Source organism: Streptomyces albus subsp. chlorinus (assembly GCF_013302895.1).
GTDB lineage: Bacteria > Actinomycetota > Actinomycetes > Streptomycetales > Streptomycetaceae > Streptomyces > Streptomyces chlorinus.
This window is the reverse complement of the sequence record NZ_VJOK01000001.1, coordinates 199566-255923: the sequence shown is the minus strand read 5'-3', so window position 1 is coordinate 255923 and position 56358 is coordinate 199566. Positions and strand designations below refer to the sequence as shown.

At 71.9% G+C, this 56358-nt stretch carries 53 protein-coding genes; 27 read left to right on the top strand and 26 right to left on the bottom strand.

From position 1 onward, the window contains the following. The first annotated feature begins 43 nt into the window (after positions 1–43). Positions 44–220: a hypothetical protein gene (locus FM076_RS01235; protein WP_173868097.1), complete on the top strand. Its 177-nt coding sequence runs from the start codon at positions 44–46 to the stop codon at positions 218–220. Positions 221–433: 213 nt separating this feature from the next. On the opposite strand, the gene FM076_RS01230 is transcribed toward FM076_RS01235, so the two are convergent. The 11 genes from FM076_RS01230 to FM076_RS01180 form a co-directional block, all read right to left on the bottom strand. Continuing rightward, positions 434–1921, bottom strand: coding sequence for an APC family permease (locus tag FM076_RS01230; protein WP_345944839.1), 1488 nt, complete (start codon positions 1919–1921; stop codon positions 434–436). Positions 1922–2041: 120 nt separating this feature from the next. After that, entirely contained in the window at positions 2042–2182 is a 141-nt protein-coding gene (locus FM076_RS01225) for a hypothetical protein (protein WP_173868096.1), read from the bottom strand. A 98-nt stretch (positions 2183–2280) separates the two neighbouring features. Further along, positions 2281–3207: a LysR substrate-binding domain-containing protein gene (locus FM076_RS01220; RefSeq protein ID WP_173868095.1), complete on the bottom strand. Its 927-nt coding sequence runs from the start codon at positions 3205–3207 to the stop codon at positions 2281–2283. A 122-nt stretch (positions 3208–3329) separates the two neighbouring features. Continuing rightward, positions 3330–4682, bottom strand: coding sequence for an MFS transporter (locus FM076_RS01215; protein WP_173868094.1), 1353 nt, complete (start codon positions 4680–4682; stop codon positions 3330–3332). 129 nt (positions 4683–4811) lie between these two features. Further along, the gene (locus FM076_RS01210; RefSeq protein ID WP_243274255.1) at positions 4812–6014 is read right to left on the bottom strand and encodes a M20 family metallopeptidase; all 1203 of its coding nucleotides are present in this window, start codon (positions 6012–6014) and stop codon (positions 4812–4814) included. Beyond that, the gene (locus tag FM076_RS01205; RefSeq protein WP_173868093.1) at positions 6014–6688 is read right to left on the bottom strand and encodes a DUF1028 domain-containing protein; all 675 of its coding nucleotides are present in this window, start codon (positions 6686–6688) and stop codon (positions 6014–6016) included. Before FM076_RS01205 ends, FM076_RS01210 begins: the two co-directional genes overlap by 1 nt. Next, positions 6685–7152: a RidA family protein gene (locus FM076_RS01200; RefSeq protein WP_173868092.1), complete on the bottom strand. Its 468-nt coding sequence runs from the start codon at positions 7150–7152 to the stop codon at positions 6685–6687. Before FM076_RS01200 ends, FM076_RS01205 begins: the two co-directional genes overlap by 4 nt. A gap of 10 nt (positions 7153–7162) precedes the next feature. Further along, positions 7163–8449 carry a flavin-containing monooxygenase gene (locus FM076_RS01195; RefSeq protein WP_173868091.1) on the bottom strand — a complete coding sequence of 429 codons (1287 nt, stop codon included), beginning with the start codon at positions 8447–8449 and terminating at the stop codon, positions 7163–7165. A gap of 259 nt (positions 8450–8708) precedes the next feature. Continuing rightward, the gene (locus FM076_RS01190) at positions 8709–9749 is read right to left on the bottom strand and encodes a vWA domain-containing protein (RefSeq protein ID WP_173868090.1); all 1041 of its coding nucleotides are present in this window, start codon (positions 9747–9749) and stop codon (positions 8709–8711) included. Between the two features lie 752 nt (positions 9750–10501). Next, positions 10502–11272: a methyltransferase domain-containing protein gene (locus FM076_RS01185; protein ID WP_173868089.1), complete on the bottom strand. Its 771-nt coding sequence runs from the start codon at positions 11270–11272 to the stop codon at positions 10502–10504. 830 nt (positions 11273–12102) lie between these two features. Next, positions 12103–12765 (bottom strand): TetR/AcrR family transcriptional regulator, encoded by a 663-nt coding sequence (locus FM076_RS01180; protein ID WP_173868088.1) that lies wholly within the window; start codon positions 12763–12765, stop codon positions 12103–12105. Between the two features lie 85 nt (positions 12766–12850). Between FM076_RS01180 and FM076_RS01175 the strand changes: the two genes are divergently transcribed. Next, positions 12851–14395: an FAD-dependent oxidoreductase gene (locus tag FM076_RS01175; RefSeq protein WP_173868087.1), complete on the top strand. Its 1545-nt coding sequence runs from the start codon at positions 12851–12853 to the stop codon at positions 14393–14395. A 39-nt stretch (positions 14396–14434) separates the two neighbouring features. On the opposite strand, the gene FM076_RS01170 is transcribed toward FM076_RS01175, so the two are convergent. Beyond that, positions 14435–14587 carry a helix-turn-helix domain-containing protein gene (locus tag FM076_RS01170; protein ID WP_428814624.1) on the bottom strand — a complete coding sequence of 51 codons (153 nt, stop codon included), beginning with the start codon at positions 14585–14587 and terminating at the stop codon, positions 14435–14437. Positions 14588–14899: 312 nt separating this feature from the next. Here FM076_RS01170 and FM076_RS01165 point away from each other — a divergent pair, with 312 nt between their 5' ends. From FM076_RS01165 to FM076_RS01155, 3 genes are all read left to right on the top strand, one after another. After that, positions 14900–15316: a hypothetical protein gene (locus FM076_RS01165; protein ID WP_173868085.1), complete on the top strand. Its 417-nt coding sequence runs from the start codon at positions 14900–14902 to the stop codon at positions 15314–15316. Between the two features lie 131 nt (positions 15317–15447). After that, a complete protein-coding gene (locus tag FM076_RS01160) occupies positions 15448–16299 on the top strand; it encodes an AraC family transcriptional regulator (RefSeq protein WP_202034904.1) in 852 nt (283 codons plus the stop codon). Between the two features lie 159 nt (positions 16300–16458). Beyond that, positions 16459–17223 carry a class I SAM-dependent methyltransferase gene (locus tag FM076_RS01155; protein ID WP_173868084.1) on the top strand — a complete coding sequence of 255 codons (765 nt, stop codon included), beginning with the start codon at positions 16459–16461 and terminating at the stop codon, positions 17221–17223. A 107-nt stretch (positions 17224–17330) separates the two neighbouring features. Here the strand turns inward: FM076_RS01155 and FM076_RS01150 are convergent, their stop codons facing one another. Next, entirely contained in the window at positions 17331–17891 is a 561-nt protein-coding gene (locus FM076_RS01150; RefSeq protein WP_173868083.1) for a cysteine hydrolase family protein, read from the bottom strand. A 345-nt stretch (positions 17892–18236) separates the two neighbouring features. On the opposite strand from FM076_RS01150, the gene FM076_RS01145 reads away from it, so the two are divergent. Continuing rightward, the gene (locus tag FM076_RS01145; RefSeq protein WP_345944838.1) at positions 18237–19430 is read left to right on the top strand and encodes an alpha/beta hydrolase family protein; all 1194 of its coding nucleotides are present in this window, start codon (positions 18237–18239) and stop codon (positions 19428–19430) included. 188 nt (positions 19431–19618) lie between these two features. Here FM076_RS01145 and FM076_RS01140 read toward each other — a convergent pair whose 3' ends face one another. The 5 genes from FM076_RS01140 to FM076_RS01120 form a co-directional block, all read right to left on the bottom strand. Beyond that, positions 19619–20125 (bottom strand): YfcE family phosphodiesterase, encoded by a 507-nt coding sequence (locus tag FM076_RS01140; protein ID WP_173868081.1) that lies wholly within the window; start codon positions 20123–20125, stop codon positions 19619–19621. A 250-nt stretch (positions 20126–20375) separates the two neighbouring features. Beyond that, positions 20376–20936 (bottom strand): hypothetical protein, encoded by a 561-nt coding sequence (locus tag FM076_RS01135; protein WP_173868080.1) that lies wholly within the window; start codon positions 20934–20936, stop codon positions 20376–20378. 562 nt (positions 20937–21498) lie between these two features. Further along, the gene (locus FM076_RS01130) at positions 21499–21723 is read right to left on the bottom strand and encodes a hypothetical protein (protein WP_173868079.1); all 225 of its coding nucleotides are present in this window, start codon (positions 21721–21723) and stop codon (positions 21499–21501) included. Positions 21724–21728: 5 nt separating this feature from the next. Further along, complete coding sequence (locus FM076_RS01125; RefSeq protein WP_173868078.1) at positions 21729–22325, bottom strand: helix-turn-helix transcriptional regulator; 597 nt, start codon at positions 22323–22325, stop codon at positions 21729–21731. A 288-nt stretch (positions 22326–22613) separates the two neighbouring features. Continuing rightward, complete coding sequence (locus FM076_RS01120) at positions 22614–23024, bottom strand: VOC family protein (protein ID WP_173868077.1); 411 nt, start codon at positions 23022–23024, stop codon at positions 22614–22616. A gap of 192 nt (positions 23025–23216) precedes the next feature. Here FM076_RS01120 and FM076_RS01115 point away from each other — a divergent pair, with 192 nt between their 5' ends. Next, positions 23217–23864: a carbonic anhydrase gene (locus tag FM076_RS01115; RefSeq protein WP_173868076.1), complete on the top strand. Its 648-nt coding sequence runs from the start codon at positions 23217–23219 to the stop codon at positions 23862–23864. A gap of 257 nt (positions 23865–24121) precedes the next feature. On the opposite strand, the gene FM076_RS01110 is transcribed toward FM076_RS01115, so the two are convergent. Together FM076_RS01110 and FM076_RS01105 are read right to left on the bottom strand one after the other, a co-directional pair. Next, complete coding sequence (locus tag FM076_RS01110; protein WP_173868075.1) at positions 24122–25099, bottom strand: L-threonylcarbamoyladenylate synthase; 978 nt, start codon at positions 25097–25099, stop codon at positions 24122–24124. A gap of 372 nt (positions 25100–25471) precedes the next feature. Next, positions 25472–25966 carry an Lrp/AsnC family transcriptional regulator gene (locus FM076_RS01105; RefSeq protein WP_173868074.1) on the bottom strand — a complete coding sequence of 165 codons (495 nt, stop codon included), beginning with the start codon at positions 25964–25966 and terminating at the stop codon, positions 25472–25474. Positions 25967–26039: 73 nt separating this feature from the next. Between FM076_RS01105 and FM076_RS01100 the strand changes: the two genes are divergently transcribed. The 4 genes from FM076_RS01100 to FM076_RS01090 all read left to right on the top strand — a co-directional run bounded on the left by FM076_RS01100 (position 26040) and on the right by FM076_RS01090 (position 31504). Further along, complete coding sequence (locus tag FM076_RS01100; RefSeq protein ID WP_173868073.1) at positions 26040–27050, top strand: DMT family transporter; 1011 nt, start codon at positions 26040–26042, stop codon at positions 27048–27050. A 402-nt stretch (positions 27051–27452) separates the two neighbouring features. Further along, a complete protein-coding gene (locus tag FM076_RS33035) occupies positions 27453–28211 on the top strand; it encodes an MFS transporter (RefSeq protein ID WP_202034903.1) in 759 nt (252 codons plus the stop codon). Further along, positions 28211–28924, top strand: coding sequence for an MFS transporter (locus tag FM076_RS33030; RefSeq protein ID WP_202034902.1), 714 nt, complete (start codon positions 28211–28213; stop codon positions 28922–28924). The genes FM076_RS33035 and FM076_RS33030 overlap by 1 nt, the downstream gene beginning before the upstream one ends. A 1215-nt stretch (positions 28925–30139) precedes the next feature. Continuing rightward, positions 30140–31504, top strand: a complete 1365-nt coding sequence (locus FM076_RS01090) for a pyridoxal phosphate-dependent decarboxylase family protein (protein ID WP_173868072.1) — start codon at positions 30140–30142, stop codon at positions 31502–31504. A gap of 403 nt (positions 31505–31907) precedes the next feature. Here FM076_RS01090 and FM076_RS01085 read toward each other — a convergent pair whose 3' ends face one another. Continuing rightward, positions 31908–32375 carry a MarR family winged helix-turn-helix transcriptional regulator gene (locus FM076_RS01085; protein ID WP_173868071.1) on the bottom strand — a complete coding sequence of 156 codons (468 nt, stop codon included), beginning with the start codon at positions 32373–32375 and terminating at the stop codon, positions 31908–31910. Positions 32376–32540: 165 nt separating this feature from the next. Between FM076_RS01085 and FM076_RS01080 the strand changes: the two genes are divergently transcribed. Next, positions 32541–33779 (top strand): MFS transporter, encoded by a 1239-nt coding sequence (locus FM076_RS01080; protein WP_173868070.1) that lies wholly within the window; start codon positions 32541–32543, stop codon positions 33777–33779. 382 nt (positions 33780–34161) lie between these two features. Here FM076_RS01080 and FM076_RS01075 read toward each other — a convergent pair whose 3' ends face one another. Continuing rightward, positions 34162–34794: a TetR/AcrR family transcriptional regulator gene (locus FM076_RS01075; RefSeq protein ID WP_173868069.1), complete on the bottom strand. Its 633-nt coding sequence runs from the start codon at positions 34792–34794 to the stop codon at positions 34162–34164. A 93-nt stretch (positions 34795–34887) separates the two neighbouring features. Here FM076_RS01075 and FM076_RS01070 point away from each other — a divergent pair, with 93 nt between their 5' ends. Beyond that, entirely contained in the window at positions 34888–36288 is a 1401-nt protein-coding gene (locus tag FM076_RS01070; protein WP_173868068.1) for an MFS transporter, read from the top strand. Continuing rightward, the gene (locus tag FM076_RS01065) at positions 36285–37505 is read left to right on the top strand and encodes an FAD-dependent monooxygenase (protein ID WP_173868067.1); all 1221 of its coding nucleotides are present in this window, start codon (positions 36285–36287) and stop codon (positions 37503–37505) included. Before FM076_RS01070 ends, FM076_RS01065 begins: the two co-directional genes overlap by 4 nt. On the opposite strand, the gene FM076_RS01060 is transcribed toward FM076_RS01065, so the two are convergent. Further along, positions 37489–38895, bottom strand: coding sequence for a tetratricopeptide repeat protein (locus FM076_RS01060; protein ID WP_173868066.1), 1407 nt, complete (start codon positions 38893–38895; stop codon positions 37489–37491). The two genes, FM076_RS01065 and FM076_RS01060, sit on opposite strands and share 17 nt — an antisense overlap. Positions 38896–39378: 483 nt before the next feature. Here FM076_RS01060 and FM076_RS01055 point away from each other — a divergent pair, with 483 nt between their 5' ends. The 7 genes from FM076_RS01055 to FM076_RS01025 are packed head-to-tail and all read left to right on the top strand — an operon-like array spanning position 39379 to position 47000. Next, positions 39379–40458, top strand: a complete 1080-nt coding sequence (locus FM076_RS01055) for an ACP S-malonyltransferase (protein ID WP_173868065.1) — start codon at positions 39379–39381, stop codon at positions 40456–40458. After that, the gene (locus FM076_RS01050; protein WP_173868064.1) at positions 40455–42353 is read left to right on the top strand and encodes a hypothetical protein; all 1899 of its coding nucleotides are present in this window, start codon (positions 40455–40457) and stop codon (positions 42351–42353) included. The genes FM076_RS01055 and FM076_RS01050 overlap by 4 nt, the downstream gene beginning before the upstream one ends. After that, positions 42350–43444 carry a beta-ketoacyl-ACP synthase 3 gene (locus FM076_RS01045; RefSeq protein ID WP_173868063.1) on the top strand — a complete coding sequence of 365 codons (1095 nt, stop codon included), beginning with the start codon at positions 42350–42352 and terminating at the stop codon, positions 43442–43444. The genes FM076_RS01050 and FM076_RS01045 overlap by 4 nt, the downstream gene beginning before the upstream one ends. A gap of 5 nt (positions 43445–43449) precedes the next feature. After that, entirely contained in the window at positions 43450–44319 is an 870-nt protein-coding gene (locus FM076_RS01040) for an SDR family oxidoreductase (RefSeq protein WP_173874432.1), read from the top strand. 4 nt (positions 44320–44323) lie between these two features. Beyond that, entirely contained in the window at positions 44324–45499 is a 1176-nt protein-coding gene (locus tag FM076_RS01035; RefSeq protein ID WP_345944837.1) for a beta-ketoacyl-ACP synthase III, read from the top strand. Then, entirely contained in the window at positions 45475–45744 is a 270-nt protein-coding gene (locus FM076_RS01030; RefSeq protein WP_173868061.1) for an acyl carrier protein, read from the top strand. The genes FM076_RS01035 and FM076_RS01030 overlap by 25 nt, the downstream gene beginning before the upstream one ends. Beyond that, positions 45741–47000, top strand: a complete 1260-nt coding sequence (locus tag FM076_RS01025) for a beta-ketoacyl-[acyl-carrier-protein] synthase family protein (RefSeq protein ID WP_173868060.1) — start codon at positions 45741–45743, stop codon at positions 46998–47000. Before FM076_RS01030 ends, FM076_RS01025 begins: the two co-directional genes overlap by 4 nt. Here FM076_RS01025 and FM076_RS01020 read toward each other — a convergent pair. Continuing rightward, entirely contained in the window at positions 46981–47160 is a 180-nt protein-coding gene (locus tag FM076_RS01020) for a hypothetical protein (protein WP_173868059.1), read from the bottom strand. The genes FM076_RS01025 and FM076_RS01020 overlap by 20 nt on opposite strands. A gap of 352 nt (positions 47161–47512) precedes the next feature. Between FM076_RS01020 and FM076_RS33240 the strand changes: the two genes are divergently transcribed. From FM076_RS33240 to FM076_RS35220, 3 genes are all read left to right on the top strand, one after another. Further along, complete coding sequence (locus FM076_RS33240; protein WP_243274253.1) at positions 47513–47827, top strand: hypothetical protein; 315 nt, start codon at positions 47513–47515, stop codon at positions 47825–47827. Positions 47828–47949: 122 nt separating this feature from the next. After that, positions 47950–48420 (top strand): hypothetical protein, encoded by a 471-nt coding sequence (locus FM076_RS01010; RefSeq protein WP_173868058.1) that lies wholly within the window; start codon positions 47950–47952, stop codon positions 48418–48420. A 262-nt stretch (positions 48421–48682) separates the two neighbouring features. Next, complete coding sequence (locus FM076_RS35220) at positions 48683–48979, top strand: hypothetical protein (RefSeq protein ID WP_428814623.1); 297 nt, start codon at positions 48683–48685, stop codon at positions 48977–48979. Positions 48980–49096: 117 nt separating this feature from the next. Here the strand turns inward: FM076_RS35220 and FM076_RS01000 are convergent, their stop codons facing one another. Both FM076_RS01000 and FM076_RS00995 read right to left on the bottom strand, forming a co-directional pair. After that, entirely contained in the window at positions 49097–50419 is a 1323-nt protein-coding gene (locus FM076_RS01000) for an MFS transporter (protein ID WP_173868057.1), read from the bottom strand. Next, positions 50416–52113 carry an amidohydrolase gene (locus FM076_RS00995; protein ID WP_173868056.1) on the bottom strand — a complete coding sequence of 566 codons (1698 nt, stop codon included), beginning with the start codon at positions 52111–52113 and terminating at the stop codon, positions 50416–50418. Before FM076_RS00995 ends, FM076_RS01000 begins: the two co-directional genes overlap by 4 nt. Before the next feature lie 222 nt (positions 52114–52335). Here FM076_RS00995 and FM076_RS00990 point away from each other — a divergent pair, with 222 nt between their 5' ends. From FM076_RS00990 to FM076_RS00980, 3 genes are all read left to right on the top strand, one after another. Next, positions 52336–53241: an Lrp/AsnC family transcriptional regulator gene (locus FM076_RS00990; protein WP_173868055.1), complete on the top strand. Its 906-nt coding sequence runs from the start codon at positions 52336–52338 to the stop codon at positions 53239–53241. 290 nt (positions 53242–53531) lie between these two features. Further along, positions 53532–55190 (top strand): SPFH domain-containing protein, encoded by a 1659-nt coding sequence (locus tag FM076_RS00985; protein ID WP_430625921.1) that lies wholly within the window; start codon positions 53532–53534, stop codon positions 55188–55190. Beyond that, a partial coding sequence (locus FM076_RS00980) for an SPFH domain-containing protein (protein WP_173874431.1) occupies positions 55187–56358 on the top strand: 1172 nt, incomplete at its 3' end. The genes FM076_RS00985 and FM076_RS00980, both read left to right, overlap by 4 nt.

Genomic DNA, 56358 nt, shown 5'->3' with positions numbered 1-56358 from the left:
CGTCGGAAGGTCCGGGGTGTCCGCACCGGAAAGGAGCATGTGCATGGGCAGGGACGACGAGAAGCCGCGTACGGCGGCAGAGGAGACGGTGGAGGAAGCGCGTGAGGCGCTCACTTCCGTCGGGGAGAGGGACGAGGAGAACAGGACCGGGGAAGCGGGTGATGCCCTCAAGCCGGACAAGGAGGCGCAGGACCAGGCTTACGGCGAACCGGACGAGTGACGGGCCCCTCCTCGGCCGGCAGCGGCCGCACTCGTGACGGCGCGGTGAGCGCTCGTGACGGCGCGGTGCATCGGTGGCGGGCGCTTCCGGTCGAAGCGCCCGCCACCGGCGGCGCACCGTGAGGACGGACGGGACCGGGGCGCGGCCGACGACGTCCGGGAACCGGCGTCCGCGGCCGTCCGGCTGCTCACTCAGCCGCGGCCGTCCGGCGGCTCACCCGGTGCCACGGTCCACCTTCTCGCGGAGACCTCGCGCTCCGACTATCCCGACGAGCAGCAGAACGGCGACGGTGCCGAGCGTGAACGTCTCGAACAAGGCACGGGAGACGCCCCAGGTTTCCTGGAAGTCGTAGGTGACACCGAAAAGCTCGTCCAGGACTCCGGGGAAGAGCGCCGACCAGGACCCGACAAGGATCCAGGCGTAGACCAGCGCCGCACACGCCAGGAAGCCGCGCCGCCCGCCGGGCACCCGGTAGGGCCGTGTGACATCGGGCCTGCGCAGCCGGAGCACGACAAGTGCGGGGACTGTCACCAGGTACGACAGCAGCAAGGTGGTGACCGCGACGGTCAGCACCACGGCGAACACGGCCCCCGCGTCACCGTCCGCGAGCTGCATGGCGACCAGCATGAAAGCCGTGGCCACCGCCCCGGAGAGAAGGTTGGTGCGCACCGGCGTACCGAGTCCGGGATGGAAGACGCCGAGCCGGCGGGTGAAGAAGCCGCCGTCGGCAGCCGCCATGGCCTGCATGCGGTCGCTGACGATCATCCACGCGCTGCCCTGGGTGAGGAGGGCGAAGACGAACATGACGGCGGTAAGGGTGAGGACGGACGTCGACGCGCCGCCGTAGACGCCGAAGACGAGGCGTGCGCCTTCCATGAAGCCGCCGATTCCGGTGAGCTTGCCGGGCGGTACGACGGCCAGGAGCGCGAGGACGGGCAGCAGATAGCAGCAGGCCGCGACGGCGGAGGAGCGTCCGAGCGCCACGGGCACGTCGCGCTGCGGGCTGTGCATCTCCTCGCCCGCGGCGTTCGGGCCCTCGAAGCCGACGTAGGCGAACAGCAGGATCGGCACGAGGGCGAGGAAACCGGCGGTTGTCGGGGCGAAGTGGGCGTCGGCCAGCCCCGCGAAGCCGTGTTCGGCTCCGTAGAGGACGGCGGTGAGGGTGAACAGTCCCAGAGCGAGGACCTTGACCGCGGCGCCTGCCGTGGTGATCCACTTGCCGCGCCGCAAGGAGACGATGGCGGTGAGGATGGCGGCCCAGATGAACAGCAGCTTGAAAGCGTAGTCGGCGAAGGTGCCCGAGCCCAGGTGGAAAACGAAGCCGTCCCAGCTCTCCGCGGCGAGGAACACCAGGGAGCCGCCCAGCCAGACGGGGTTGGTGACCCAGTAGAACAGGGTGGTCAGCGCGGCTGCCGGGCGGCCGAGGGCGAGCTTGACCCACACATAGGGACCGCCTTCCTGCGGGAAGGCGGCGCCGGTCTCGGCGAACAGCAGGGCGTAGGGGACGAGGAAGAACAGGGCGAGGACCGCCGACCAGGTGACGGCCTCGCCGCCGCCGGTGGCGATCTGTCCGACGGTGTCGAAGGAGACGACCGCGGTGACGGACATGGCGGTGATGTCGAAACGCCTCAGACTGCGTTGCAGGCTGGGCGTGGTCCGGGGCGCACCGGGGTCGAGGGAGGCTGACAGGCTGCTGGTCACGGGCAGCTCCTGGGAGGGGAGAGGGGGAAGGAAGTGGCGTGTGCGGAACCGGCGACGGTGCGGGGACCGTGCCGGAGGACGGACGGGAAGGCCCCGGCCGGGCTCGTGCTCGCGGGGCGGTCACGACGGTGTCCGGGGTGGCATCGACGGGGCGGCGGACCACTCGCCCGGGCGCCCGTAGGCGGTGGCCACCTCGTCGAGGATCACCAGGATGCCGTGCCGGTCGAGGACCTCGCCTGCCCGGGGGCAGAAATCGGCCACGGGACGAGCACGCCGCCGACGGCCTTCACGGGCCGTCCGCCAGCGCGGCGGGGGTGCGCCTGCCAGGGCCCGTCGTGCGCCCGTGAGAGGGGCTGGGCTCAGCCTTCGGCGGAGCGGGCGGCGATCTCGCGCAGCAGGCCCATCACGGCCCGGGCGCGCGTGGTCTGGGTCATGCTCTTCACGGAGGTGAGCGTGACTTCGAGCGGAGGACCGCCGTCCCGCAGCTCCAGTTCCGCGATCCCGCCGCCGCCGTAGGTCTGGCTCGTCGCCGGCCGCTGGTTCAGCACGGAGAACCCGAGTCCCCGGGCCACCAGGGAACGGACTGTCTCATAGCTCTGGGTGCGGTAGCGGACGTCGGGTGCGGTGCCGGTGGTGGCCACCAGCGAGCGGAAGTAGTCGCGGCTGTGGGGCAGGTCGAGGAGGACGAGGGGCTCGGCGGCCAGCTCCGCCAGTTCCACGGTGCCCTGCCCGGCCAGCGGGTGGTCCGCCGGGACGATGACATAGGCCGGGGCGTGGGCGATCGTCTCGCTGTGCAGGTCCGGCTCGGCCGTCAGACCGAGGTCATAGGTGAGGGCGAAGTCGATGCGGCCCGTGCCCAGGGCCTGGACGAGCCGGCCCGTCTCCGCCTCCAGCACGTCGATCTCGATGCCGGGGTAGCGGCTGGTGCACGCGGCGAACAGGGGCGGCAGGTAGTACGGGGCCAGGGTCACGAAGCAGCCGACGGTCACCGGACCGCGAATGGTCTCGCCGTCCCCCCGGGCCTCCCGTTCGACCTCGCGGGCCCGGGACAGCAACTCCCGCGCCTGCTGCCGCAGCCTTTCCCCGGCCGGTGTGAGGGTCAGCCCCCGGCCCCTGCGGCGGATGAACAACTGCACGCGCAGGTCGCGTTCCAGGTTGTAGACGGCCGCGGACACGGCGGACTGCGCGATGTGGAGCTCCGCCGCCGCCTCCGTCATCGATCCGCGCTCGGCGGCGACGAGGAAGTAGCGGAGCTGAACGAGCGTGAAACCCACCGGTGCCGTCATGCGCGCTTCCCTCGCCGCCTGCTGATCCGTGCCCTCCCGACCCTATGCGGCGACTCCCTCAGGGCGTGTGCTCCGGACCGTGCCGGGCTCTCGAAGGCTCTTGCCCGAGACCCGAGACACTCCTAGCCGTGCTCTTCGGACGCCTCGGAGATGTCCTCGGGGCGCAGCAGCGCGGAACCGGCGGTCTCCCGCAGGGACAGTGCCGCGACGAGGCCGCCGACGGCGAACAGCATCAGATACGGGCCGGGCAGCAGGGTGCTGCCGGTCACGGACATGAGCACGGTCATCAGATAGGGCACCGTGCCGGCGAACAGGGCGGCGGTGATGTTGTAGGCGATCGACAGGCCGCTCTGGCGGGTGCGGGTGGGGAAGATCTCCGCCGACCACACCGCGTACGTGCCCAGGATCGCCGCGAGGATGACGCCCAGCAGCAGACCGGCGATCCAGGTGCCGGCCGGCCCCGTCCGCATCAGGAGGAACGCGGGGGTGGAGAGGACCAGGAGGGCCGCCGTCGCCCCGACGAAGACCGGCTTGCGTCCCACACGGTCGGACAGGAGGCCGAAGACCGGCACGAGGACGAGACCCAGCAGCGAGATCACCGTCGAGAGCAGGGCAGCGCTGTCGGCCGGGTGCCCCAGGTGGTCGGTCTCGTAGGTGACCAGGTAGGTCAGCACCATGTAGAAGGGCACGTGCATGGCCGCCATCAGGCCCGCCGCCTGGAGCAACTGCCGTCTGCTGGAGCGGAACAGCTCCTTGGTGGGGCTGGGGGAGAGGGAGTCGCCGGCCTCCAGCGCCCGGTACTCCGGAGTGTCCTCGATCCTGTTCCGGATGACGACGCCGATGACGCCGAGCGGCGCGGAGACGAGGAAGGGGACGCGCCAGCCCCAGGAGGACAGCTGCTGGTCGTCGAGCCCTGCCGACAGCAGCAGGAAGACGAACGATCCGGCGAGGAAGCCCAGCAGGGAGCCGACCTCCAGCCAGCTGACACCGAATCCGCGGCGGTGCCGGGGCGCGCTCTCGGCGAGAAAGCTCGCCGCGCTGCCGAACTCGCCCCCGGCGGCGAAGCCCTGGACGAGGCGCAGGATCACCATGAGCACGGGGGCGGCGATGCCGATCGAGGCGTAGCCGGGCAGCAGGCCGATCGTCAGGGTGGCGCCGGACATCGTGAAGATGACCAGCGACAAGGTGCGTTTGCGGCCGATCCTGTCGCCGAGCGGTCCGAACACCATGGCGCCCAGCGGCCGGATGCCGAACGACACCGCGAAAACCCCGAAGACGGCGAGCAGTCCGGTGGTGCCGTCCTTGGCCGGAAAGAACACGGTCGCGACGGTACCGGCGAGATAGGCGTAGGCAGCCCAGTCGAACCAGTGTACGAACACGCCGATGGCCCCCGCGGTCACGCTCCTGCGCAGGGCGACCACGTCGCTGGCCCCGTCGGCCACGGTCGTCGCAACGCCAGTGTCAGAGGTGGGCATGCGCGCCTCCTGAGGGTGAGGGGAAGAAGCCGGAGTTGTGCGGGTGCCGTCGGCCCTGGAGCCGGACCGGCGAGGGGCGCGGCTACCGTGCGGGAACGGTGCCGGCCGCCGGGAGCACGGTCGCCGCCGTCACGTCGCCACACCTCCGCGCGGCACGCTCCGGTCCACCCCGGTCCAGGCCAGCGCGATCGCACCGTCCAGCAGGGCGCGCCGGGCCTCGCCGCCCACGCAGAACGCCGCGAACTCGGGCTGGTGGTTGGTGGCGGGCAGGGAACCGATGCCGATGTAGGGGTGGATGGCCGGCACCACCTGCGAGACGTTGCCCATGTCGGTGGAGGCGCGGTTCATCCGGGCCGCCTGCCCGGGCGGCGCGAACTCGCGTCCGAGCGCGAGCGCGTTCGCCCGGTAGTGCCCCAGGGCGGTCTCGTCCGTGCGGAACTCCGCGTACGGCTTGCTCTCCGGCTCGATCTCCAGCTCGCACCCGGTGGCGAGGGCGCCCGCCTCGAAGGCCCGCATGACCCGCGGCTCCAGCTCCGCCAGTTCGGCGAGCGTCTCCGCCCGCACGTACCACCGGCCGGTCGCCCGCTCCGGAATGGCGTTGGGGGCGTCGCCGGCGTGGGTCACCACGCCGTGCACACGGGTCGAGGCGGGGAGCTGCTGCCGGAGCAGGCCGAGGGCGACCTGGGCGACGGTGAAGGCGTCGGCCGCGTTGACCCCGGCCTCCGGGTAGGCCGCGGCGTGGGCGGACCTGCCGGTGTAGGAGATCCGGGAGTGGCTGACCGCGAAGGGACGGGCCTCCGCGACATCGACCGGCGCCGGGTGCACCATCATCGCGAGGTCCACTCCCGTGAAGGCGCCCCGTTCGAGCATCTCGATCTTGCCGCCTCCGCCTTCCTCGGCGGGGGTGCCGTAGACCTCCACGGTGAGACCGGCGTCGTCGGCGACGGCGGCCAGGCCGAGCGCGGCCCCGACCGCGCTCGCCGCGATCAGGTTGTGCCCGCAGGCGTGGCCGAGACCGGGCAGCGCGTCGTACTCGGCGCACAGCGCGATCCTGGTGGGCCCGCTGCCGAAGCGCGCGAGGAACGCCGTGTCCAGACGCAGATAGGACGGGGTGATCTCGAACCCGGCGCGGTCGAGAAGCTCCGGCACGGTGGCCGCGGCCCGGTGCTCCTCCCAGGCCGTCTCCGGGTCCGCGTGCAGCCGTTCGGAAAGACCTGTCAGCTCTTCCGCGTGCCGCTCCACCGCCCGCCGGGCCGTCTCCTTCAGCGTGCTCGCCGGCGCCGTCTCTTTCTGCGCCCTCTTCTTCCGCGCTGTCTCTTCCGGCGCGGCCATCACAGATCGCCCGGGACGCCGTAGGAGGGCGCGGCTGCCGGATCGAGACCGCGGCGCACGTAGTCGTCGCGCTGCGGCAGCCAGACGGCGACGAGTTCGGCGAGCCGGTCGATGGGCGCGTCGGCCCAGTCCACCCGGAGGTCGGTCACCCGCCAGTCCACGTCCGCGACGACCGCCAGGCCCGCGGATCGCACCGGGCCCTCCTCGCCGCCGGCGTCGACGGCGGCCAGCAGGGCGGCGAGCAGCCGTTCCTCCAGCTGCCCCGTGGCCCGGGAACAGGCGTCGAGAAGCACCTCGGGAATGTGCTCGCCGGCCAGCAGATTGCCCGCCGCGACCGCGCCGTCCGCCGTGGCCGACGCGTGCTTGCCCAGCGTCCGGGCCCCGCTGTAGGCGTATCCGGGGCCGGTACGGCCCAGCACGGTCAGCTGCCGGTACTCGATGGCCGCGGCGTTGCGCTCCGCACCGGTGACCTCGGCCAGCGCGCGCCGGGCGTCGCCGTGGTCCGCGAGCCCCCGCAACAGGCTCGGACCGAGCGTGGGGTCGGTGACGTTCTGCGAGGTCGCGGCACCGATCCCGGGCCGCAGGTGGGTGACCCGGGCGGCGACGGCGGGGCTCGAGGAGCTGACCGCGACACCGAACCGGTCGCCGTCGCGCACCACCAGCGAGAAGGTCATGAGCGCTCCTCCTTCGGGATCACGGCCACGGCGTCGATCTCGCACAGCCATTCGGGACGGGCCAGGGCGGAGACCACGAGGCCCGTGGAGACGGGGTGCACGCCCTGGGTCCAGCGGCCCACGGTGCGGTACACCGCCTCGCGGTAGCGGGGGTCGACCAGGTAGATGGTCAGCTTGACCAGGTGTTCCATGCGGCTGCCCGCTTCTTCGAGCAGCAGCCGGATGTTGGCCATGGCCTGTTCGGCCTGGGCGGCGACGTCGCCGATGCCCACGGACTCGCTGGTGTCGAGATCCTGGCCGATCTGGCCCCGGACGTAGACGGTGTCGCCGGCCACGACGGCCTGGCACAGGTCGTTGTCCAGGTTCTGCTCGGGATAGGTCTCGCGGGTGTTGAACGGGCGGATCCGGGTGTGCCCGCCCGCGACGACCGGGGCCTTGGCCCGGCCCTCGCTCATGGGGGTCATCGTCTGCTCCTCAGCTCTTACGGGTCGCTCGCGCGGTGCCGGACCGGTCGGTGGTGCCATAGGCCAGGTACCTGCGCCGGGTCGCGATGTGGTCCGCGATGTGTCTGGCGTCGTGCCAGACACCCCAGATGAAGCTCGACCCGCGACGGGACAGCCAGGGGAGCCCGAGAAAGTAGACGCCGGGCTCGCGGGACACCCCCCGTCGGTGGGCCGGCCGGCCGTTCTCGTCGAACGCGTCGACCTGGAGCCAGCCGTAGTCGGTGGCGAAACCCGTCGCCCACACGATCGAGGTGACGCCTGCACCGGCGAGATCGAGTCGCGGAAGGGGGTCGGTCACGCATTCCGGGTCCGGCGCGAGGAGATGGGCCTCGGGCTCCTCGGGGAGGCCGAGGCCGTTGCGCTCGACGTACGCGTCGGCCGCGCGGAGGAGTGCGAGGTACTTGGCGTCACCGAGCGCGATGTTCTCGGCGAGATCCGGCGCGAAACGCAGTACACCGTCCTCGTAGGAAGCGGTCATACCGACGAGTTCGATACCGGTGCGGGCCAGCGCGCGGAAGTCCACGGTGTGGCCGCCCCGCGCGCCGCTGACCGCGATGGTGACATGCTCGGCGCCCTGAGGGGGTGTCTCCGCGTCCCAGAGCCCGAGCACCCCGAGCCACCAGCAGAAGTCACGTCCGCGGTAGGTGCGGGGAGGGCGGTCGTGCGGGCCGACGGAGAGGAAGACCCGGCGGCCCGAGCGGCGCAGCTCATCGGCGATCTGGACCCCCGAGGAGCCGGCCCCGACCACGAGGACCGCGCCGTCGGGCAGCTGCCGGGGATTGCGGTACCCGCTGGAGTGGAGCTGCACGGGAACGGCGCCGTCCGGCACGATGGGCGGGATCACGGGCCGCTGGAACGGCCCGGTCGCGGCCACGACGAAGCGCGCGTCGATGGTGCCCTCCGCCGTCTCGACCCGGAAGCCCGGCCGGCCGGGGCGTTTGCGCACCGAGGTCACCTCGACACCGCACCGGACCGGGGCGGCGATCTTCTCGGCGTAGGCGACGACGTAGTCCGCCACCTGTTCCTTCGAGGCGAAGGCGTCCGGGGCGACGTCGGGGAACTCCATCCCGGGGAAGCGGTCGTGCCACGCGGGGCCGTTGGCGACCAGGGAGTCCCACCGCTCCGAGCGCCACCGCTCGGCGATGCGGTGCCGCTCCAGGACGATGTGCGGTATACCGCCTGCTCCCAGGTGCTCGCTCATCGCCACACCTGCCTGACCGGCCCCGACGACGACTACTTCGGTCTCTTCACTCGACATGTCAACCTCCGCTCAGGCGGCAGCTCGGCCGGTGTCGCGTTGGCCGTGCCATCGCCCGGGAAATCCTCGTGCGCGGCGGAAGTTCTGTCGAACAGATGTTTTTGCTGAGGGCGATCTGTTTTACCGATGAAGCCGTCGAAGTGCGGCGGGGACAGCTGGTTCGGCCAGGCCGGCAAACGTGCCCGCTCGACGCCGGATCCTGGATCGCGGCCGGCGCTCCGGCCCGGCACCCGCAGGAGGGGTGCCGGGCCGCGCGCGTTCAGAGCATCAGCAGCAGCCGCGTGTGCGGCACGAGCTTCCGGTTCACGCTGGTGCTCTGGACGAAGATGGTGAAGTCGTCGTTGTGGTCAGGCTTGACGCGCACTTCCACATCCGGCAGGCCGAGCAGGGCCCGGGCCTCGGGGCCGGTGTACACCCGGTCCGTCTTCTTCTCCAGCACCGCGATCTGCTTCCGCGCCTGGATCTTCTCCGACTTGCTCAGCTGGTAGAACGCCCCGCCGGTACGGTACGTGTGGCCGCACTCGACGACCCAGTCACGGATCGCCGCCTCACGAGCCACCGGTATCAGCTGGTACTCCGACGGATCCACCGGGGTCAGTCCGGCCGCCTCGATGGTGTCCTTGTTGACCGTCTCCGCACCCGTGGAGAACACGGCCCGCGAACCCCGGATGCCCTGGGCGCGGCCCACCATGAACCTTTCGGTGGCCTGCTGGATGACCTGCCCGGCCTCCTCCAGGCCCTGTGTGCTCGTGGCGTCCCAGATGGCGATGTTGTCCTTGGGGAAGCCGCACTGCATGGCCTCGCGCTTGCCCATCTGATCCGGCACGAGAACGGCCAGCGTCCAGTTGTCGTCCTGCTTCGCGATCATCTCCGCGACGGCGCCGACCAGTTCGCGCGGATTCCGGGCAGGAGCGTCAGGGCAGCGGTGGCTCGCGTTCTCCTGCCCGTCGGTCAGCACGAACGTCAGGAAGCTGTGATCGCCGTACAGTTGCGCTGTCTGCGCCAGCTCCCGCTGTGACTTCAGCGCGGCGGCCAGCAGGGCTGTCATCCCGCCGACCCGGTACAACTGCTGGAGCGACGGCATCCGCAGCACGTCCTTGTCATAAATGACGCACTCCACCTTGTCGGCGAAGACGTACACCGTGACGCGGGTCTCCTGGTCGAGTTCCCTCGACCGCCGGGCAAGGTAGGCGATCTGCTGGTCGGCGACCTCGACGACCTTCTGCCTCAGATGAGACATGGACGAACTGGCATCCAGCACGAGAGCAACGTGGTTGATGTAGTTCTGGGTTCCGGACATGGCAGCGCCCCCTCTTCCGACTCGGTGCTTCCAGCCTCTCACCCACCACTGACAATCGATCTTGGAACGGACCGCGTGAAAACCCGTCCGACCTGGGATCCGGCCGGGCGCGATACGAGGGCCCGCCTCCACCTGAACCTGCTCCTCCGGCGGCATGAAACGCCGCCTCGCCGTCGCCGTGATCCTGGCCGGCAATCCCCGGACCATCGTCCCCGACGGGCCCACCACCGGCCGCGACTCCCGCCCCCGCCACCGCGGTTGGCAGCTCATCGGCCACCTCGTCACCGACCGGACCGCCACGTCCACTGCGCGAAGCCGCGGAACCGCCCACCTGCTCCTCACCCAGTGCCGGCCGGTAGCCGGCCGGGGTGCTGACGACGACGTCGGCCCCGAGCGGGGAACGGGTCCGGGAGGCCCGGATCCGCAGCGCGTCGGCCGGGTGCCGGGTCGCCCGGCGACTCCTCCCGCCACAGGCCGTCCCCCAGCCGCGCGGTGCCGCTACCGGAGCGTTCGGCCGTGAGCAGCGCGGACGGACCCCGCAGCCGGGGCGCGGTGATCTCCCGGCGGCGGTGGCCACGCGGGAGGGCCAGGCCGATCACTCGCCTGGTCAGTCCAGTGACAGCGGGAGTCCGGTCGGCCGTTCAGGACCCGGGCCGGGGTGATGAGGGAGAGGGAAGTGATGGCGTACGGTCAGCCCCGGCAGGGAAGCCGTCGTCGGCCGGTACCGTCGGGGCGGGCGCGCCGCCGCGGGTTCACGCAGGCGGCCGCGTGACGCGGAGTACGTGCTGGTCGTGGCGCATGGCATAGCCGCCCTCGCCGTCACCGAGGTGCTGCCGGACATACGCCTCGACCGCCTCCCTGGCCGGCGGCTCGCAGCCGGGGACACTGAGGTGGAAGCCGGCGACCCGGACGGTCTCGTCCAGATCCCGGCTGCGGTAGCGGGCGGGGACGACATCCAGCCGGGCATCGGCGACCAGGCCGGGCGGGAGCGCGGCCAACTCCTCGGCCAGCTCCCTCAGATCGAAGCGGCTGCCGGTGAAATGACGGACCATGCGCATACAGGCGTTGTCCGGGTCCTGCAGGACGAGGAGCAGGACACCGCCCGGCGCCACCCACCCCAGGACGCGAGCCACCGTCGCGGTCCACTGTGCGCGCGGCACGTAGTACAGCACATGCGACAGCAGAGCCAGATCGGCCCGCGCTTCCACCCTGGCCTCCGACACGGGTTCCGCGACCAGCTCGGCCTGCGGGCAGGCCCGCGCCAAGGCGCGCCGCATCGGCTCGCTCGGCTCGATGCACACGGTGTGCTCGAAGAAAGGGGTCAGGTACCGCGTTGTCGTACCGTCGGCGGCGCCCACGTCCAGGAACACCTTCCGGGAGGGCAACTGCTCGACCACCCGGCGCAGGTAGGCATGGGTGGTGGCCTTCTCGTCGGAACCGGCGAGAAACAGGCGCCACGCGTCCCGATAGGCATCCTCGTCCGTCAGCAGGTTCTCTGCTTCCGCGGTCTTCCGTGCTTCCACTCCCGCGCTCCCTTCGTCCGGAACGGCACGCGCACCGGTGCCGCCGGTGACTCGTCGAGGCGACAGTGACACGGTCGGTGCGCCCGGTGAGTGACCGGCACGCCGCTGAGGAGCCTGCCTTGCAGGGCAGGCCGACCGGGCGGAGGAGACCGGTCACCGGAATGGTTCTGGAGCCCAGGGCCGCCCTCGTTCGGCAGGGCCGTCGGCGTTCGGTGGAGGCGCCCGGACCCGGGGACATCGGTACGCGGACCTGCGGGTCCGGGCTCGGCGCATGCCAGACTCATGCTGCCTTGCGGCAGACTCATGCTGCTTGCGGCTGTCCGGGCTCCTCGGCAGGGCGCTTCGCCTTTGCAGCGCGCTCCTGTGCCGACAGCGGGCCGCTGCTCAGGAGCAGGCCGGACACGAGCGCGCCGAGGGCCAGAACGACCGCGCACCACCAGGCAGAACACCGTGGAACAGCTGCGGACCGGTGGAACAGCTGTGGGCGCCGCGAGGCGCAACCGCTCCACGGACGGCTTGCCCCGCGTGTGGCTCCCAAGGCCATAGCGGGTAGCGGTGCCGGCTGTCCCCGTGCTGTCTGCGAAAGTCGGCCGTGAACCCGGAGCAGGACCCCGCGCACGGACGGGCCGGGAACCGACGGGGTCCACCAGTTCGTCACGGCGCCCCTCGTGGTGGCCGAGGACCGTCTGGCCACCCTCGCCTCGACCGGCTCGACAGCTCGAAACACTCTTACGAGACTCTCACCCAACCGGCTCAAACGACTTCAATACCGGACCGCCACCCTCGACAGCCTCACAGCCGGCACCCGCCTCACCCTCGACCACCCAGCATCACCCTGACGAGCCGGAGTCGGTAACACGGCCCTGGGCATGCGCTGTTGGGGGATCGATGCCGTGCTGGAGGGCGCGGAACGCCTGCTCCAGGTGGGCCGTGTGCCGCGCGGCGAGTGCGTCGAGGGATGTCCCACCCGTGGCGACGAGTTGTCGGACGGTGGCGACGGTGACCGTGCGATAGCAGGTGATGATGAGTGCGGCGGTGAGGGGCGCGTCGCCTGTGAAACGGGGGTCCGCGTCGAGTTCGGCAACGATGGCGGCCTCGGCCTCGTAGGCGAACTCGCGGAGCCGCGCAATGAGGGTCGGGGCGTCCCGCACCACGCGCACAAACGGCGCGATGCCCTCGGCGAGGCCGGAGAGGGGATGCCTTTCCTCCGCCATCGCGATGGCGAGACGGAGCATCCGCTCTGTTACTGACAGCTCGTCCGGCCGGGTTCTCAGCGCGTTCCTGAGGGTTTCCAGGGCGCTGGGAATGCGGTCGAGCAGCAGGTCTTCCTTGCGGTCGAAGTGGGAGAAGACCGTCACGCGCGACACGCCGGCCTCCCGTGCGATCTCCGCGATGGTGACGTCGTCGAAACCGCGCTCGAGGAAGAGGTCGGTCGCGATCCGCGCGATGCGCGCTCGCGTCTTCGACCCGCCCCGGTCTCCCTTGTTCGCCATGAGCGCCACCTTACCCTGACCCAGTATGTTTACCATGTAAGCTTACCGAGTTCAGTTTGCTCGTCGGGCAGAAAGAGGGCACGGCATGGAAACCAAGGAGCGGGCCGAGGCCGTCGTGGTCGGCGCGGGCCCCACAGGTCTGCTCGCAGCGAGCGAGTTGGCCTTGCAGGGCATCGAGGTGGTGGTGCTGGACCGGCTCACCGAGCCCGACCACACGATCAAGGCCGGCTCGATCAACATCGCCAGCGCCGAGATCCTCGACCGTCGTGGGCTACTGGGCGAGGCCGAGGCCGTGCAGCGCACACTGATGGAGCGGGTGGGGATGCGGGTCCCCGCGCTTGCCCCGGGCACGCTGCCGGCATTCCCCGCGATGGGTCACTTCGGGGGAATTTTCTTCGACGCCTCCGCCATCGACCAAAGCGATCCGGTGCTGTCCGAGCACACCGCGGCAGCGGGAGGAATCGCCGTGCCGCAGGCAGAGGTGGAGCTGATTCTCCGCGAGCGATGCGCGGCGCGGGGCGTCGAGATCCGTCGCGGTGTGACGGTGACCTCGCTGGAGCACACGGGTGCGTCGTGGGACGACGACGCCGATGTCCTGGTGGAGACCAGCGCCGGCACCATCATGGCGGGCTGGGTGGTCGCGGCGGACGGTGGGCGCAGCACGGTTCGCAAGCTGCTGGAGATCGACTTCGTGGGCACGGAGCCCACCCTCGTCGGCTACCAGGCGGTGGTGCGGATGCAGCCCGCCGAGGCTCTGTCGCGGGGCTGGACCTGGACACCGCGAGGTGTGTACGCGTCAGGGCCCGTGCCCGGCCGTGTTCTGGTGGCTCGTTTCGGGGAGCAGCCTGCCGACAAGCGGGCGGAGGTGAGCGTGGAGGAGCTGCAGGAGGTGCTGCGGGATGTGACCGGCCATGAGCTCACGATCACCGGAGCCCAAGGGCGGATCACCCGCTGGTCCGACAACTCGCGGTACGCCGCACGGTACCGACGCGGGCGCGTCCTGCTCGCCGGAGACGCCGCGCACGTCCATCCGCCGTTCAGCGGGCAGGGCCTCAACCTCGGCTTCGGTGACGCCGTGAACCTCGGCTGGAAGCTCGCCGCCACCATCTGCGGCACCGCTCCCGCCGGGCTGCTCGATTCCTACGAGAGCGAGCGCCAGAGGATCGCGGCGCAGGTGCTCGACTGGACTCGTGCGCAGGTGTCGATCATGCGCGGCGACCCGCAGAGTGCCCAGATGCGCGGCATCCTGCAGGACGAGTTGCTGCCCCTGCCGGCCGTCGCGACCCGCATGCTCGCCCGTACGGCTGGCATCACGCAGCGCTATGAGGTGACCGCGAACCCCAGGGGCGCGGAAGGCACTCTCGTCGGCAACGGTCTCATGGGCGACGGGAGTCGCTTCGCCGAGTACGCCCATGACGGAGGTTTCGTCCTCGTCGACCGCACCGTGGACGCGCGGCACGCAGAACTCGCCAAGACATGGACCCCGGGCGTCACGATCGTCCGGGACTCCGAGAGAGACGCCCCCAGCATCCTCGTCCGCCCGGACGGGATCATCGCCTGGGAGGGCGGCGACGACACGGATCAGGAACGGCTGGCCGCGGCGCTGCGCCGGTGGGCCGGTAGACGATGACCACCACCCTCACGGCCGCTCCCGCGGCGCTGAAGACTCCTACCCGCTCGGGCCGCGGGAGGCCGGAGCCCGCACACCACCCTCTCGCCACAGCCGACGCCACCGGCAAACCGACTTCGGGCTCACGCGCAGTTGCCGCGCGACCTGAGATGGCCTGGCCTTCTGCTCGGACATCGCAGTCCCTGCATCCACACGGTCCTCTGCGTCGGCGTCCCGCAGCAGTCAGCCGCCCCACCCGTGTTTCTCACACAGCAAGGAGGACGACCACCACCTCGGACTCGACAGGGACTTCGCCGAAGTTCACCCCCGACAAACACCCCGACAAGCACCCCGACAAGCCGGAGCCGGTAACCGCCGGGTGTCCCGGACAAGGTGCTGACCAGGCTGGACACGGCCGGTCTGTCCGGGACACCCGGCGGTCGTTGCCGTGCTCGGCCGGCACTCAACACCATGTGACCCGTCCGAAACACCGCACACACGGCGGCAACAGGGAAGGAACAGCCCATGCTTCGTCTCGTGAAGGTCGGGGCGCTCGCGCTCTCACTCGCCGGGAGCGCGCTTCTGGCCACGGCGACCCACGCCACGGCCCAGCCCGCAGGCACCACTGCGGACAGCTGCACCATCATCGCCCAGGCGCCCACCTATGCGAACGGCACCGTCACCGCGGCCGGAGAAGGCAGTTGCCGCCCGTTGGGAAACGACGAACTGGTGGTCACCGAGGTCACCCTCACCCGGGACGGCCAGACCGTGGCAAGCGACTGGACCGGATGCGAGTACTCACCCTGCGAGGCGTCGGCGAGCGCCCCCAACCGTTCCGGGAACCAGCAGTGGTGCACTTATGTCGAGGTCAGCACCATGGAATGGGGAGGCAACCTGAAATCCTGGGGACGCCACTCCTCGTGTGAGAACGCGAGCTGGTGACAGCCGGTACATGACGCGTCGGCACGGCACGCTTTCCGAGGCGCGGAGTGCGGCACCCCGGCTCGTCCGGTGGTGCCGCGCCCTGTGACGCCTCCGGCGCGGACATCCTGTCTGGGGGCTATGTTGGTCACATGCTGTCGACCGGGACGCTCGACTGGAGCTCGTGGGACGTCGCTGTCCCGCGTCCGCCCGGTCGGCTGCCGGGGATCAGAATGGCCGGCTTCCGCCCGCACGTTCCCGCACCAGTCGACATCGCCATGATCGCCCACCCCTCCGTCACCCTGCTCATCGACCTGAGCGACGGAGGAGACCTCGCCTATGACGCCCATGGCCGGCACGGGCGCGGCAGTGTCGCCGCCGGGCTGCTCCCCGGTGAACTCCGGGCGAACGGCCAGGTGGGGGAGGTGCTCGAGATCCGGTTGGAACCGACCGTGGCGGCCTTTCTGCTCGGCGCTTCGGCCGGTCTCATGGGGACGGTGGTCCCCCTGGAAGAGGTGTGGGGCCGCGCCGCAGGGGAAGCCGAGGACCGGCTGCGCGCGGCCGGGTCGTGGAACGAGCGCTTCACGACAGCGGCGGAGATCCTCACCCGGCTGACACGGAAGAGCACCCGTCCACCGGTCGACCGGGAAGTCGCTCATGCCTGGCGACGGACGCTCGGCACGCGGGGGCGGGTGCGTGTCGACAGCCTGGCGGACGAGGTCGGCTGGAGCCGCAAACGCCTGTGGGCCCGTTTCCGTTCCCAGCTCGGCATCACACCCAAACGCGCCGCCCGGCTGGTGCGCTTCGACCACGCCGCCCACCTCCTCGCGGCGGGTCGCACCGCCGCCGCGGTCGCCGCCGAGAGCGGATACTTCGACCAGTCCCACCTCCACCACGAGGCCAAGGAGTTCACGGGGCTCACCCCCGCGGCGGTGGCCGTCGCGCCGTGGCTCGCGATCGACGACGTCGCATGGGCCGCGCCCGCCGCCGCTTCCGGGATCTGATCCGCCTCCACGTCGTCGTCCCGCAGCCACTCGATCGCCGGCCCCGTACTCCGCGAGGGAAGGGAACGGGGACCGGGGCAGGGAAGGGAACGGGGAACTTGGGAAGGCCGGGGACATTTTTCCAAGACGCCGGCAACGGACACTCACGACCCTGCGGGTATGTCCAAGAACACTTCCGATGTCACACCTCCGCCCGTACACCGGCCGCGATACGGCGTCGACGCCCCGGCACTCCCAGCGGCCCTCGGCGCCGCCGGAGCCGTCTGCTGTCTGGCCGCCGGCCGGCGACGGCCAGGGCGCGGGGCGACAGCGATCGCGGGCGCGGTGCTGTTCGCCCACGCCGGCGTCTACCTTCACACCACCCTCCGCGGCAAGCTGCGCGTGTGGCGGCGGCAGCTGGACCTGGCCGGTCTGAACGGTGACGAGCGGCTGCTCGATCTGGGATGCGGTCGCGGCGCGGTGCTGATCGAGGCTGCCCGGCGGCTGCCGAGGGGCCACGCCGTGGGCGTGGACCTGTGGTCAGGGAAGGACCAGAGCAACAACCGGCCCGATGCCACGCTCGCCAACGCCGCCGCGGCAGGGGTCGTCGACCGGGCGGAGGTGACCACGGCCGACATGACCGCGCTCCCGTTCCCCGACGGTTCCTTCGACGTCGTCACGAGCGCGCTGGCGCTCCACAACATCCCTTCCTTCGAAGGGCAGTACCGCGCCCTGGACGAGGCCATGCGGGTCCTGCGTCCGGGCGGGCGGCTGTTCGTCGCCGACTTCTGGTTCGCGGCCAGGAAGTACGCCGCACACCTCGGACAGGGCACGCTGCGCGGGCTCGGGCCCGGGTACTGGTACGGAAGCCCGTTGCTCGGCGTCACACTGCTGCATGCCGTCAAAAAGCCTGCGGCAGCCGGGACTTCTGCTCCGGGACAGTAGGCCCACCCTGGTCCAGCAGGTCCGCCGCGGTCCGTACATGACGCCGCACTGATGGCATGCGCGCCAGGAGGAGCCGCCTCCCGTGTGGTGGGTCGCCTGGCGCGTCGTTACCGGAAGGCGAGCGCCTCGACCCACTCGTCGACCGTGACGACGTCCGCCCACTGCGGGAAAAGTCGCTCGACGAGAACCCGGTGCACCTCCGGGTCGGTGTCCAGACAGGCGTCGGACAGGACGGTGAGACCGAAATCCATGTCGTTCGCCTGGCACAGGGTGGACAGCACCACAGCGCTGGTGGCGATCCCGGTGAGGACGAGGCTGTCGATCCCGCGTGCCCTCAGCACCACGTCGGGATCGCTGCCCGAGAACGCGCTGGCGCGCCTCTTGGTGACCACCACATCGCCTGGCCGGGGCGCGACTTCAGGGTGGATCTCGGTGCCCGGAGCGCCTTCGACGTAGAGGCCGGCCTGTGCGATGGCGGCCAGAGGCCTGTTGCGCGTGCCGACTTCCGGGAAGCCGGGGCGGAGCGCGATGACCACGTAGACCACGGGAATATCCGCCGCACGGGCCCCGTCGATCGCCCTGCGCAGACGCGGCAGATATCCGGAGCCGTCGTCGACGACGTCCACGATGGCCTGTTGGACGTCCATCACGAGAAGGGCGCGGCTCATGTCGTCTCCACAAGAGAGCTGAGTTCGGTGGTCGGGCAGTCGGGTTCTGCTGCCCGGGTCCTACGCGGTGTCGGTCGTGCGCCACCCGGACCCAGGGTTGCTCGTGAGGGATGACGGCGTTGTCCGGCCGCGACCAGGGGCCGTGCCGGGAGACGGGGGATCCGTTGGGCAGGCGGCGCGTGCGGAAGAGGCTCCGGCACGAACCGCGAGGCCCGGGTCCAGACCCGGTCCGGAACGGTTCCCCGGATTCGCCCGCAGGGAACGGCCCGACGAACAGCCCTGAGAAACCCGGGTGGTCATGCTCTGGAAGCGTGCCCGAACAATGCGCTCGCCTTGCCCGGGGATGTGTCGTTGGATCGTCGGGGATCGACGTCGAAGGAGAGAGTGAACCAGGTGACGAGTCATTCCACGGACGCCGGGCGTTTGCAGGTACCACCGCCGGGCGGTCCGCACCGGGTAGGGACGCAGGCACTGCCGTTTCTCGACCCGGACCGTGCCGACCCGTGGCAGCCGCATCGGTGCCGTGAGCTGATGGTGCAACTGTGGTACCCCGCCGCACCGTTGGCGGGGAGTACTCCACCCCCTGCCCGCTACCTGACACTGCCGGTGGCCGCGCACGTGCTCCAGATGTGGGCCGAAGAAGGAGAGGAGTTCGGCGCCGGGCCGCACGAAGCGCTGGCCGGAGTACGGGTCCACGCGACAGAGGGGGCGCCGGTGGCCGACGGAACGCGCCGGCCTCTGGTGCTGCTCTCGCCCGGTCTGGGCGAGTACCGGGCAGGACTGACCGCGTTGGCCGAGGACCTGGCCTCACGCGGATTCGTGGTGGCAGGCGTCGACCATCCCGGCGACGCTGCCGCGGTGGAGTTCCCCAACGGACGCGTCGTCCCTCACCACGAGCCGAAGGACGAGGAGGGCAGCTCCGCCGCCGACGGCTCCACCACCGATGTGGAATCCCGTTACCTCGCGACCCGCGTCGCCGACCTCCGGTTCGTCCTGGACCAGCTCCTCGCCTCCCCTTCGCCGTGGCACGGTGTGCTGGACACGACCAGGGTCGGGGTCGCCGGGCACTCTCTGGGCGGTGCGGCAGCCGCAGAGCTGGCACGGACCGACGCCCGCCCTGCCGCCATCGCTGTCCTCGACGGCAGTCTGTACGGCCCGGTGCTCTCCAGCGGCCTGGACCTGCCGGTCCTCCTGTGCGGCCTCACCCCGCCCGACCCCGAGGATCCGGACATCCTCGCCGGCTGGGACCGGCTATGGCCGCTGCTGCGAGGCCCGCGCCACCATACGGCGGTACGCGGCGCGGGACACATGTCGGCCACCGACTTCGATGTCCTGGCAGGGCCACTGGGGCTGCGTGACCCGGACGACCCCGACGACGCCTTCAGCTTCGGCACGCTGCCACCGGGCCGCGGCATCGCCCTGGTACGTGTGGTGCTCACAGCGTTCTTCAACGAGCACCTGAGGAACAGCCCCACACCCATACCGCACGCAGCGTTCCCCGAACTGTCCTTGGACACCGCCCCGCGGAAAGAGTGCTGATCACTGCCGCCCCGGCTGACCGCCACCGCCCATCGCCTGTCGCCCATCACCTGTCGCCCACCGCCTGGCAGCGTTCCGCCTCGCCGCTACCGTGCGCGTGGGTGTCCTGCTTGGGCCCGCGGGACGAGCCGTCTCGCATCGACGACCTGAGCGGGGAGGCGAGGTATTCGCCTCGACGGCGCGTCGGTTCAACGGCGCGGCGGCAGCCGGTGCAGCTTCACCTCGGTCAGGCGCCCGGCCGTTGCCTCGGCGGTCATGTAGGTGCAGTGCGGCTGGCGCCGCCGGTCCGTCGGCGAGCCGGGGTTGAGCAGGCGCAGCCTGCCGTCCTCCGTGACGGTGTCCCAGGGGATGTGGCTGTGCCCGAAGACCAGGACGTCCAGGTCGGGGAAGCGGGCGGCGCACCGGCGCTCCCGTCCCTGCGCCGGGCCCGTCTCGTGGACGGCTCCGAAACGCAGGCCCGCCAGCTCCGCGTACGCCACCTCGGGCAACCGGGCCCGCAGCTCGGGGCCGTCATTGTTCCCGTACACACCGATGAGCCGCCGGGCCCGCGCCTCCAGCAGCTCCAGGGTGGCGGTGTCCACCCAGTCGCCCGCGTGCACGACGACATCGGCGCGCGGGACCTCGTCCAGCAACTCATCGGGCAGCCGCTTGGCTCGCTTGGGCAGATGCGTGTCGGACATGAGGAGGAGACGCACGCGCCGACCGTAACGCACTGCGCCGCGCCTGGCCCACTGTTCACCAGCGCGCCGCCAGCCGTCTCCAGCGCCTCATCGCGCCGAGACACGGCGGCGCGGCTCGGGGGCCGCCGCATCCTCGGGCCCGGCAGTGTGGCCGGGCCCGAGTGCCTTCGCTTTCAGGGGAACCCCTGGAGGTCACGGGGACCCCTGGAGGTTTCGACGGGGTCCCCGCGAAGTTGGAGCGTGGGGGTGCGGAGAGCCTTGGGGCTCAGCGGTGCATGGTGCGGATGACGCCGACATTGTCGTTCCAGGCCCCGAGATTGGGGACCGGAAGCCAGGTATTGAGGTTCTTGGTGCCGCCCTTGTCGGTGAACGTGGCGTAGTTGCACTGGTTGAAGCCCTTGACGGAACTCAGCACGTTCCCCCACTCGAAGGGCAAAGTGGTGCCCAGGCGCAAGTAGTACCCGTCTCCATCGCAGGGGCCATACAGCCCGTAGGCGTCCCAGTAGTTGAATCCTGTGCTGTACTCGTAATTGGCGTGTTCGTACAGCCTCAAGAGGTGGGTCTGAGTGCTCAGCCTGGGCGTGAGGCCGGGGTGTGCCTCTTTGACCTCGGCGGTCGCCTTCGCGAGCGCGTCCGCCGAGGACTTGCGTGAACAAGCGGTGCCCACGACGGGCGACACACCGTTCTTCGGTGCCTTGCCGACGATCACCGCACAGCGCTTGCCGCTGACAGGCTCTTTGGCGGCGGCATGTGCCGGGCCTGTCGCGACGGCCAAGCCGAGCAGCGACGCGACGATGACGGACGCGGTCAGCGTTCTGGATGCCATTTCTTCCCCCTCTATGGCCTCTTGGGATGAGAAGACCGTAGACAGCCTCCATAAACGACTGATGAACACGCTTGCTCCGAGGGGGAGTGGACGCTCGATCACCGGCACTCGCGCATGGCCTGCTCGCGGGCCCCAGCAGGAGGTGCGCCTGCTCGGCCGTACGAGAGCGAGCGTCCGCCGGTGCGGGCCGCTCTCGCGAACTGCCGGACGCGGTCGCCCGGGGCTGCTCCGCGTTGACCGCACAGGGCTCACCGGGCGATCGGTGTGGCGCTGGCGCCGGTCGCGGCGGGGGACCCGGCGGTCTCGGTCTGGCCGTATGCCGGGCACCTGTCGTAACCGGTGCGGCGGTGCGGTCGTACCAGCGGATGTCGGTGCGCGTGCGGCCGGCGGACTGTTGATGACGGCGCGCGTGCCGTCCGCGGCGGTCAGGAGTGGATACAGCTCGCGGGTGAGTGTGAAGTGTCCGCGATGGTTGGTGGCGAGCTGCCCCACGCGGCCGGGTCCGACCCGCCACCCCCGGGCGCCATGACGCCGGCGACGGCCATCAGGAGTCGAGCTGCTCTTAGCGGTCGCTGCTCCGTGCGGCGGCGGCGCGCACGCTGGCGGCGTCGGCAAGGTCCACGCCGTTGACGTCACGCCCCTCCGTGCCCCGAAGAGCGGCCCGGCCGGCCTCGGCGCGGCGCGCCGGGACCAGGAGGCGAGCCTTGGCGGCTGCCTCAGGGCCGGTCACCTCAAGGGTGACGGTCGCGGGGAATGTGCGGGACGGGATGGACGCGGTGGTTGCCATGGCCCTCACGCCAGGGGCTTCTCGCCGACGTCGGCTTCTCGCTTCCTGACCGGTCTTGTCACCTGTTTCGCCACGCACGCCGGCATCCCCTCCAGCGTGACCGCCGAGTCCGCATCAGCGGCCGTACGCGCGGCGTCGGCACGGTCGGCCGACGCGTCCCCCTCCCGTGCACCCGCCCGGCGCGTATCCGCCCCATGCGTATCCGCCCGGTGCGCGTTCGAGGTCTGCGCGTCCGCCGCACGGCGTCGGAAAGCTCCGGGCGGCATGCCGACCAGCTCGGTGAAGCGGGTGGTGAACGTGCCCAGCGACGCACAGCCGACCGCGAAGCAGACCTCGGTGACGCTGAGGTCACCGCGCCGCAGCAAGGCCGCCGCCCGCTCGATACGGCGCGTCATCAGGTACGCGTACGGCGATTCCCCGTAGGCGGCCCGGAACTGCCGGCTGAGGTGCCCGGCGGACATGTTCACACCGCGTGCCAGCGCCTCCACGTTCAGCGGCTGCGCGTACTCCCTGTCGATCCGGTCGCGGACACGGCGCAGCCGCGCGAGATCGGCCAGGCGCTGCGCCTCGACACGTGCACGCCGCCACTCGGGCTGGCACATGGGCTCTCCTCTTCGACGAGTCGTTCTTCAATCCACCGGCACCGGTCGGCACCGACGCCGGCACCAGCACGGACACCGACTCCGACGGTCCTTCACCGCGAGTGTCCGGGGTGTCCGACGGCTCACCTCCGGACACTCGCGGCGAAGGACCGTCGGGTCGGAGCCGTCCCGCCGGAGCCGTCCGGTCGGAAGCAGGCATCGGAACCGGCCGGTCGGCACCGGCAAGCCGGAGCCGACCACCCGGAACCGACCACCCGGCCGGTGCGGTCCCGTCGGCGTCCGCCCGTTTCAGCGAAGTTCCTGGATGCGGACCAGATTGCCCGCGGGATCGCGGAAGGCGCAGTCGCGGATGCCGTACGGCTGCTCGGTCGGCTCCTGGACGACCTCGGTGTCACCGGCCTGCACCTTCTCGAACGTGGCGTCGAGATCGCGGGTGGCCAGCAGGATCCAGCCGTAGGTGCCCTTGGCCATCATCGCGGTGATGGTGCGGCGCTCGTCCTCGGTGATCCCCGGGTCGGCGGCCGGCGGCGCCAGGAGGAGGGATGTATCGGGCTGACCGGCCGGGCCGACCGTGATCCAGCGCATCCGGCCCTGCCCGACGTCGCCGCGGACCTCGAAGCCGAGGACGTCGCGGTAGAAGGCGAGTGAAGCGTCGGGGTCGTCGTGCGGCAGGGCGCTCGTGTGAATGGTGATGTCCATGCTGAGCAGGCTAGAGCCCGTCTGTCTCCCGTGCTTCTCGATTCCTGACCGATCACCGGGGGAGCAAGCCGTCCGCCCGCCTGGCAGGAGCAACCCGTCCGCCCGCCCGGAGCGGAGCGTGCCGTCGCACCGCCTGGTCGCGGTCCCGACCAGGCGGTGCGACGGCCGGTGTCCGGCTCGTAAGCTGCGGTCATGACCGAGAACCAGACCCCGACGCCCCGCGAAGCCTTCGATCTGCTGCTGGCCGGCAACCAGCGCTTCGTCGCGGGCTCTCCTGAGCATCCCAACCAGGACGCCACCCGCCGCGCCGAGATCGCCCCGGGCCAGCAGCCCTTCGCCGTGCTCTTCGGATGTTCCGACTCCCGGCTCGCCGCCGAGATCATCTTCGACCGCGGCCTGGGTGACCTGTTCGTGGTGCGCACCGCCGGTCACGTGGTGGGCGCGGAAGTACTGGGCAGCATCGAATACGGCGTGGAGGTGCTGGGCAGCCCGCTTGTCGTGGTGCTCGGTCACGATTCGTGCGGCGCGGTCGGCGCGGCGTGCGCCGCGCTGGAGGACGGCAAGGCACCGGCCGGGTACGTACGGGACGTCGTCGAGCGGGTGACCCCGAGCGTGCTGGCGGCGCGTGCCGCCGGGCGGGTCGCGCCGGACGAGATCCTGGCCGAGCACGTGCGGCACACCGTCGACCTGCTGCTGGACCGCTCCCGGGCACTCGCCGAAAAGGTCGCCGCCGGCCAGACCGCCGTGGTGGGTCTGTGCTACCGCTTGGCCGACGGCACCGCGCAGCTCGTCGCGGCCCGTGGCCTCGACGCGGCGGTCCCCACCGTGCCCGCGTCCTGACCGCCCCGGCCGTCCGTGTCCGCCGGACCGCCGGCAGTGATGCGCCGCGGCCGGAGGGGGCCCGTCCACGCGAGGAGGACCGGCGGACTCACCGCCTCGCTCCTCCACGGAAGGGCCCCCGGGGCTCACGGAGCCCGACCCCGCGCCCCGCGGGCACGCTGCCCGCGCGGCCCCGGCGCGGCACCGGTACGGACCCGGCACGAGTCGTCGGCCGTACCGGTGTGCGGCGCGGGGGAGCGGTCGTCACCGGGTACCGGTCACGCGGTGGGCCTGGGGCCCGCGGCGCGGCGGAGCCGGTTGGCGATCGCCAGCCCCAGCCCCTCCTCCGTCGGCAAGGAGGCGACGACGAGGTCGCACCCCCGCTGGTCGAATTCGCGCAGGAACCCGTAGAGCCCGCGCGCGTAGGCGGCCGTCGATCCGGGGACTGCCACCTTGGTGTGTGCCTTCACCGGGGTACCGGCGCAGGAGGGAGGCAGCAGGACGCCCACCCGGTGTCCCGACTCCTGCGCGAGTTCCGCCTCGGCGACGACCTTCTCGGGCTCGACGAGGACGACCCGGGCCCTCGGTGCGTAGTGGGACGGGTGCTGGCCCGGCACCCGCACGCGGCTCGTCGAGGGGACCGGGAGCGGGCGTCCCAGCACCGCTTCGAGGTCCTCGCGCGTGACCCCGCCGGGCCGCAGGATGCTCGGGTTCCCGCCCGTGGCGTCGACGATGGTCGACTCGACGCCGACCTCGCACGGCCCACCGTCCAGCACGAAGTCGACGGCATCACCGAGCTCCGCCCGGACGTCGTTCGCCGTGGTGGGGCTGACCTGGCCGAAGCGGTTGGCGGACGGGGCCGTGACACCACCGCCGAAATCCGCCAGCAGCGCGCGTGTGACGGGGTGGTCGGGCACGCGTACGGCCACCGTCTCCAGGCCGCCGGTCGCCTCCAGCGGTACACGGGGGCCGCGCCGCAGGACCAGGGTGAGCGGCCCCGGCCAGAAGTGTTCGGCCAGCAGGCGCGCCGTCGTCGGCACCTCCTCGACCCAGTCGTCCAGCTGCGCGGAGCCACCGAGGTGGACGATCAGCGGATGGGAGGGCGGACGCCCCTTGACCTGGAAGATGCGCGAGACAGCGGCGGGGTTCTCGGCGTCGGCGCCCAGACCGTAGACGGTCTCGGTCGGGATGGCCACCAGCCCTCCGGAGCGCAGTACACCGGCCGCTTTCTCGATATCACTGGTTCTTGCCGTCACTCTCGCAATCCTAGGCGCACCTGGGGGACGAGTGACGGCCGTGATCGCTGTCTCACCTCATCGGGGGGCTCGGCCGGCTCCTCGCCCCTCCTCCCCGGCCGGCGAGGGCAGCACACAGGGTGGGCGGCAGGCGCGGCACCGCGGCCGGAGGGCCGACGGCGGCAGCCGGAACCGGGCGACCGGGACCGGGTGACGGGAAGGAGCACGCGGATGCGGGGAAGGGCAATGCGGGGAAGGACACCGAGGGCGGCCGGGGTAGCGCCAAGGCGGGCTTACGGGGCGGCGGGCGGCAGGCGGGGAAGCGCCGTGGCCGTGGCTTTCTGCGCGGCCACGGCCCTGCTGTGCGCCTCAGCCGGCGCCCAGGCTCCCCGGTCAGCGGGTTTTGCGGGTGGAACGGGGGCGGTTCGGGCTGGTCGGTTCGAGGCAGCGGGACTGGACGTGCTCGTAGACCATCGTGGTCTGTACGTCGGCCACTTCGCGGCGTTCGGTGAGGCGGTCGATCACGAAGGCGTACACGCTGTCCACGTTCGGGACGGCCACGTGGATGAGGAAGTCGTGACTGCCCGAGGTGACGAACAGGCCGACCACCTCCGGCAGTTGCGCCGCCCATTCCCGGAAGCCCTCGATGACGGGGCGGGCCGGAGGCCGGATGCGCACGGAGATGAGTGCCTGGACAGGTCGGCCGGCCGCGTCGAGGTCCAACGCCGCGTGGTAACCGGTGATCACGCCGCGCTCGCGGAGCAGCCTCACCCGCTCCAGCGAGGTGGAGGGCGAGACGCCGGTCTTGGCCGCGAGGTCGCGGTTGGTCTGCCGTGCATCGTTCTGCAATTCCCGCAGCAGGGCCCTGTCCAGCGCATCAAGTTCCATGAAAACCACTGTACGCCGATCGATATGCGGCAATTCGTGATCCATTGAGGACTTCTGCCTAGTCTCCCTGGCCATGGATACGCAAAAAGACGGCGCCGCGTTCGGCGTGGGCCTGGTGTTGGTGACGGCGGTGCTGTGGGGCACCGTCGGCCCCGCCCAGGTGCTGGCCTCCAGTCCCATGACACCGGCGGCCCTGGGCGGATGGCGGCTGCTCGCGGGCGGGCTGGTCCTCGGGGTGTTCACCGTGCGCCCGAAGACGATGCGGATTCTGGCCGCGCCGACGATCGTGCGCCCGCTGTTGGTCTGCGCGTTGTCGACGAGTGTCTACCAGGCGGCCTTCCTCGGCTCGGTGGCGCGCACCGGTGCGGCTCTGGCCACGGTGGTCGCCCTGGGCACCGCGCCCGTGGCGACGGGCCTCTGCGCCAGGTGGGTCACCGGTGAGCGGATGGGGCCCGCCTGGTCGGCCAGCACCGTCGCGGCTGTCGCGGGCTGCGGCCTCCTGCTGGCGCCGGGAGGCAGCCGTGTGGATCCGCTCGGCCTCTTCCTGGCCGTTGCCGCCGGTACCTGCTACGGCCTGTACACCGTCTCGGCCAAGCAGTTGGCCACCACCACTACCAACGCACACCTGCCCGCGCTCTCCGCCCTCTCCCTCCTGGTCGGCTCTCTCCCCCTGCTGCCCTGGATGATCAACGGCGCCGCCGCGATGCGCGACGGCGCCACCCTCGGCCTGATCGCCTGGCTGGGCGTCGTCACCACCGCGGCCGCCTACTGGCTGTTCACCCTGGGGCTCAGCCGGGTGCGGGCGACCACGGCCGGGACACTCAGCCTCGCCGAGCCCCTGGCCGCGGCCCTCATCGGCGCGCTTCTCCTCCACGAACGCCTCTCAGCCTCGGCGTGGGCCGGCTGCGCCCTGATCCTCCTCGGAATGGTCACCACGTGCCTGCCCTCGCTGACCCGCGGCCGCTCTTCCGTACGAGCGACGCACACGGCGCGGAACCGCCGCACCACGTTCGCCGGGCACCCGGAACAGCCTGGCAGGGGCGAAGTATGTGCGGGTCAGTCGGAAGCCAGCACCAAGTCCTAGTGTTCCCGGCCGGCCGGGGCGAACACCGCGCCTCAGCAACGCTGGTGACGAGCCGACGGCTCTCCGCCATCGCTCGGCGCGTCTCCCGCGCCCACCCCCCGGCACCCCCGCCCGCCCTGCCCGGCTGCCCGAGCGGTACCGGTTCCGGAAGCCGGTCAGGCGCTCGCGGGGGCCTTCGTGAGCGCTTCGTCGTCGGGGGCGCCCGTCAGCACGGCATCCAGGAGCCCCGGGTAGCGGGCGTCGAGGTACGTAGCTTTACGAACAATGAGGGCGGCGTCCGAGGACGTTGCTCGCGACCGTTCGCGCAGCCCCAGAAGGAGCGCACTGCCATGCCCGCAACCTCAGCGCCGCCACGTAAGACCTCGGAGGGCACCCCCACGCCACCTCGGCTGGACGCTCGCCTTGCTGGCCCTCGCCCAACTGCTGTACGGCCTCGACCTGAACATCGTGTGCGTGGCCCTCCCCGAGATCGGACAGGACCTGGGCTTCCCCGGCCAGACCCAGCAGTTGGTCGTCAGCGCCTATGTCGTCTTCGCCGGCGGCTTCCTGCTGTTCGGAGGGCGCGCGGCCGACCTGCTGGGCCGGCGCAGAATGTTCGTCCTCGCCCTCGCCCTGTACGCGCTGTCGTCACTGGCCGGCGGCCTCGCGCCCAGCCCCGGGTTCATCGTCGTGGCCCGTGCCGTTCAGGGCGTCGGCGGCGCCCTGCTGCTGCCGTCCACCCTCGCGCTGATCAACACCCTCTTCCAGGAAGGCCCCCAGCGGAACAAGGCGCTCGCGGTCTGGGGCGGCGCCGGGGCCAGCGGTCTGACCCTCGGCGCGCTTCTGGGCGGCCTGCTGACCGACAGGTTCGGCTGGTCCGCGGTCTTCTTCGTCAACGTGCCCATCGGCGGGTTGAGCGCGCTGGTGTCCGCCCTCGTCGAAGGGCCCGAACTGGGGTGGGGCGACGGCCTTGTGACCGGGGCGTTCGTCCTCGCGGTTCTCCTGCTGGGACTCTTCGTCCTGATCGAGGTTCGCAGCTCCGATCCGTTGATGCCGTTCCGGCTGCTGGGCAACCGCAGTCTCACCGTCGGGACGCTCGTCACCTTCCTCTACATGGCGACCTTCGGTGTCCTGCCCTACTTCCTCACCGTCCTGATGCAGAGCGTGCACTCACCGTCCTGATGCAGAGCGTGCACGGCTACAACGCCCTGCAGACCGGCCTCGTCTTCCTGAGCCCCTCACTCGCGATCGCCACCGGCACCCAACTCGGAGAGCGCCTCGTCGGCAGGATCGGCACTCGCACCACGCTGATCACCGGCTTCGTCATCGGAGTGATCGGCACGGCCGCTCTCGCGCTCGGCTTCGACGCCGACGCCGGCTACGGACTGCTGGTGCCCGGCCTCATCGTCTCCGGGGTGGGCCAGGGCATCGTGTGGACCGCGATGTGGATCGCCGCCGCCACCGGAACCGCCCCGCGGGAACAGGGCGTGGCCAACGGCATCGCCTCAACCGCCCTCAACCTCGGCAACGCCATCGGCCACCCGGCTGCCACCCGCCGTCCGAGCCTCTCCGGGGCACCCGGCCGGTTGTCACACCGCCCTGCCGGGGTGCGCGCGGGCCGGTCCCGGTCGGATCCCGTCCCGGTTGTCGGTGCCGGGGCCGCAAGCGACCTCGGCGCCAGCGGGGCGTTCCCCCGCGCCTCGATGGTGACGCTCGTCGGCTTGGGCGACGGGGCGGGATCCCGGCTTGGGCGCTCAATCCCTTCGGCGGCGCGGACTTCGGGGAGTACGGCGGACAGCGGCCGGTCACCTCTTTCGCCCAGGCGTGGCACGAGGAGACAGAGGTGCTCGCCGGTGCGCTGCGGGAGGTCCGTCCCAGGATCGGTGACGGCGTGAACCTGAACGGAACACCGGTCACGGCGTCCCCAGCAAGCCGCACTCCCTCTCGGTGCTTCGTCTCCGAGCTTCGGCACGGTCTGACCCACCGTTTCCGCGAGTACGTGGCCACCGCCCGGGCGAACCGCCGGGTCTTCGGTGAAACTCCCACGCGAGCGGTCCCGACCAGCCTCGGTGCAGCCCGCCGGGGGCGATCAGCAGCAGCCTGGGCTGACAAGTGGCGGGGCGGTCCCGGCGAAACGAGTGGGCGCGCCCCGCAACAGCAGGCATCAGCCGGCCGGGGCCTGTCCGGTGGATCTGGCCGGACAGGCCCCAGCACCTGTGAGGGCTCAGCGTTTGAGAGTGAAGGTCACCGCACGGTGCCGGGAGCGCACCAGCACGGGCGCGGGTGCCCAGCGACCCCAGCTGCCCCGGTGGGCCCGGGGCGGCGGTGGACCGTATGGCGACTGCCAGGCGGGGCGCCCGCCCTGGTCCCGGGTGCCTGTGTGACCGAAGGCGCGGGGGGATGCCCGCGGCCTCTCGGCAACGGTGTGTGAAAGGGGGAAGCGTGCGGCGTTCAGTCGCACCGGCCGGACGGAGATCCGCGCCGCGATGCGGGCCTCGGCGCCGCTCGCCTCGTCTTCCAGGCGATACGGCCCGTCGGCGTCGAGGCGCCAGGCGGAAAGGAGCCCGGCGCGCGCGTTGACGCGGGATTCGCCGTGTGCCAGGAGGCGCTTGGACGCGCAGGCGTGGCAACGGCACAGACAGAGTGGCAGACATGTGGGCAAGGCCCGGTTCGTGAGCACAGAAGTACACCGGTTTCCGTGAGAAGTCCGCAGCAAGAGGCAGCGCGGCGCACATGCGCGACGCGCGACGAATCAGCGCTCGGGGGATCTCACAGGGTGTACAACGGCGTGTCTCCTGAGTCGGACGGCTTGGTTCGGGCAGCACGTTAGTAGCGCACAGCCGCGCCGCTCCACTGGTTTTCGAGCGCCTCACCCCCTGGCTCCCCACCGTCCGGCGGTCGCGGAGCCGGAGCCGGACCGTGTGCGCTTTCCGCAGGTGAGCGGCGGGTATGCATCACAGCCGTGTCGCTGCCGTGTGGAGAGGCCGAGCCCGCCCCGGCCGTGGCGCCTGCGGGCAGGTGGACAGGCGGGTCGGGGCGGGGGCTTCCGCGGCACCCGCACGCCCAAGGACCGGGCCGGGCACTCCGCAACACACCAGATGGAGGACGACATGGATCTGACCACATGGCTGACCGCGGCGGTCGCGTCGAACGCCGAGTGGGAGAAAACCTTCGGCTCCTTCGAGCCGCATCCGGCACTGGCTGTCGACGACAGCCGGTTCGCCGCCGCCTTCGAGGAGTTCACCGAACGGCTGAAGGACACCTACCCCTTCTTCCACCCCCGCTACGCGGGCCAGATGCTCAAGCCGCCGCACCCGGCGGCCGTGGTGGGTTACCTGGCCGCGATGCTGGTCAACCCCAACAACCACGCCATGGACGGCGGGCCGGCCACCGCCGCGATGGAGCGTGAGGTCGTCCAGCGGCTGGCCACCATGTTCGGCTACGACACCCATCTCGGGCACTTGACCACCAGCGGCACACTCGCCAACCTCGAAGCCCTCTTCGTCGCCCGCGAACTGCGTCCGGGCAAGGGCGTCGCCTACAGTGCCGAGGCCCACTACACGCATGGCCGGATGTGCGGTGTGCTCGGTGTGGAAGGCTTTTCCGTACCCACCGACGACCTCGGCCGCATGGACCTCGACGCGCTGGAGGACCTGCTGCGCGGGGGACAGGTCGGCACCGTCGTCCTCACCACCGGAACGACCGGGCTCGGTGCCATCGACCCGGTCCACGAGGCACTGGCACTGCGCGAGCGGTACGGCGTGCGCGTCCACGTCGACGCCGCCTACGGCGGCTTCTTCACCCTGCTGGCCGGTGCGGACGGCCCCGAGGGCCTGCCGGCCGAGCCCTGGCGGGCCGTCGCCCGGGCGGACTCCATCGTCGTGGATCCGCACAAGCACGGTCTGCAACCGTACGGCTGTGGTGCGGTCCTCTTCCGCGATCCCTCGGTCGGCCGGTTCTACCTGCACGACTCGCCGTACACGTACTTCACCTCCGAGGAACTGCATCTGGGCGAGATCAGCCTGGAGTGCTCGCGTGCCGGTGCGGCCGCCGCCGCGCTGTGGCTCACCTTCCAACTGCTGCCGCCCACCCGCGAGGGACTGGGCCAGGCCCTGGCGGCCGGCCGGCGGGCGGCGCTCCGCTGGGCGGAGCTGATCGGGGAGTCCGAGCACCTGGAGCTCTACCAGGCCCCGCAGCTCGACATCGTCAGCTACTTTCCGGTGACCGCCCGCAACACGCTGTCGGAGATCGACGCGGCCAGCCACCGGATCCTGCGGGAAGGGATGAGCGATGGCCAGGACCCGGTCTTCCTCAGCACGCTCCGCGTCGGCTCCGAGCGCTTCACCGCCCGCCACCCGAAGGTCACGGCGGACGCCGACGGCGCGCGGGTCCTGCGCAGCGTGTTGATGAAGCCCGAGTCCGAGACCTACGTCGAGCGGCTGCACCGGAGGCTGGAACAGCTCGCGCGCTCATGACCGCCCCGGGGCGCCATCGGCTCACCGCGGCCCGGCCGGCGGTGGGCCGGAAGCCGGTGGTGGTCGGTCACCACTTCGCGGCCCGGTACAGGGGTGTTGCGGGCCGCGCGTACCGGAGCGGCCCCGTTTCCCGTGCGAGTCCGCCTTCTGCCGCGGTTCGCGTAGTACAGCGCCTTCGGCCCACGGGTGAGGACGCGGAGCCGGCCGTGACGGACGCGCGTCGACGCGGCGTACCGCACCAGGTGCCAGGCGCCCTCAGTGGTCGGTCCGTCGATCAGTTTCCCCTGCCGGTGACCTTCGCCCACGCGCCGTGAGCCGAGGCCGACTCGGCGTGGGCCCGCGTACTGGGCGCGACGGCGCGGGGAAGCGCGTGGGAGCGCGGGGAGAGCCCGCGCTCCGCGAGTCAGGCCGGCTGTGCGCTGCTTTGCAGCCGCTGGACAGCGTGTACCAAGGGCGCGAGCGCGGGTTCGGCGGCTGCCTCGTCGAGGGCCTCGCGCAGGGCGGTGTTGTGGGTGGGACGGGCCTCTTCCAGCAGGCGCATACCGGCCTGGGTCACATCCGTGTAGATGCCGCGACGGTCGGTGGGGCACAGGTACCGCGACAGCAGGCCGCGGTCCTCGAGCCGGGTCACCAGCCGTGTGGTGGCGCTCTGGCTGAGGACGACGGAATCGGCGACCTGCCGCATCTGGAGGTGGCCGCCTTCGCCGTCGTGCTGACGGCTCAGTACGTCCAGCAGTGAGTACTCCCGTGCGCTCAACCGGTGCTTGGTCTGGAGGGCCCGCTCGACTCTGCTCTCGATACGGCCGTGCAGCAGCGAGAGGGCCGACCAGCTGTGCGCGAGCGCGGTCATCGCCGGGTCGGTGGCAGTCATCAGCGGCTCCTTCGGTGGGGCAGCGCGCGGAGGCGCAGGCGGATTCCGCCCCGGGTCACAGCTCCCAGCATACCCGCGTTTGCCATTAGCCGTCGTATGCAATTAATGTGTGTGCAAGTAAAACGCGTATGCATTTTCCGTCCCACGCATCGAAGGGTTCCTGTCATGCCGCTCGCACTGCTGGCCCTGGCCATAGGGGCTTTCGGGATCGGCACCACCGAGTTTGTGATCATGGGCTTGCTGCCCCAGGTCGGCGCCGACCTCGAAGTCTCCGTCCCGACGGCCGGCTACCTGGTCACCGGTTACGCCCTCGGTGTCATGTTCGGCGCGCCGATCATGACCGTCCTCGGCACCAGAATGTCCCGCAAGAACATGCTCATGCTGCTCATGGGCCTGTTCATCCTCGGCAACCTCGTCTCCGCCGTCGCCCCGGTCTTCGCTGTCATGCTGGTCGGCCGGGTGGTCGCCTCGCTCGCCCACGGCGCGTTCTTCGGTATCGGCGCCGTGGTCGCCGCCGAACTGGTGGCACCGGAGAAGAAGGCGGGTGCCATCTCGATGATGTTCACCGGTCTGACGGTGGCCAACGTCGTCGGCGTCCCCCTGGGCACGTTCGTGGGGCAGAGTGCCGGATGGCGGGTGACCTTCGTGATCGTCGCCGCACTCGGCGTACTCGGCCTGACCGGTGTCGCCAAGCTCGTACCGGACGTGCCCAAGCCGAGTGGTGTGCGTCTGCGGCACGAGGTCGCCGCCTTCCGGAGCACCCAGGTGATCCTGGCCATGGCCATGACCGTTCTCGGCTTCGGGGGTGTGTTCGCCGCCATCACCTACATCGCGCCCATGATGACCGAGGTCAGCGGCTTTGCGGAGTCCTCCGTCACCTGGCTGATGGTGGTCTTCGGGCTGGGCATGGTGGCGGGCAACCTCATCGGCGGCCGGTTCGCGGACCGCAGGCTCATGCCGATGCTCTTCACCGCGTTGAGCGGCCTCGCACTGGTTCTGCTGCTGTTCACCTTCCTGGCCTCCGGCAAGGTCGCGTCCGTGGTGGCCGTCTTCCTCATCGGCGCCCTCGGTTTCGCCACCGTCCCGCCGCTGCAGAAGCGGGTCCTGGACTACGCCCACGGCGCCCCGACGCTGGCCTCGGCGGCCAACATCGGCGCCTTCAACCTGGGCAACGCCCTCTCCGCCTGGCTCGGCGGCCTGGTGATCTCCGCGGGGCTCGGCTACACCGCTCCCAACGCCGTGGGAAGCGTACTGACCGTCCTCGCTCTCGTACTCGCCGTCATCTCGCGTCGCCTCGAACTGCGTTCTGCCCGCGCCGCGGCGCAGGCGGACCCGATTCCTGGTGCCCGCACGGCACCCGACGGCGGTGCGGCTTCCACCCCGGTGGGAGCCGTCCGCTCCTGACCCGCCCGCGCGTCCTGCCGGCCGCCGACGCGCCGGCAGGACGCGGACGCTCCAGCAAGCAAGGGAGAACCTCGATGGCCGCCGCCGTGACTCCGCTGACCACCGCCGACGCGGACTCACTCGTCCTTGCCGCTCGTTGTGCGGCCGAGGAGGCGGACGCACCCGTCAGCGTCACCGTCCTCGACGCCGGCGGACCTCAGCACGCCGCCGGCAGGGGGCACAAAGGATGCGGAGCCCGGATGCTGCGGCGCTCCAGTGAAGGGCTCGCGTTGGCCGACACCCCCCAGTTCCACGCCGGTTGGCGGCCCTCGGATGGCCGGGAGGGGCGGGGGCGGCCAGCCCGGCGAGGCTGACGACGGGTGGGCCGGCGCCAACGACGGCTCTACGCGGTCCGGTAGGCGCGGAGGAAGGTCCGCACTCCCTCGACGATGAGCGGCCGGACGCGGGTGTCCTCCGTGGCGTTCGCGGAACCGAGCCTGTCCAGCGCGACGCCGAAGGTCAGCGCGAGGAACTGGTCGGCCGCGAGACGGGGGTCGGGGACGTCGAGCAGTCCGGCGGCGGCGAAGGCGGCGAACCGGTCGGCGATCGCCTCGTCGGGGGTGTCGGCCAGGGAGTTGTAGCCCCGGTGCGGCAGGTGGCCGGACTCCTCCCGGACCAGTCGTCTCAGTGTCGTGTACTCCGCCGAGTCGAGCATGTCGGTCGAGATGCGCATCGAGAACGTGATCAGGGCGTCCTCAAGGTCGGCGGCCTCGGTGACACCGGTGAGGGCGTCGTCGAGGGTGCGCCGGATCGTGGTGATGAGTGACTGGCCGACGGTGTCGACGACTGCTTTGAGCAGCGTCTGTTTGTCGCCGAAGTAGTCGTAGACCGTCCGCTTGGACACCTGGGCCCGGGCCGCGACCGCGTCGACGCTGGTCCGGTCGAAGCCGTCGGCGAGGAACAGTTCGCGGGCCGCCGCGAGGATGGCGGCCCGCTTCCGCGTGGACCCCTCGCGCAGTGTCTTCGTGGTCGGCATGGGCACATCCTATCCTCCTACACTGCACGGTGTAGTGTAGTTCCCTGAGTTGTACAGCCGCCTCCTCGTGCGGCGACGACGGAAGGGACGTCCATGACCGCAACTCCGGCTCAGCCGCCGGTCCGGGCCGGGAAGGCCGCTGTCGGCGCCCTCGGCCTGCTGGCAGTCGCCACCGGTGCCCTGGAATCGGTGGTGGCGCCGACGCTTCCGCTCCTGCAACGCGAGCTGGACATGAGTCCGGCCGAAGGGGCGTTACTCAGCATCGTGCTCCTGATCACCGGCGCGCTCGTCACACCGGTCGCGGGCAAGCTCGGTGACCGCTACGGCGGGAAACGCGTCCTCGTCCGGCTGATGGCGGTGGTCTCGGCCGGGGGCCTGGTGTCGGCACTGGCACCGAACCTGCCGGTCCTGCTGCTCGGCCAGGTACTGCAGGGGGCGATGGTCGGCGCGCTGCCCCTGTCGTTCATCGTGGTGCGCGAACACCTCCCCGCGGGGGAGTCGAAGGTGGCCATCGGGGTGGTCAGCGGGTTGTTCGTGGGCGGCGGGATGGCGGGGATGCTGTCGGCCGGGCCCGTGGCCGAAGGGCTGTCGCGGCACTGGATGTTCGCGCTGCCGACCATCGCGGTCATCGGGGCCACCGTGCTGGTGAACAGGGCGATGCCGCAGGACGCGCCCGGCCGGCCGGACGGCGCCGGGATCGACTGGCCGGGCCTGGTCCTCCTGAGCGGGACGCTGGTCACGCTCATGCTCGTGCTCGCGCTGGCACCCGGCATCGGCTCGCAGCCACTCGTACTCGGCGCCCTCCTCGTGGTGCTGGCAGCCTTCGCGACCGGATGGACGGCAGTCGAGCGCCGTGCCGCCTCGCCGATGGTCGATCTGCGCATGCTGGCGCGGCCCGCGGTGTGGAAGTCGTGCGTGCTGACGTTCGTGATTTGCGTCGGTACCTCGATGGCCGTCTATCTCGTCCCGCAACTGTTCGCGGTGCCCGCGGACTCGCATGGTTTCGGGGCCGGTGCCACCCGGATCGGCTTCTTCCTGCTCCCCGGCGCCCTGGCCGCGTCGCTGGCCGGGCCGGTCAGCGGGATCGGCGCGCGGCGCTTCGGCCCGCGTGCCGTGGTCACCGCCGGGGCCGTCCTCATGGTCGTCGCCCTGACCGCTCTGGCGGCCGTGCACAGCGAAATATGGCACCTCGTCACCGGCAAGGCGATGATCGCGCTCGCCAACGGCCTGTGCGTCACGGCGATGGTGACGGGCACCGCCACCTCCGTCGAGCGGCACGACACCGGCATCGCCACGAGCCTGGTCCTGGTGGCGCGCGTGATCGGCTACGCCGTCGGTGCGCAGGTCAGTGGCGCGCTCCTCACCGCCGGGACCCCTTCGGGGTCGGACGTCCCGGCCGAATCCGCCTTCGTCACCGGCTTCGTCCTGGCCGGGGCCGTCACGGCGCTGTCCCTGTTCGTCGTCCGCACCATGAGCAAAGGAGCCGAGGCATGACCCGCACCGATCTGTCGAGGGGTGTCCGCACCACACCGGGGCGCGAGATCCTGATATCCGGGGCCGGCGTCGCGGGGGCCGCCCTCGCGTTCTGGCTGAACCGCTACGGCTTCCAGGTCACGGTGGTGGAGAAGGCGCGCGCACCTCGTGCCGGAGGTTATCCCGTCGATGTGCGCGGCACCGCACTGGAGGTCGTCCGGAGGATGGGGATCCTGCCGCGCCTGCGGGAAGCGCACATCGACCTGCGCCGGCTGACCTTTCTCGACGAGGACGGCGGTGAGGTGGTCTCGGTCAGCCCGCACGCCGTCACCGGCGGTGTCGCGGGACGGGACCTGGAAGTGCGGCGCGGGGACCTGACCGAGGCACTGTGCGCGGCGGTCCGTGACGACGTGGAGTTCGTGTTCGACGACTCCATCGACACCCTCGACCAGTCCGGCCACGGGGTCGACATCACCTTCCGCGGCGGCGGCAGGCGTACGTTCGCCATGGTGATCGGCGCGGACGGCCTCCACTCGCGCACCCGCGAGTTGGTGTTCGGCCCCGAGGAGCGGTTCCACCGGTACCTCGGCTACTGCTTCGCCGGATTCACCCTGCCCAACACCTTCGGCCTCTCCCACGAGACGACGCTGTGGAACGCCCCGGGCAGGGCCGCCGCACTCTACGCCGTGGGGGAGGACGAGGACGTGCACGCCTTGCTGGCCTTCGCCCGCCAGAAGCCGCCGGCCGACGCGTTCCGGGACCCGGAAGCACGACGGGACCTGGTCACCACCGTCTTCGCCGACGCGGGCTGGGAAGTCCCGGGCATGCTCGCCGCTCTGTGGGACGCGGACGACCTGTTCTTCGACGGGGTCGGCCAGATCCGGATGCCCCGCTGGTCCAGCGGCAGGGTCGCGCTGGTGGGCGACGCCGCGTACGCTCCCTCGTTCCTCACCGGACAGGGCTCCAGTCTCGCGCTCGTCGGCGCCTTCATGCTCGCCGGTTCCCTGGCCGACCGGGACCATGGTGCGGGTTTCGCCGCCTACGAACACGGCACCCGCGAGTTCGTGACCGCGAACCAGGAACAGGTGGGGGAGGGTGATGCCGCGCTCTTTCCGACCACCTCCCGGGCCCTGGAGCAGCGCAACGAAATGCTGCGCGGTCTCAGCAGCATGCCCTCCGCGGAGGGGCGCCCCGCCCATTCGGCCCTCACCCTGCCGGAATTCACGCCCGTGACGTGAGCCGGGCGATGTGGCCGCGGACCTCGCGCGCCAGCGGGTGCCGGCGGTAGGGGGCGAGGGAGCGCCGGAGAGCGGTGAGGGCCGCCGTGGTCCGGCGGGAGGCGGTGAGCGGATAGTGCGCGCAGGCCTGCCGGCACTGGTCCAGCGCGGCCTCCAGGTCCCCGAGGCCCAGCAACGTCCCGGCCAGCCGCGCATGGGTGAGCAGGCGCGAGATGTGGTGTGCGGGTGGGCGGACAGCCAGCGACTCCTGGAAGGCTACGGCCGCCCGTGTACGGTCTCCCAGCCACAGCAGGACCTCGCCGCGCTGGTAGCGGAACGCCGCCGGCGGATACCGCGTGAAGAGGCCGAGAGGCTCGGTGCCGGTGCCGGTGCCCGAGTCGGTGCCTGTGCCCGAGTCGGCGTCGGCTTCCGCGTCGTGGCAGCGCTCGGCGGCCCGCAGATCCGCGAGCGCCCCTTCCCGCTCACCGTCCGCGGCCCGCACCACCGCTCGTCCCGCATGGAGATAGCACCGAACGGTGAGGGGCGCCGTGGGAGCCGCCAGCTCGAGGGCGGACTGTGACCACTGCCGTGCGTGTGCCAGGTCGTCCAGGCGCAGCGCCAGCACGGCCATGGTGCGCAGCGTGATCGCGTAGAGGTTCCGGTTGTCCGCCCGGCAGGCAAGTTCGAGGGCGGACCGGTAGCAGTGGTAGCCGAGGTTCGGCAGGCCCGCGTCGGAGAGCATCATGCCCAGCAGATGCATCAGGCAGGCGCTGCCCGTCAGCACCTCGGAATCGCTCGTTCCGGCGCCGGGAGACGCTCTCAGTCGCGGGACGACGTCGTCGGAGATGTAGGTGCCCAGCGCGGAACGCGCGTGCGCGCCCCCGTACTTCTCCGTCAGTTCGGCGAAGGCGGTGACCACATCCGCCAGACGCGGGTCGGCGCCGGGGACCTCCCGCCGCGCCGTGTCTCCCGGCCGGTCGGTTCGCGGTTCCGCTCCGGACGGCCAGGAGGGCAGGCGGATGTCGGTCGCGGCGAACATCTCCCGGTTGAGCGCCAGCCGCCGGACCGGGTCCGCGTCGGTGTCGCACAGTGCCGCCACGCGGTCCACCGGATCGCCGTCTCTCAGCACGGCGTCGGCCGCGCTCCCGCTCCCCGCCGGTCTCTCCAGCCCCGTCTCACCGAGGTGCACGACGCGGCCGAGGCGACGCCCGAGGACCTGGGCCACCAGACCGGGAACCGGCGGGCGTGGCCGGGAGCCTTCCAGCCAGTGGGCGACGGCCGTCCGGTCGTACCGCAGCCGCAGGCCGTACTTGGTGCCCAGGGCGTTGACAGCGCGTGCCAGCTCACCCGCGCTCCACCCGGACTCCGCGAGCAGACCGGCGAGTTGCCGGTTCGGCCCGCGACGGGTCATGGGAATCTCCCGCTCACTCCGCCCCGTCACGCAGGCCCGGGGCATTCAACGCGTTCACGCCTTGGTGACCGGAACCGGTCGGTACCGCGCCCGTGCTTGTGTTTCGGTGGAGATATACCCGAACGGAGCGCTCGCCGCGAGAACCGGGCGGTATTTCCGGACCGAACGCACGGGGAGCCACGGACCCGTGTTGCCCGTGCGTCGGTTGTGACCGCTCCGACGACAACTCCAGCGCGCAGGACGCCGATGAACAACGCCGCGTCGCACGTCATCGGGACCCCTCGGTCCGGCCGCCGCCGGAGCGGCCGGCCGCAAGACCCTCCGCGAAAAAGTCCAGAAAGGCACCGTCCGGTGGCGTGGTCACCGGCCGCGTGATCCGAGGAAACCCCCTCTTCGCGCCGGAGTACCCCGTCATCGCGCGGAGAAGGGGCGAGCCACCCTTCAGCAGAACGTCCGCTCCCACATGAGAAGGAGCAAGAAAATATGCCACCCACACCGGACCTGACAGTGGCTTCGGCCCCCCGGACGCCCTCGTCCGGGGGCGTCGTCCACCTCTTCCCCGGGCAGGGGGATTTCGCCGTCTCACCCTTGGCAGGGGCCGCTCGTGCCCATCCCGTGGTCCGCGTGGCCGTCGCCGACGTGTTCGCGCAGGTGGACGAGGTGAGCGCGGCATACGGGATTCCGGCGCTGGGCCCCGCGCTGCTGGGCGGAACGCCGCCGAGCGGCCGGGAGCTGGCCGCGGGACCGGTGGGCACGCCCCAAGTGGCGCTGTTCGGGGCCTCCCTGGCGATCCACCGGGCGCTGTGCGCGATCGGGGCGGCACCCCGGCGGATGGTCGCCGTCAGCTTCGGGGAGATCGCCGCGCTCACGGCGGCCGGGGTGTTCGGTGTGCCCGACGGTACCCACATCGCCTGCAGGCTCTCCCGCTTCCTGAGCCGCTGCCGCGGTGGTATGACAGTGCTCGCCGCGGGAGCCGGCGAGGCGGAACAGCTGATCGGTCATGCGGCGACCCGGCGGGTCGCGGTGGCCTGCGTCAACGATCCGGGCGAAACCGTCCTCAGCGGACCGGTCCAGGAACTCGACCGATTGGAGGAGCGGGCGGCGGACCACGGGGTGGACGCCGTGCGGCTCCGGCTGCCCTTCTCCTCCCACCACCCCTCACTCACCGCTGAGGCCGAGGGCTTCGCGGCCGCGATCCGCACCCTGCCCGCACAGCCGGCCCACACCCCGGTCCACTCGGCCGTGCACGGCGGGCCGTACGGCAGGGGCGACGACGTGTACGCGGGACTCGCCGCCTGCCTGACGCACCCCGCCCGGCTGCCCGGGGTGCTCGGCCGGGCGGCGGCCCCGGGCCCCACCCTCCTCCTGGAGGCCGGTACCGGGCAGGCCCTCACCCGCAACGCCCGGCGGATCCTCGCCGGGCAGGGGAGTGCCTTTACGGCACACAGTCCGCTCCAGGAGCCGGACTTCCCGTGGGAGCGCCCGCACCGACTGCACCGGACCGGCACCCCGGGCAGCGGGCATCGCACACCTCACCGGGAGGCCCAGGAGGAGATCGCGTGACGCCGGCGGCGACCGACAGTCCGGCCACCCCGGCCACCGGACCCGGGGCATCGGCCGATCCCCTACGGACACCGCAAGGGCGACTCCTCGCCGACACCCTCGCCACGGTCCGCCCTCCCGCACCGGGAGAGAGGGCGAGCCGCAACCACCTGACCCACCAGCAGCTGGAGCGGCTGGCGGAGGTGCTGCCGCCCGCGCAACAACTGCTGCACGACGGGGACTGGCTGGCCGCGCTCAGCTCCTGCACGGTGCTCGCTGACCCGGCGCTGTACATGACGGTCGTCAACCACCACGTCCTGTGCCTCGGCTCGGTCGTCGCCTCGGCCGACGCGCGGCAGACACGCGCCGCGGACCTCGCGCGGACCGTGGACGAGCTGGAGAGCGGCCGCCGCAAAGGCGTCTTCCTCGTCACCGAGATCTCAGACGCCAACAGCCACCTGGCGCTGCGCACCACCGCCGAGTTCGACCCGGAAACCAGGGAGTTCGTCCTGCGGACACCGGACCCGGGCGCGGCCAAGTTCTCCAGCGTCGGCGTGCCGGGCAGGCCGCAGTCCGCGGTGGTGTGCGCCCGGCTGACGGTGGGCGGCACCTGTCATGGCGTCCACCCCTTCCTGGCCGACCTGTGCGACGAGCGGGGCCCGGCTCCCGGGGTCGCGATCTCCGGCGCGTTCGGTATGGAGACGCTGCCGCTGGAATACGCGCTGGTGCGGTTCGACGGAGCGAGGCTGCCCTATGACCGCTGGCTGCGCGGCACGGCCCGGATCGATGCCGACGGCGTCTTCCACGACCCCCACGGCGGCCCCGGCCGCGCGCTTCAGCGCACCCTCGACGTCGGCCGGCCGCTGTGGGCGACGGTGCCCTCGGCCGCCGCGGCGATCGCCCGCGCGTCCGCCGTCGCGGCCCTGCGCCACTCCCAGCACCGGCGCTCGCACGGCCGGCTCGCACCAGGAGCACCTGTGCTGGCCTACAGCACCCAGCAGCGGGCGGTACTCGGCGCGTCCGCCGAGGCGTTCGCCCTCAACTGCGCCGCCAGGAGCGCGCTGGACCTGTGGCAGCGCTCCCAGGACACCCGTACCGACGCGGAGGAGCGCGGGGCGGCGGAGACGGCGTTCTCCCCCTGGGCGGCGGTCGACCGACGGCTCTCCGCCTTCAAGGCTCTCGCGGTGGACGGCGCGGCCCGGGTCGCGGCCGAGTGCCGCCGCCGCTGCGGTGTCGCCGGCCATCTCGCCGTCAACAGGCTGAGTGGCTACGCCGGATTCGCGGAGGCATTCGGCGCGGCCGGCGGCGACAACCGGCTCATCCTGCTGGACCTCGGCCGCGCCCTGGCGGACGAGGACACCGACGAGGGCGCGCATGCCGCCGCCCCGCATCCCAGCGACGGCACACCGCCACCGGCCGACACCGACGACCCCCACTGGTGGCCGCGGACCGTCAGCGCCCTGGAACGGCGGCTGACGACCCGTCTGCGGGCGGCGCTGGACGAAGGCCGGCACCGGCAACTCGACGGCATGGACCTGTGGAACCCGCTGCTGGAGCGCGTCCGCCGGCTGGGGGAGGTCCACACCCTCCGGCTCGCCGCCGACTGCGTGGCCGACGCGGTGACAGCGGCGCACGGCCACGACCCCGCCGAGCGAGCGCTGGCCGCCCTCTACGGCACCACCCAGGCGCTGCGGCAGTCCGGTCCCCTGCAATGGGCGGGCGTGCTCAGCAAGGAGACAGCCGCCTCACTGGAGGCGGCAGCGGACCGGCAGTGTGCCGAACTCGCCCCGTACCTGGACGAGATCGCGGCGCGCCTGGCCCCGCCCGAAAAGCTCGCCCCCACCCCGCTGGCCGCCCCCGACTACGCGGCCGCGCTCCACTCCACCCTCACCTGGCCCGACGGAGGACCCTCGTGACCGCCACCTTCCCCACGCCGTCTCCCGCTGCCTCGGACAGCGCGGAACGATCCCGCATCGGCATACTCGGGATGGGCACCTACCTGCCCGCCCGGCAGCGCACCAACGACGACGTCGCGCGTGCGGCCGGGGTCAGTCCCGGCTGGATCGCCGAACGCACCGGGGTACGCAAACGCCATACCGCCGCCCCTGACGAAGCGGCCTCCGACATGGCGGCGGCGGCCGTCCGCTCCGCGGTCGCGGCGGCCGGACTCGACATGGACCAGCTGGACCTGCTGGTGCTGGCCACCTCGACCCCCGACGAGCTGGGTCCGGCCACGGCCTGCCGCGTCCAGGCCCTCACCAAGGCACGCAACGCCGTCGCCCTCGACGTGAGTGCCGCCTGCTCGGGCTGGCTGTTCGCGACCCGCGTCGCGCACGACTACCTGAGCGCGGACGCCGGTTCGCGCCACGCGGCCGTGGTCGGCGTCGAGGCCTACTCGAAATTCCTCGACCCCGCCGACCGCGCGACCGCCGTCCTGTTCGCCGACGGTGCCGCCGCCTCCGTGCTGGGCCCCGTCCCCGCGGGGGAGGGGTTCACCGACTTCCGGCTGGGCTCCGACGGGGCCCTCGCCGACCACGTGCTCATCCCGGCCGGCGGGAGCCGGGCACCCGCCAGCCCCGGCACCCTCGCCGACGGGCGGCACACCATCCACATGGACGGTCGCGCCGTCCGGGACTTCATCGTCGAGATGTTCCCGGTCGTCGTCTCCGACTGCCTGGCCCGCAACAGGCTGCGCATGGACGACATCGACTCCTTCGTCACCCACCAGCCCAACCCCAGGATGCTGCGCTCCGTCGGCACGGCACTGGGCATACCGCCCGGAAGGCTGCCCATCGTCGCGGACGAGGTGGGGAACATCGGCGCCGCCTCGACGCCGTACGCCCTGGCGGCGGCAGCCGTCGAGGGCCCCCTGCGACGCGGGGACCGCATCCTGCTCGCCACCTTCGGAGCCGGCATGACATGGGGCAGCGCACTGCTCACCTGGAGCGGCGCCCCCGCCATTCGTACCGGCCCCACCGCCGAACCCCTGGAAAGGAGCGCACGGTGAACGCCATTCCCGGCACCCCCGGTGCCACTCCCGCCACGACGGCCGACGCCTTCCGGCTCGACGGCGCCCGTGCCCTCGTGACCGGCGCCTCCCGCGGTATCGGACGCGCCGTCGCGCTCGCCTTCGCGGACGCCGGTGCCGACCTCGCACTGTCGGCCCGCAGCGAGGAGGCGCTGCGGGACACCGCGGACGAGGTCACCCGCCGGGGGCGGAAAGCCGTCCTGACACCCGGTGACTTCACGGAAGCCGCGGCGGCCGGCACCGTGGTCGACGAGGCCGCCGGCGCGCTGGGCGGGCTCGACATCGTCGTCCACAACGCCGGCATCCTGCCCACCGGGCCCGACGGCGCACCGCGACTCGCTCCCCTGCAGCACACCCGGCAGGAGGACTGGGACTCCGTGGTGGCCGTCAACCTCAACGCCTCGGCCGCGCTGTGCCGGCACGCGCACCCGCACCTGGCCGCGTCCCCGCGGGCGAACGTGGTGCTGATGTCCTCGGTCGCCGGCGCGGTGGGCACCCCCATGATGGAGGCCTACGCGGCGACCAAGGCGGCGCAGATCTCCCTCGCCCGCAGCCTGGCCGCCGGCTGGGCGCGGGAGGGCATCCGCGTCAACGCCCTGTGTCCGGGGTGGACCCGCACCGACATGACGTCGTTCGCCTCGCACACCGCGCCGCTGTCCGACTGGCTGATGGCGCACGTGCCGCTGGGCCGGTGGGCGGAACCGGAGGAGGCAGCGTGGGCCGCGCTGTACCTGGCCTCGCCCGCCGCGGCCTTCCTGACCGGTCAGGCGCTGCTGCTGGATGGGGGACTCTCGGTCCCGGACGGCGGTCTGGCCGGTATCCCCAAGCCCGCCTCCCCCTTCGCCGAGGTGTGATCCGGTGACGTCCCCGAACCCCTCGACCGACAGGCCCGCCACCGTCGTGTGCGGCATCGGCTCCTGTCTCCCTCCCCAGGTGCGGAGCAACGAGGACGTCGCCCGCGACGGAGGCCTGGCCACCACCGACGCGTGGATCCGCACCCGTACGGGCATCGTCAACCGCCGCCGGGCCGCTCCCGGAGTCGCCACCGGGGACCTGGCCGTGGCGGCGGGCCGGGGCGCGCTGGAGTCCGCCGGCGGGGCGCGCCCCGACATGCTGATACTGACCACCACCACACCGGACCGGCGCTGCCCCGCCACCGCACCCGACGTGGCCCACCGCCTCGGCCTCGGCACCATCGCGGCCTTCGACCTGGCCGCGGTCTGTTCCGGCTTCGTCTACGCCGTGACCGTCGCCGCCGGGCTGGTCAGGGCGGGGCTGTGCGCACGCCCCCTGGTCGTCGGCGCCGAGACGTACTCGACCATCGTCGACCCCCGGGACCGGGACACCGCCGTCGTCTTCGGCGACGGCGGGGGAGCGGTACTGCTGCGTGCCGGGGAGCACGGAGAGCCGGGCGAGGTGATCGCCTCGGACCTGGGAGCGGACGGGTCGGGCAGCGATCTGATCTCCATCGCCGCGGGCGGTTCGAGCGCCCCCGCCGACGGGAGGCGCCCGCCGCGCGACGACCGCTGTCTGCGGATGCGCGGCCGCGAGGTCTACGCACACGCGGTGCGCCGGATGACGCAGTCGTCGCGCACCGTGCTGGACCGGGCCGGCTGGCGGCCTTCGACGCTCGGTGCGTTCATCGGCCACCAGGCCAACCAGCGCATCCTGGACACGGTCGCAGACCGCCTCGGCATCGCGCCCCGGCACCGGTTCGGCAACATCCGCGACGTCGGCAACACCGCGGCCGCCTCCGTGCCGCTGGCACTGGCCGACACCGCGGCCCGCGGCCTGGTGCGGCCGGGAACGCCCACCGTGCTGACCGCCTTCGGAGGCGGGCTCACCTGGGGCTCCCTCGCCCTGACCTGGCCGGCGGCCCGGCCCCGCGCCAACCCACCTGACGGCTCGGCCGCCTCGGCCGACGCCACCTCGTCCGACGCCACCTCGTCCGACGGCCGGCAGCGGGACGACAGGAACCAGCACGCACCCCACCAGCGAAGGGAAGACCCATGGACGCTGTCCACGACCACGTGATCGCCGTGCTCACCGACAAGTTCGAAGTCCCCTCCGACACCATCCGGCCGGGGGTGTCCCTCTCCGAACTGGGACTTGACTCCCTCGCCGTCACCGAACTCCTCGTCACGCTCCAGGAGCACTACGGCACCAGCGCCCCCGACGACGCGGTCAGCGGCGAGGCCACGCCGGACGACGTCGTCGCCCTGGTGCACGAACTGCGGGACGGGACGCGGCAGTCCGACGGACAGGGAACACCGGAATGAACGGGGCCCGCACCGCCCGCACGGTGGCGGTCACCGGGCTCGGCCTGGTGACACCTGCCGGGGTGGGAGTGGAGGAGACCTGGCAGCGGGTGTGCTCCGGCCGGCCCACGGCCGCCGACGATCCCGAGCTGGCCGGGTCACCTGTCGGCTTCTCCTGCCGGGTCGGCAAGTTCGACCCGCGCGAGCACACGGGTGGCACGCAGCCGTGGCGGTACGACAGGTTCACCCAGTTCGCCCTGGCAGCGGCCAGGGAGGCGGTGGACGACGCCGCGCTGGACCCGGACACCTGGGACGGCGCGCGGGTCGCGGTGGTGCTGGGCTCGGCCGCGGGGGGAGTCGCCACCTACGAGAAGCAGCACCACAAGCTCCTGACCACCGGACACCGCGCGGTCTCACCGCTCACCCTGCCGGCCTTCCTGCCGAACATGGCCGCCGGCCGGCTCGCCATCGACCTGGGCGTCCACGGACCCGTACTGCAAACCGGAACGGCCTGCGCGTCCGGGGCGACCGCACTCGTCACCGCCGCCATGCTGCTGGACAGCGACGCCTGCGACATCGCCGTGGCCGGCGGCAGCGACGCCATGGCGACACCCCTGTGCGCGACCGCTTTCGCCAGGGCGGGGGCACTCTCCCGGGGCAAGGGCGGTCCGGCGGGCGCCTGCCGTCCCTTCGACGCGGCGCGGGACGGCTTCGTCCTGGCCGAGGGAGCCGGAGTGCTGGTGCTGGAGCGGCTCGCGGACGCGACCGCGCGGCACGCCTCCGTCCGCTCCCTGCTGGCCGGACACGGCTCGTCGACCGACGCGCACCACCCGGTGGCCCCGCGGCCGGACGGCCGCTGCCTGCGCGACGCGACGGAGCAGGCCCTCGACCGGGCGGGGGCCGGGCACGCGGACGTGGACCACGTCAACGCGCACGGCACCGGCACCCCGCTCAACGACAGCACCGAGGCGGCCGTGCTCCGTGAGCTGTACGCCCCCGACGGCCCCACCGTCACCTCCACCAAGGGCGTGACCGGCCACATGATGGGCGCGGCCGGCGCGGTGGAAGCGGCACTCACCGTGCTGACCGTGCAACGGCAGACTGTCCCTCCGACCGCCAACTTCGACCGGGCCGACGCCGGCACCTCGGGCCTCGACATCGTGCGCCCGGCCGCCCGGGAGCACCCTGTCGAACTGGCACTCAGCAACTCCTGCGGCTTCGGAGGCCACAACGTGGTCCTCGCGTTCGCCCGGGCTCCTACGGCCCGCGGTGCGTGAGGGGGACGGGGCCGGGTCCGTGCGGCGCCACGCGGTCGCCGTCGTCGTCGGGCTCGCCGGCGGCGCACGCCCCTCTCGGCCGCCGCTCCGCCTGCTGCACGGCGGGCCCCGGTGCGGGCCCGCCTCCCATGGCCAGCGCGTAGTGCTCGGGATCGGTCATGACCGAACGGGTACCTCCCCACGCCGCACCGCGAGGAAGCCGCGCCCGCAAGACCACCCGGGTGGCCGTACGCGCCACCGCCCGCGCCACCCCGGCGAGGCCACCGCACGTCATGAGCGCAAAAAGGACCACGGGCCCGGGCCCGGCAGCGGAGCCCCGCACGGCCTCCACCGGTTCCTGCTGATCGGCAGGAAACGGATCTTCACCTACCACCTGGCGCTCCACAACGCCGAGGCGCACGCCTTCCAGGCCATCGTGACGCTCGGCCCCGCGGACGCCGTGCGCGACGCGTATCTCGCGGACCTGGAGCAGAACAAGAACAAGAGCGTCTTCCGCAGCCTCTTCTCGCCCGATGCTTTCCCCCACCCACCTGACCTGCCTGCTGTTCGGCGAGGGCGACGAGGCTCACCTCGCGCACCAGCTCGCGAAGAAGCCGAACGGGGACGGGGTCCTCACGCTCACCGAGCCGCGCGGCATCACCCCCGCGCTGCTGAGCGAGGTCTCGGACATCACCATCGAGTCGATCGAGGACCCGCACGGTGTCGTGACGCAGAGCCCTGTGAAGAAGGGGCAGCGGTACGAGGCCAGGGCCGGGGGAACCGGTGCGCCGGTCGGTTTCCGGGCCGGCCGGCAGGGCTGGTGGAACCACACCAGCCTCAACAACTGAGCCGGCGCCGGCGCTCACCGACGGAAGAGCCGTCCGATCCGCCGTCACGGAACGGCTCCTCCCGCGTAGTATTTTGTGGCATCTCGCCCCATACCGGCCGTGTCCACTGCCAGGATGGGGCCATGAGCGACTGGACGGTGGTCGGGCTCTACGACCGGATCAACTCCTCCCTGTATGTGGCGGCGGTCTTCCCCGGTGACGTGGCATCCACCGCGGTCACCCCGGCCATGGACGGCCTCCAGCCGATGATCCGTGTCGTGGACGCGGCCACCGGGCCGGAGGCGGCCTACGCCCTGCAGGGCCACCTCGAAGGCTGGGAGGCGATGCCCGCCGCGGAGACGTGCCGTTCCTGCCGCAACTGGGACGGGGACGAACTCGCCTTCCGGGACGCGTTCGGCCACGACATGACGGGGCACCGCCTGGCGAACACGATGAAGCGCGAAGGGTACGGGGACCGCCGCTCCTTCCTCGCGGCGGACCTCAGCGCCCTGGACGGCCTGCGCGGCATGGGAGCCACCTCCCGCGCGCGGGTACGACAGGCGCGGCGCCGCCTGCGCAGCGCGCCGGGCGGGCGGACCATGCGCCTGTCGTAACGGCACGGGCGGCGAGCCTGCGGGCCTGCCGCCGGATGGCCACCCGGGGCCCGGCGATCGGCGCTGCCCAGGGCGCACGCGCTGAAGAGCGCCGCCGGACGCGGTGACCTCCTCCTCGTGTGCGCCTCAGGCACCCGCTCCGCCCGGGCCCGCGAGCGCCTGGCCCGGCACGGCGTCACCGCGGCCGGCCTCACCGGAGGCACTACCGCCTGGGTACGGGCTGGCCACGCCGTCCAGCGCGCCGGCACCCGAACCGTGGGGGATGGGGCGCCCGGTCCGCTTCGCCGCCGGCTCGCTCGTCCTGGCCGGCCTCCTCACCGGACGGCGCCGGCCCGCCGCGCGCCGGCTGTCCGCGGGCGTCGCCGGCGGCCTGGTCTGCTCCGCCCCCACCGCCACCTGCGGCAGGGCGAAGCTGCTCGCCAAGATCCCCCCAACCGGCCCGGGAGCACCGACCTCGACGCCACCTCGTCGACAACGACGCCAACCTCAAGGCGTACGCCCCCACAACCAACCCGGGAGCACCGGCCTCGACGTCACCCTCGCCGCCCTGACCGGCTGAGACCCCGACAGTGCGGGACCTGCGGGGCGCCGCTCGCGGTGCCCCGCAGGTCCCGCGGACGCGCGGCGGCCGAAGCTCTGGCCTGCCCGGTCCCAGCCTCGCCTCTCGTCACACGCTTCAGGACGTCGTGCCGGCCGGCGTCCTTGGTGCGGGGGTGTCCGCGGGCGTGGCGTCGTCGGTGTGCTGCGGCGCCTTCAGCAGGCAGGCGATGCTGAGCGCGCACATGGCCACGAGCAGCACGATGACCGGGACGATGCTGTCGGTCGCCTGGAACATCAGCGTCGAGACCACCGGCGAGAGCCCGCCGAACAGCGCGCCCGCCACCTGGTAGGTCACCGAGATGCTGGTGTAGCGCGCCTGGGGGCGGAACATCTGGGCCAGCACGGCGGCCACGGGACCGTACGTCGCCGCCATGACCAGCCGCATCGCCGCGAAGACGAGGAAGATCAGCACGGTCGAGTCCGAGGAGACCACCAGGAACTGCGGGGTGGCCAGCACGGCCACCGCGGCCAGGCCCCAGACGACGACGCGGACGCGCCCGACTTTGTCACCCAGCCAGGCGACGCCCAGTGTGGCGATCAGTTCCACGACGGCCGCGACACTGAGCGCGTTGAGCACCACTGTCTCCGAGAGCCCCACCGAGGGGTCGGTGGCGTAGGCGGTGAGGAACGTGGTCACCAGGTAGTAGCCGCCCACCGCGATGGGAAGCGTCCCGATGCCGAGCAGGATGGGCTTCCAGTTCGTCCGCAGCGCGTACGCCAGCGGCAGGCCCTCCTCCGGTTCGGCCTCCGCCTCGAACACGGGCGATTCCTCGGTCTTGAGGCGGATGAGGACCCCGATGACGATGAGCACGGCCGACAGCAGGAACGGCACACGCCACGCCCACTCCTTGAGGGCGTCGTCGCCGAGCGTGGACAGCAGGCTGAACAGGCCGGTGGACAAGAGCGCCCCGGCCGGGTTGCCGAGCTGGGCGAAGCCCCCGTAGAAGGTCTTCTTGCCCTCCGGCGCGTGTTCGACGGCCATCAGGACGGCGCCGCCCCATTCGCCGCCCACCGCGATGCCCTGCACGAAACGGAGCAGGACGAGCAGGACGGGGGCGAACGGGCCGATGGCGGCGTATGTGGGCAGCAGGCCGACGAGGAACGTCGCGGCGCCCATCATCGTCAGGGTGATCACCAGCGCGCTGCGTCTGCCGAACCGGTCGCCGACGTGGCCGAAGACGACGCCGCCGAGCGGCCGGGCGAAGAACCCCACCGCGTACGTGGCGAAGGCCGCGGCGATGCCGGTGAGCCGGTCGGTGTCCTCGGGGAAGAAGACGCTGCCGAAGACCAGGGACGCGGCGGTGGCGTAGACGTAGAAGTCGTACCACTCGATCGTGGTGCCGACGAACGCGGCGATGCCCGCCTTGCGCGCCTTGCGGGATTGAGCCTGTCCGGTCACGACTGCCCCTCGGTCGGCATGGCTGTGGTGGAGTGCTGGAGCGTGCCGTCGACCCACGTCTGGAGGACGGCGATCGCGGAGATGGCCCCGGGGTCGACGGTGAGCGGGTCGGCGCCCAGGACGGTGAAGTCGGCGAGCTTGCCCGGGGTGATGCTGCCGAGCTCGTGCTCACGGCCCAGGGTGCGGGCCCCGCCCAGCGTGTGCGCGGCGAGTGCGTCGGCCGCCGGGATCCGCAGGGAGTCCGCGCCCAGCCGGTGCCCGCGCCGGGTGACCCGGGTGACGGCCGCCTGGATCGCCTCCAGCGGCTTCGGCTCGGCGACCGGTGCGTCGGAGCTGAGCGTCACGGGCACCCCGGCCTCCAGGAACTCGCCGAGCGGGTTGAACCGCTCGCCAGGGGTGCCGATCGCCTCGGTGACCCCTTCGCCCCAGTTGTAGTAGTGCTGCGTCTGGTTGACCGGGTGGACACCCAGGTGGTGCATGCGTTTGATCTGCTCCGGGGTCGGCAGTCCGCAGTGCTCGATCCGGTGCCGCGCGTCGGACCGGGGGTGGTGCTCCTGTGCGGCTTCGACGGCGTCGAGCACCATCCCGATCGCGTCGGGCGACTGGGCGTGAGTGGCCGTCTGGAGCCCCACGGCGTGCGCCCTGGCGATGAGTTCCCGGTACGCCTCCGGCTCGTGGTAGAGCTGCCCGGTACGGCAGGGGTCGCCGACGTAGCCGTCCGGGAAGTAGGCCGTCCAGCCGCCCAGGGTGCCGTCTGCGTAGAACTTGATGCCCGAGAAGGAGAGCCGGGCGTTGCCGAACGCGCCGTGCATCCCGGTGTCGATCACGTGGTCCAGCAGATGACTCAGCAGATACATGCCGACGCGGGTGCGCAGCTCGCCGCGGTCGGCCAGCCGCAGATAGGTGTCGAACTCGCGGCGTGTCACCTGGCAGTCGCCGATCGTCGTCACACCGCCGGCGAGAAACCGCTCCTGGGCGGCGCGCAGCTGCCGCAGGTGCTCCTCGGGCTCGTCCCCGAGGTGGAAGTTCGGCCCGTGGCGGCCGATCTTGACGCCGCCGACGCCGGTGAGGATGTTGCACGCGGCATCGGAGACCTCGCCGGTCAGGTCCCCGTCGGCGTTCCGGAAGAACGTGCCGCCCTCCGGGTCCGGTGTGTCCCGGGTGACGCCGTGCCGGGCAAGGGTGGCGCTGTTGACGACGCCGCCGTGCCCGCTGGCGTTCATCAGGTACACCTCGCGGTCGGTGCTGACCCGGTCCAGCTCCTCCTTGGTGGGGTGGCGGCGCTCGGCGAGGTTGCGGTGTTCGTAGCCGTAGCCGCGCACCGGCCGTCCGGGCGGCAGCGACTCGGCCGCCGCGCGCAGCAGGTCGATGATGCCGGGGATGTCGGATGCCTTGTCGGGACCGCAGTCGACCCAGCTCATCATCTGGCCGTACATCAGGGGATGGGCGTGCGGGTCGACGAAGCCCGGGACCACGACGGTGCCGCCGAGGTCCGCCTCCCGGGCGCGGCGGCCGAGCCGTGCCGCCGCGTCCCGGCACTCGTCGACGGAGCCGACGGCGGCGAACCGGTTGCCGTGCACGAGGAACGCCTCGGCCCCGTCGGTGAGCGGGTCCACGGTGCGCAGGGTGGCACCGGTGAAGAGGGTGGTGGTCGCGTCCAGGACCGATGTCTCCTGGTGGCGCAGTGCGCGCATTGTTTCCTCGTACGGGTGTCGGGGGCGTGGTGATGACCGGCACCGTAGGACCGCCCATCAGCCGCGGCAATCCCATGTACGCTCTTCCGCGCACGTGCCACCGCGTTTTTGTCGCTCACAGGCACCGATCTGCTGCTGATCAGCATCCATAGCCCGCGGCAAACGTAATCTTGTTCCCCGGAAAGACGGAATCACTCTGTAAAGATTGGGTCTCGGGCACTCATGAGCGAGGATCTGGACGCACAGCTCATCGCCGCACTCCAGCAGGACGGCAGAGCGAGCTACAGCGAGCTGGCCGCCCGGGTGGGTGCGCCGAGGACAGCGGTCTCGGCGCGGGTGCGGGCCCTGCTCGACTCGGGCGCCGTGGAGATCGTGGCCGTGGCACATCCCCAGCTCCTCGGGCTCACCTCGCTCGCCCACGTCTCTGTCGCCGTGTCGGGGCCTGCCGACGAGGTGGTGGACACGCTCTGCGCGATGGACGCCTCGGTCTTCGTCTCCGCGGTCAGCGGCGCCTACGATCTCGTCGCGGAGCTGCGGGTCTCCAGCGACCGCGAACTGTACGACGCCCTCGCCCGCCTGCGTGCGCAGCCCCGGGTACGCGCGGTCAACACGCTCCTCTATACCGATGTCGTCACCTCGGTCTTCATGCCACAGGGGCCGCTCCGCGGTGACGTGCATGTCGACGACACGGATCTGCGGCTCATCGAACTGCTGGAGCGCGACGGACGTATGCCCTTCGTCGAACTGTCCCGCCGCGTCGGCCTGTCACCCAGCGCCGCCCGCGCCCGGGTCGGCCGGCTCGTCACCAACCGCGCCCTGCATGTCGCCGCAGTGGTGCGGCGCGGTACGGGCAGCGGGAGGCCGGCGCTCGGCGCCGGGCTGAACCTCGGCGGGGACGACGAACACGTCACGCGGTTCCTCGCGGCGCTGCCCGGGGTCGAGTTCGTCGCCCGCACCGTCGGCCGCTTCGACCTGGTGGTCACCCTGGGTGCCGACTCGACCACGCGCCTGCACCACATCACGGAACAGCTCAAGGCGCTCGACGAGGTCCGCGGTCTGACCACGTGGGCGCATCTGGAGGTGTTCAAGGAGCACTACTCGCGGGGCATCGCGAGGACTTCGGTGTGAGAGGGCCTCGGTGTGAGGGACATCGGTGCAGGGGGCGCGAAAGGTCTCCGGGCGCGTTCAGCTCGTTCGGGGCGGGGACGGAGCCCCTCCGCGGCACCTCCTCCTTGCCGGGGCCCGGCAGCGGAACAGGGGAGGTTTCTGCCGACGCGCCCCACGTGCGGGTCCGGCGTCTGCGGGCAGGGATTGTCCGCGGTACAGCAAGACCCGGGCGCGGTACTCCGGCGTCCGGCACACGAAGGGGGAAACCTGTGGCACAGGGTCCGCGGCGGGCGGGGAGCGCGCGTGAAAGCGTGCGCAAAGCCGCCCGCGCTGTCGCCTCCGGCGGCGACGCACGCGAGGTGGCGGAGCGAGAGGCGCGGCGGCGCGCCCAGGGAAACGGGGAAGACGCCGGTGACCAGGCGCGCGAGGACGGCATGGATCCGTCCGACTTTCCCGCGGCACGCGAACAGGGCGGCTCCATCGAGACGGTGATGGAGCAGAAATCCGTACCGCTGGACGAGGCGGGCGAGGAGCTGAACCACAGCGGCCAGAGCCGTGAGGGGCTGCGGAAGGTACACACCATCTGCCCGATGGTGCTGCCGCGTGGCCGGTCGTTCCTGAGCATGCTGCCGGTGTCGATGCTGCTGGTCGTCGGAGCTGTCGGCCTGGCGGTCACCTCGGCACTGTCGACGTTCACCGACTCAGGCGTGCTGACGAACCCGCTGTTCGGAGCGCACTACTGGGTGCTGGCCATCGGCGCGGTGGCGTTCGTGTGGTGGCGCCAGGGGATGGTGATGGTCCCGGACGGCTGCCAGGCGCTGATCACCCGGTTCGGCAAGCTCGAAGAGGTGGTGGGCCCGGGGCGGGTGATCCTGCTCAACCCGTGGAAGCGCGTCTCGTACATCGTCAACACCACGCGTGAGTACCCCTTCAACGCCCCCGTGCGGGAGGCGCCGACCCGTGGCGGGGTGAAGGCGTCCATCGACCTGTTCATCCAGTTCCGGATCAGCGACCCGGTGGAGTTCGTCTACACGCTCGGTGCGGTGCGCGGCTTCGAGGAGAAGCTGGGCAACGCGGTCAGCGAGACGATCCGCAGCCTGATCTACGAGCAGGAGGCCGCGGCGATCTACGACATGGTGGGCGAGGACACCGGGCGGCTGCTGGAGCAGCTCAACCAGCAGTTCCGTCCCGCCGTGGAACTGACGAACGCCAACATCACGCACGCCGAACCGTCCGACCGCGGCTACCGGATGGACCTGGCCGCGCCCGAGATGGTGCGCGTCGCCAAGGAGGCGTACACCCACGAGTACGCGCTCCAGCTGCGCAAGGAGCAGGACGAGGGCGACCTGAGCAAGGAGCTGGCGACCCGCCAGGAGGAGCTGTCCGCCATCCAGGCCGACATCGCCCAGTACCAGGCGCAGATGGACACCGCGGTGGAACGCGAGACCAACCGCGCCGAGGCACTGGCCCGCCAGCGCTACGTCCAGGCCGAGTCGGAGGCGAAGGCCAACGCGGCGCTGCTGGAGGCGCAGGCCCTGGACATCCGCGCGGTGACGGCGGCCGAGGCCCCCGAGATCCTGGAGTACCGCTACGAGCAGCAGGTGCTCGACACCCTGGAGCAGGTCGCCGACCATCTGCCGCGCCTGATCAGGGTCGGCGGCGGGGACGGCGCCGGCGACGGTGCCGCGGCCGGTGTCGACTTCCTCGCACTGGCCCGCGAACTGGTGGGCGAACGCGACACCGAGCTGTTCTCCCAGCAGGACATGGCGGCCGTACGCGACCGGCTCGCCGAGGTCGCCGGGCGGATCGCGGAGCGGGAAGCGGAGATCAGCGCCCTGCGTGAGGCCGAACAGCCCACCGTCCCGGCGGGCGCACCCGCCCCGGACGCGGGGCGCGGGAGCCGGCGGCACGGGGAGACCGATCAGGACGGGAAGCAGAACGGCAAGCAGGACGGGGAGGCCGGTCAGTGAGCGGCGCACGTACGAACCACAGGTCCGTCATCACGGAGGAAGTGGCGCAGTGGAGCGACATTCCGCACCTGCTGCGCGGCGGAGAGGCCGGCACCCTCGTGCCGGTGATCATCCCGCGGCACCGCCGCCGCGTCTGGTGGATGGTCCCGTTCTGGCTGGGGCTGCTCGCGCTGACCAGCGGCGTGATGGCCACGGCCCGGGGTGACGGCGGGGCGGCCGGCGCCGCCTGGGACGCCTTCGCCGTCACCGGTTACCTTCTCGGGCTGGTCCTCCTGGTCGCGGGGGCGCTGTGGTGGTGGCGCTCCTCGATCGTCGAGATCGAGCAGGGCACCACCGGCATCCTCACCCGCTACGGCGCCATCGTCCGCACCCTCGACCCGGGCCGGCACTATCTGTGGCACCCCTGGTCCCGCGTCGACTTCGTCGTGGACACCGCCACCGAGATCCCGTACTCGGCACCGGTCGTCGCCTGCCCGACGCAGGAGAACGTGCCGCTGCGCGCCATCGACTTCTTCCTGAAGTTCCGCATCACCGACGCCGTCCTCTTCGTCCGCACCATCGGCGCGGGCAACTTCGACCTCGTCCTGTCCAGCGCCGTCCAGGACGCCATCCGGCAGCGCGGGCGCCGGGTGCGGACCGAGCGCGCCTACGATCTGCGCGGCTCGGACGTCGCCGACATGCAGGACCTGCTCAACCGCCAGCTCTCCCGCTACGGCGTACGCATCACCGGCGCCAACATCCCCGACGTCCAGCTTCCGACGCAGTACCAGCAGCACCTGGCCACCCGCGAACGGGTCGCCAAGGAGGCCACGGCCTACGAGCAGGAGTGGGGACTCACCCGCAAGCGCCGCATCGACAGCCTCCAGATGGACATCGAACGGGCGAAGAAGGTGCGGGACGCACGGCTGGTCGAGGTCAGGGCCGCGCTCAACAAGGCGCGCGAACAGGTCGCCCAGCTGCTGGAGGAGCAGGAGACGCAGGCACAGAAGGTACGGTTCGAGATCGAGACACGGGGACGCAGCGGACTGATCGCCGCCGAGAACGAGGCGCGGGCACAGCGCCGGCTGGCCCAGGCGTACCGGGACAACCAGGCCGTGCTCCGGTACGAACTGGCCCGGCGCCGGCTGGAGGTGGGCGCCGCGCTCGCCGGGCGTGCCCCGCGGCCCGT

Bases quoted from the DNA above. Each gene is read 5' to 3' on its own strand.
- FM076_RS01235 (WP_173868097.1), top strand. From the start codon at position 44: ATGGGCAGGGACGACGAGAAGCCGCGTACGGCGGCAGAGGAGACGGTG.
- FM076_RS01080 (WP_173868070.1), top strand. From the start codon at position 32,541: ATGCCGCTCGCACTGCTGGCCCTGGCCATAGGGGCTTTCGGGATCGGC.
- FM076_RS01190 (WP_173868090.1), bottom strand. From the start codon at position 9,749: ATGTCCGGAACCCAGAACTACATCAACCACGTTGCTCTCGTGCTGGAT.
- FM076_RS01105 (WP_173868074.1), bottom strand. From the start codon at position 25,966: ATGGAACTTGATGCGCTGGACAGGGCCCTGCTGCGGGAATTGCAGAAC.
- FM076_RS33240 (WP_243274253.1), top strand. From the start codon at position 47,513: ATGCTTTCCCCCACCCACCTGACCTGCCTGCTGTTCGGCGAGGGCGAC.
- FM076_RS01200 (WP_173868092.1), bottom strand. From the start codon at position 7,152: ATGACCCCCATGAGCGAGGGCCGGGCCAAGGCCCCGGTCGTCGCGGGC.
- FM076_RS01030 (WP_173868061.1), top strand. From the start codon at position 45,475: ATGGACGCTGTCCACGACCACGTGATCGCCGTGCTCACCGACAAGTTC.
- FM076_RS01220 (WP_173868095.1), bottom strand. From the start codon at position 3,207: ATGACGGCACCGGTGGGTTTCACGCTCGTTCAGCTCCGCTACTTCCTC.
- FM076_RS01175 (WP_173868087.1), top strand. From the start codon at position 12,851: ATGGAAACCAAGGAGCGGGCCGAGGCCGTCGTGGTCGGCGCGGGCCCC.
- FM076_RS01180 (WP_173868088.1), bottom strand. From the start codon at position 12,765: ATGGCGAACAAGGGAGACCGGGGCGGGTCGAAGACGCGAGCGCGCATC.
- FM076_RS01195 (WP_173868091.1), bottom strand. From the start codon at position 8,449: ATGTCGAGTGAAGAGACCGAAGTAGTCGTCGTCGGGGCCGGTCAGGCA.
- FM076_RS01065 (WP_173868067.1), top strand. From the start codon at position 36,285: ATGACCCGCACCGATCTGTCGAGGGGTGTCCGCACCACACCGGGGCGC.
- FM076_RS01090 (WP_173868072.1), top strand. From the start codon at position 30,140: ATGGATCTGACCACATGGCTGACCGCGGCGGTCGCGTCGAACGCCGAG.
- FM076_RS01135 (WP_173868080.1), bottom strand. From the start codon at position 20,936: ATGGCATCCAGAACGCTGACCGCGTCCGTCATCGTCGCGTCGCTGCTC.
- FM076_RS01055 (WP_173868065.1), top strand. From the start codon at position 39,379: ATGCCACCCACACCGGACCTGACAGTGGCTTCGGCCCCCCGGACGCCC.
- FM076_RS01130 (WP_173868079.1), bottom strand. From the start codon at position 21,723: ATGGCAACCACCGCGTCCATCCCGTCCCGCACATTCCCCGCGACCGTC.
- FM076_RS01215 (WP_173868094.1), bottom strand. From the start codon at position 4,682: ATGCCCACCTCTGACACTGGCGTTGCGACGACCGTGGCCGACGGGGCC.
- FM076_RS01160 (WP_202034904.1), top strand. From the start codon at position 15,448: ATGCTGTCGACCGGGACGCTCGACTGGAGCTCGTGGGACGTCGCTGTC.
- FM076_RS01165 (WP_173868085.1), top strand. From the start codon at position 14,900: ATGCTTCGTCTCGTGAAGGTCGGGGCGCTCGCGCTCTCACTCGCCGGG.
- FM076_RS35220 (WP_428814623.1), top strand. From the start codon at position 48,683: ATGGGGCGCCCGGTCCGCTTCGCCGCCGGCTCGCTCGTCCTGGCCGGC.
- FM076_RS01020 (WP_173868059.1), bottom strand. From the start codon at position 47,160: ATGACCGATCCCGAGCACTACGCGCTGGCCATGGGAGGCGGGCCCGCA.
- FM076_RS01070 (WP_173868068.1), top strand. From the start codon at position 34,888: ATGACCGCAACTCCGGCTCAGCCGCCGGTCCGGGCCGGGAAGGCCGCT.
- FM076_RS01075 (WP_173868069.1), bottom strand. From the start codon at position 34,794: ATGCCGACCACGAAGACACTGCGCGAGGGGTCCACGCGGAAGCGGGCC.
- FM076_RS33030 (WP_202034902.1), top strand. From the start codon at position 28,211: ATGCAGAGCGTGCACGGCTACAACGCCCTGCAGACCGGCCTCGTCTTC.
- FM076_RS01125 (WP_173868078.1), bottom strand. From the start codon at position 22,325: ATGTGCCAGCCCGAGTGGCGGCGTGCACGTGTCGAGGCGCAGCGCCTG.
- FM076_RS01155 (WP_173868084.1), top strand. From the start codon at position 16,459: ATGTCCAAGAACACTTCCGATGTCACACCTCCGCCCGTACACCGGCCG.
- FM076_RS01060 (WP_173868066.1), bottom strand. From the start codon at position 38,895: ATGACCCGTCGCGGGCCGAACCGGCAACTCGCCGGTCTGCTCGCGGAG.
- FM076_RS01120 (WP_173868077.1), bottom strand. From the start codon at position 23,024: ATGGACATCACCATTCACACGAGCGCCCTGCCGCACGACGACCCCGAC.
- FM076_RS01115 (WP_173868076.1), top strand. From the start codon at position 23,217: ATGACCGAGAACCAGACCCCGACGCCCCGCGAAGCCTTCGATCTGCTG.
- FM076_RS01100 (WP_173868073.1), top strand. From the start codon at position 26,040: ATGGATACGCAAAAAGACGGCGCCGCGTTCGGCGTGGGCCTGGTGTTG.
- FM076_RS01210 (WP_243274255.1), bottom strand. From the start codon at position 6,014: ATGGCCGCGCCGGAAGAGACAGCGCGGAAGAAGAGGGCGCAGAAAGAG.
- FM076_RS00995 (WP_173868056.1), bottom strand. From the start codon at position 52,113: ATGCGCGCACTGCGCCACCAGGAGACATCGGTCCTGGACGCGACCACC.
- FM076_RS01085 (WP_173868071.1), bottom strand. From the start codon at position 32,375: ATGACTGCCACCGACCCGGCGATGACCGCGCTCGCGCACAGCTGGTCG.
- FM076_RS00990 (WP_173868055.1), top strand. From the start codon at position 52,336: ATGAGCGAGGATCTGGACGCACAGCTCATCGCCGCACTCCAGCAGGAC.
- FM076_RS01025 (WP_173868060.1), top strand. From the start codon at position 45,741: ATGAACGGGGCCCGCACCGCCCGCACGGTGGCGGTCACCGGGCTCGGC.
- FM076_RS01205 (WP_173868093.1), bottom strand. From the start codon at position 6,688: ATGACCTTCTCGCTGGTGGTGCGCGACGGCGACCGGTTCGGTGTCGCG.
- FM076_RS01010 (WP_173868058.1), top strand. From the start codon at position 47,950: ATGAGCGACTGGACGGTGGTCGGGCTCTACGACCGGATCAACTCCTCC.
- FM076_RS01150 (WP_173868083.1), bottom strand. From the start codon at position 17,891: ATGAGCCGCGCCCTTCTCGTGATGGACGTCCAACAGGCCATCGTGGAC.